Origin of the sequence: Providencia hangzhouensis (genome assembly GCF_029193595.2) — a bacterium.
GTDB lineage: Bacteria > Pseudomonadota > Gammaproteobacteria > Enterobacterales > Enterobacteriaceae > Providencia > Providencia hangzhouensis.
Genome location: NZ_CP135052.1, coordinates 3,460,289 through 3,517,959 on the forward strand (window position 1 = coordinate 3,460,289; position 57,671 = coordinate 3,517,959).

Here is a 57,671-nt window from a genome sequence, read left to right on the forward strand (position 1 = left end):
TCAATTCATTTGAGTTTTAACCTTGCGGCCGTACTCCCCAGGCGGTCGATTTAACGCGTTAGCTCCGAAAGCCACTCCTCTAGGGAACAACCTTCAAATCGACATCGTTTACAGCGTGGACTACCAGGGTATCTAATCCTGTTTGCTCCCCACGCTTTCGCACCTGAGCGTCAGTCTTTGTCCAGGGGGCCGCCTTCGCCACCGGTATTCCTCCACATCTCTACGCATTTCACCGCTACACATGGAATTCTACCCCCCTCTACAAGACTCTAGCTGACCAGTCTTAGATGCCATTCCCAGGTTAAGCCCGGGGATTTCACATCTAACTTAATCAACCGCCTGCGTGCGCTTTACGCCCAGTAATTCCGATTAACGCTTGCACCCTCCGTATTACCGCGGCTGCTGGCACGGAGTTAGCCGGTGCTTCTTCTGTCGGTAACGTCAATCGCTGATGATATTAGCATCAACGCCTTCCTCCCGACTGAAAGTACTTTACAACCCTAGGGCCTTCTTCATACACGCGGCATGGCTGCATCAGGCTTGCGCCCATTGTGCAATATTCCCCACTGCTGCCTCCCGTAGGAGTCTGGGCCGTGTCTCAGTCCCAGTGTGGCTGATCATCCTCTCAGACCAGCTAGGGATCGTCGCCTAGGTGAGCCATTACCTCACCTACTAGCTAATCCCATATGGGTTCATCCGATAGCGCAAGGACCGAAGTTCCCCTGCTTTGCTCCTGAGAGATTATGCGGTATTAGCTACCGTTTCCAGTAGTTATCCCCCTCTATCGGGCAGATCCCCATACATTACTCACCCGTCCGCCGCTCGTCAGCGAGAAGCAAGCTTCCCCTGTTACCGCTCGACTTGCATGTGTTAGGCCTGCCGCCAGCGTTCAATCTGAGCCATGATCAAACTCTTCAATTAAAAGTAGCTTGATGCTCAAAGAATGTTTACTGTCGTATGTCTTCTTGCGAAAACATATTACCTATTAGTTCATATATATGAATTAACGTGTTAGTCACTCTTCAAGACTTAAAATCAAATATTTTTTTGATAGTGTCCTGTGAGTGCCCACACAGATTGTCTGATAAATTGTTAAAGAGCGTTGCAGCTTTTCTTTATGAAAACCAACCTTTCGGTCGTTGCTGCGAGGAGGCGTATATTACGTTTTCCTCCGTGAGAGTCAAGCAATTTTTTGCTTTTTCTTTTTCAGAATCTCTCGCTGCCGTTTCAGTGTTCATCGCGCTTTGCGTTGTCTTGTTCCCGGTCAGTGGTGGCGCATTATAGGGAGTCAGAAAAATCTGGCAAGTGTTTTTTTACATTTTTTTTCTAACTGCCTATTTACCACCCAAAAAGGCTACTTTTTGATTCTTTTTAGCGTTTCTGGCAACTCTGCGATACTGTTAATAACAATATCTGCATTATTGATTGCTTCATCGGTGACTGGCTCGCCACTTTTCACTAATACAGTTGTACCGACTTTAGCGGCTTTACCTGCCAACATATCAGCAAGTTTATCACCCACCATAATAGATGATGCCATATCTATTTTTAAAAAAGCCTGCGCGTCTAGTAGCATTCCTGGCTTTGGTTTACGGCAATTACAGTCTTGGCGATATTCTTCTACTGTAGCCTCAGTATGATGAGGACAAAAATAAATACCGTCTAAGTCGATACCGCGATCTGCTAATGACCAATCCATCCATTCTGTGAGTTGCATAAACTGGTCTTCTGTATAAATTCCCCGACCAATACCTGACTGGTTAGTTACAATAACTAATGCATAACCCATCTTTTTTAATTCGAGCATCGCTTCAATTGACCCTTCGATAAATTCGAAATCATCAATTTTATGTACATAACCATGATCGATATTAATTGTTCCATCTCTATCTAAAAAGACTGCTGGGATCCCGTTACTCACCTGTTTACTCCTAAAATTTAGTATCTTTTTAGTATCTCATGAAAAGAAATAAAAGGAGAATAGAATAAATAGAACAATCTTTATTGACTTAGACGTCTAGACGCCTTAACATCCAACCTTATTAGATACACTATCTAAAAACAATTCAGATAAAGTTAGAAACTATAAATGATAAAGCTCTCAAATATTAATAAAGTTTTCCAGCAAGGAAGCCGTAACATTCAAGCGCTTACTGATATTAGCTTGCATGTGCCTGCTGGTCAGATCTATGGCGTTATTGGTGCTTCAGGTGCGGGTAAAAGTACGCTTATTCGTTGCGTGAATATGCTTGAACGCCCAACTTCAGGCCAAGTTATTGTTGATGGACAAGATTTAACATCAATGACTGAAAAAACGTTGACGAGAGCACGTCGCGGCATTGGCATGATTTTCCAGCATTTTAACCTGTTATCTTCACGTACCGTCTTTGATAACGTTGCTCTCCCCTTGGAACTTGATAATACGCCTAAAGAAAAAATTATAGAGCGTGTAAGTGAATTACTCGATTTAGTTGGGTTAACTGAAAAGAAAGATGCATACCCAGCAAACCTTTCGGGCGGACAAAAGCAACGTGTTGCTATAGCTCGCGCATTAGCTAATTCACCAAAAGTATTGCTATGTGATGAAGCGACAAGTGCGTTAGACCCCGCAACAACCCGTTCAATTTTAGAATTATTAAAAGATATTAACCGTCGATTAGGCTTAACTATCTTATTAATTACCCACGAAATGGATGTTGTAAAACGTATTTGTGATCAAGTAGCTGTAATAAGTGGCGGTCAATTAATTGAGCAAGACAAAGTGAGTGAAGTATTCTCTCACCCGAAAACACCTGTCGCTCAAGCGTTTATTCAATCAACATTAGTTGTTGATATTCCAGATGATTATAAAGAACGATTAAAAACGGAGCCAGGTAAGGACTTATCACCATTACTCAAGCTCGAATTTACAGGGCAGTCTGTTGATGCACCTTTAATTTCAATGGCTGTACGCAAATTTGATATTGATATTAATATTTTAAGTTCACAAATTGACTACGCCGGCGGCGTGAAATTTGGTGTGATGCTCGCAGAGCTACATGGCATCAATGGTGGGGTTGAATCCACAATTGCATTTTTAAAAGAGCATCATGTGAAAGTAGAGGTTTTGGGTTATGTCTGAGAGAATGATTTACCTGCTGATTAACGGCACAATTGACACTATCACAATGACCTTTGTTTCCGGCTTTTTGGGTTTTGTTTTAGGTTTACCATTAGGTGTATTGCTCTATATTACACGCAAAGACCAAGTAATGGAGAATGTAGGGCTATATCGTGCTCTTGCAGTTGTAGTAAACATTTTCCGCTCAGTGCCATTTATTATTTTACTGGTGTGGATTATTCCATTAACTTCGTTTCTTGTTGGAACGACTATTGGTTTAAAAGCGGCAATCGTTCCTTTAACAATTGGCGCTGCGCCGTTTATTGCTCGCATGGTTGAAAATGCGTTATTAGAAATTCCAAGTGGTTTAATTGAATCAGCCCGTGCGATGGGAGCGACTCCGCTTCAGATTATTCGTAAGATTTTGATCCCTGAAGCATTGCCAAGTTTAATTAATGCAGCCACTATCACGTTAATTATGTTAGTCGGATATTCTGCAATGGGTGGTGCAGTTGGTGCCGGTGGTTTAGGTCAAATCGCACTACAATATGGTTATCAAACTTATAACCCTGTTGTGATGAATACTGTTATTGTTCTCCTCGTCATTTTAGTAAACCTAATTCAGTTTGGTGGCGAGTATTTAATGAAAAAAGTTTCACATCGATAGTTAGTAAAATAGCTGCGCCGTTAAGGTGCTTATAAAGTCCGTTTTAAAGGGGTAAACCAATGTCTATTAAATTAAAATCTATCGCAGTTGTCGGCGCGCTATTAGGCACACTCGTTCTCACTGGTTGTGGTGAAAAAGAGAAAGATGCCAACAGCATCAAAGTTGGTGTGATCATGGGCAAAGAATTAGAAGTTGCTGAAGTCGCACAGAAAGTTGCTAAAGAAAAGTACGGTTTAAATGTTGAGCTCGTTTCATTTAATGACTTCGTTTTACCTAATGAAGCATTAAGTAAAGGCGATATCGATGCGAACGCATTCCAACACAAGCCTTATCTTGATCAACAAATTAAAGATCGTAACTACAAATTAGTTCCTGTTGGAAATACCTTTATTTATCCAATTGCGGCTTACTCTAAAAAAATTAAGTCGGTAGATGAACTCGCTGATGGCTCTCAAATTGCGTTACCAAATGACCCAACTAACTTAGGCCGTTCATTGCTGTTATTACAACAACAAGGTTTAATTAAATTAAAAGATGGTACTGGCTTAATGCCAACTGTTTTAGATGTGGTTGAAAACCCGAAAGACCTGAAATTTGTTGAGTTAGAAGCGCCTCAATTACCTCGTGCTTTAGATGACCAAAAAATTGCATTAGCGATTATCAATACGACTTGGGCAAGTAGTGCTACACCTAAATTAACACCTGCAAAAGATGGTTTATTTGTTGAAGATAAAGATTCTCCGTACGTAAATATTATTGTTGCTCGTGAAGATAATAAAGATAGTGAGAACGTGAAAAAATTTATTCAGGCATATCAATCAGATGAAGTAGCAAACAAAGCTAATGAAGTCTTCGATGGTGGTGCAGTTAAAGGTTGGTAATCTTTTTTATTATTTAAAAAACGATTAAAATACTAGACGGCTTAACGCCGTCTAGTATTTTTTGTAATTTATAGACTATAAAAACAACGCAGCATTATTTTGAATCAGATAAGAAAGGTATAACTTATGAGACTGTTATTGCTCACTTTGGTAACATTTGTGTTAGCCGGGTGTGGAATTAACCAATACACGAGTCCAGGGCAAAATAAAGGTTTCACTAGTATGAAATTGTCTAAACCTGTACCGAAAGTAACAGAGCCAGACACAGCAAACGTTAAATTAATGAATAGCCCAGAAGAATTATTAGGGATGCCTTTCAAAGATTTAGGTGTTGTTTCTGGGGAATCTTGTCGAGAAAGCGTTCAAAGCCCTCCGGCAAATTTGAATACCGCAAAAAACAGTATGTTAACACAAGCTGCCTATATTGCGGCTGATGCCGTACTTTTACACCAGTGCCAAACCATGACCTCTCCAGGTTGTTATCAGGCAACTATCTGTGAAGGCAGTGCATTACAAATTGTTGAATAAATATCTTATGCAACCTTTTCAGTTTAATGTTATTGGGCACATTGAATCACCTTATAAAGAAAAGTTTGCAATCCCTCGCCAACCTGGACTTGTTCAGGGGGGTGCGGGACGCTTACATCTGCATTCTCCATTCAACGACCCCAATGCGGTGCGAGGACTCAGTCAATTTAGCCATGTTTGGGTTCTATTCGTTTTTCATCAAACAATGAAAAATGGCTGGAAACCGCTAGTGCGCCCTCCAAGACTAGGTGGCAATGATAAAATGGGTGTTTTCGCAACCCGTTCAACATTTAGACCAAACCCAATAGGCATGTCTCTTGTTGAATTACATGGAATAACAATAGAAAACAGTCAAGTGATCCTTGAGCTTGGTAGCCTTGATTTAGTAGATGGCACCCCTGTTATCGATATAAAACCATACTTACCCTTTGCTGAGGCAATACCAACCGCAACTGCAGGGTACGCACAGGACATACCTTCAGATGATATGCAGGTTATATTTACCCCAGAAATAGAAACTGAATTAGATGATTATCAAAATCACTACCCAGGTATTAAACAATTTATTTCACAAGTTTTAATGCAAGACCCTCGCCCCGCATATAAGAAACAATCTACTGAAACACGTGACTATGCAGTCCATTTATTAGATTTTAATATTCGCTGGCGGGTAATTGATGGTGTGACTGAAGTATTCGCTATCGAACCATACGAAAAATCACGTTAACCCCTTTTGGCAAGCCTCCGTCACTGGTAGACTAGCTCACTATATACCTTGGCAAATAAGTCGTTTGCCATAACTTGTTGTTCTAATGGAACCTATACAATGCGTACTAGCAAATATCTGCTCTCAACTCTAAAAGAGACCCCTGCGGATGCAGAAGTTATCAGCCATCAGCTGATGCTGCGTGCAGGAATGATCCGTAAACTTGCTTCCGGTCTGTATGACTGGTTACCCACTGGTGTTCGTGTTCTGCGTAAAGTAGAAACCATCGTCCGTGAAGAAATGGAAAATGCAGGCGCTATCGAGGTATCTTTACCCGTCGTTCAGCCTGCAGATTTATGGCAAGAAAGTGGACGTTGGGAACAGTATGGTCCTGAATTGCTGCGTTTTGTTGACCGTGGTGAGCGCCCGTTTGTTCTCGGCCCGACCCATGAAGAAGTGATCACAGATTTAGTCCGTAACGAAATCACCTCTTACAAGCAATTGCCATTGAATTTATTCCAAATTCAAACCAAATTCCGTGATGAAGTTCGCCCACGTTTTGGCGTGATGCGCTCGCGTGAATTTATTATGAAAGATGCATACTCTTTCCACACTAGCCAAGAATCATTGCAAGAAACCTATGATGCGATGTACGAAGCCTACAGCAAAATTTTCACGCGTATTGGCTTTGATTTTCGTGCCGTTCAAGCTGACACCGGCTCTATCGGCGGTAGCGCATCCCACGAATTCCAAGTATTAGCAAAAAATGGTGAAGATGACGTTATTTTCTCTACCGAATCTGATTATGCCGCTAACATTGAATTCGCAGAAGCATTAGCACCAACAACGCCACGTTGCGCTCCAACAGAAGAGATGCGTCTTGTTGATACGCCTAATGCAAAAACAATCGCAGAACTCGTTGAGCAATTCAATTTACCTGTTGAAAAAACTGTTAAGACATTGATTGTTCATGCGAAAAAAGATTCAGGTCACACGCTCGTCGCTTTATTAATTCGAGGCGACCATGAGTTAAATGAAATCAAAGCAGAAAAACACCCATTAGTGGCCAGCCCATTAGAATTCGCCACGGAAGCTGAAATCAGAAATGCAGTGAATGCTGGCCCAGGCTCTTTAGGCCCAGTCAATATGCCACTACCGATTGTTATCGACCGTAGCGTTGCAGTAATGAGCGACTTTGGTGCAGGCGCAAATATTGATGGTAAACACTATTTTGGCATCAACTGGGAACGTGATTTGGCGTTACCAGAAGCTTTTGATTTACGCAACGTTGTTGAAGGAGACCCAAGCCCAGATGGTAAAGGTGTACTGCAAATTAAACGTGGTATCGAAGTTGGCCATATTTTCCAATTAGGTACTAAGTACTCAGAAGCAATGAAAGCTTCAGTCCAAAATGAAGATGGACATAACCAAATCGTCACCATGGGCTGTTATGGCATTGGTGTAACGCGTATTGTTGCCGCTGCTATTGAACAAAGCCATGATGACCGCGGAATTATTTGGCCGGATGCAATTGCTCCGTTCCAAGTGGCTATTTTACCAATGAATATGCACAAATCTTATCGTGTTAAAGAAGTTGCAGAAAAACTTTACGCTGACTTAAAAGCAAATGGTATTGATGTGATTTTCGATGACCGTAAAGAGCGCCCAGGCGTGATGTTTGCCGATATGGAGCTGATTGGTGTTCCATACACTATCGTTATTGGTGACCGTAACTTAGACAACAACCAAATTGAATATAAATCACGCCGTAGTGATGATAAAGAATTGGTTGGCTTAGAAAATGTTATTAGCTTCCTAAAAGGAAAGCTCGGTAAATAAAATAAGTTAAAAGCTAGAAAATAAAGCCCAAATTTCGGTTATTTGAATTTGGGCTTCTTTTTTTAGATGTCTCGGTACGAACCAATCTTAAAACCATCCGCCAAAATCTGTGATTTTAAATTTTCAGATGTTAATACTTCCAATTCATTTAAACGTGGATAAGCATAGTTACTTTTTAATAGCGCATTATCAATAAAAGCAGGATGGCTCATAACTTCAATAGAATTATTACCTTGTGCTTTAGCTTCATTAATAATCTTCAAAAATAACGCTTCTGAGATTTGATCACCATAAAACTCACTACTAAAACAGTCAGTGCTTGGCACTTGATATGATAATGGCGGCCAATTTTTCTCTAATTGGCGATCAACACGTAATGCAATACCCTTTTCTTGGGCGAAAGCAACTACAATTGGAAAAATACCCTCAATCATATGAACATGATGATGGCTATCGATATGGCTCGGTTTTTGACCAAAAATTTCGATAAATTTTTGATATTGCAAATTTAGTTCTTGTTCAATCTCAATCAATGGTAAATCATTAATATCAATATTCCAAAGCCATTTACCCAACAGCCCATCACGGCTGAGAGTAGGCATTGATGAGAAAGGCTTCCCAGCCGTTAAAACAAAATGCATCCCCACTGCCAGATTCGGATTCTCTTGGCTTAATTTAGCCGCATGGGATATTGCAGGCATATTCATCATCGCGCTTGTTGAATGAACAACTCCATTACGATGAGATTCAATGATGCCGTAATTAACGGCCTCGCAGAGTCCAAAATCATCGGCATTTACAATAAGTAATACAGCCATATGCTCTCCCTTGACACTATAAGCTATTTGGCTAATTAACCTTCTTGCTCAAGCTGTTGTATTGCTTTAGCGAAGTTCGGTAGGTGTTTTTTATGGGCGATAAGTAATTCCTTAGAAATTAAACGCGCATCGTTATCAGAATGAATTAATGGGTTTAGATTCATCGCCAATAAAACATCATTAAACTGACCATTTACTGCAGCTTGGCTAGTGGTAATTTCAAAAGTTTTTAAGGTATAAATTAAACCAAGTACTTTATCATCAAAATGCTTTACTCGTGGGTGCGGTTTTGCGCCATCACGACCTAATAAGCATGTCATTTCGACTGTCCAGTCTTCAGGAATATTATCAATATGCCCATGATGTGGAATATTAACATAGTGCTCCGTTTGTTTGTCATTGTATATTGCATTGATGACTTCACAAGCGGCATCTGAATAATAAGCTCCACCTCTTAATTCAAGCTCTTTAGGTTTTACATCTAATGTTGGATTTTTATATAGTTCAAAGAGTTGATGCTCAACTTTTTGCACGACTTGAGCCCTAGCCCCCCCTTTATAATACTCGCCAAGCTCAATCGCTAGCATTTCCTTAGGTTTAAAATAGTACAATAAATAAGAGCATGGGATCAGATTTAATCCACGAATTAATCCTTCATCAAAAGCAAGGTCTGTAATATTTTTAACTGAATTTGCGCTTAATGTTCCAGAGACAATCCCTTCTAATAACTCATTAAACCGTGATGAACCATTTACAATAACGTCTTTGATAAAAACCATATGATTTAAACCAAATAAGTCGATAGATAATTCATCGCTATCAGATAGTTTCAAAACATCGGTAATAAACATTTTCATACCGATAGGTATATTACAAACACCAATAAAACGTTTGAAGTTAGTGTGGCGATAAACAGCTTCAGTTACCATACCTGCGGGGTTGGTGAAATTAATTACCCAAGCATTCGGGCAAATTTCTTCGACATCTTTAATAATATCAAAAATCACAGGTATTGTTCGCAGCCCTTTGAATAAGCCACCAGCACCATTAGTTTCTTGCCCCAAATAACCATGTTTTAAGGGGATTGATTCATCTAACGCACGTGCTTTTAATTGCCCAACTCTTAATTGAGTCGTCACGAAATCAGCGTCTTTTAATGCTTCTCGCCTATCAAGCGTTTTAAATATCTTGAGTGATATATTGGCATGTTTAACCATGCGCTCGCATAAATTATAGATAATATCTAATTTTTCTTTACCTTCATCAACATCCACTAACCATAATTCAGTAATAGGTAACTCATGGTAACGTTTAATAAAACCTTCTAGTAATTCAGGAGTGTAGCTACTCCCACCACCAATGGTGACAACTTTTAATTTCTGATTCTGAGTCATATTAACCTCATTGTACCTTTATAATAGACATAGAAAAGCACACCATCTTTATAGAAAAAGATGGATATGCTTGAGACGCTTAGAAATGGGAAGATTATTTAGGTAATAATTTAACCTACCATTTTTTGTTCAACACTAAATAGATTTTTTCTGTAATCACTTGGTGTTAATGAAGTTAGCTCTTTAAATTTTTTAACAAATAAACTTGGACTGCTATAACCGGATTCAAAAGCAATATCCGTAATTGAATAATTAGTTATTTCGAGTTGCTTTTTAGCAAAATTAATTCTGATATCATTAATAATCTGCATTGGCGTTTTGCCATAATAGCGTTTTGTTGCCCGAGTTAAGTACTCTTGTGATTTTCCCGTTATCGAAATCATATTTTGTAGAGCACTTTCACTAAACATAGCGATATCATGCATTTCTTCCAATGTATTTTTTAACCATTGAGGGGCATCATCTCGCATACTTTTTTCACGATAATGGCGTAATCGATTTACGACATTAAATGTAACTAACTCAATAAATTCATTAAATTCACTATCACGAAAATTTAATGATGCAATCACGGACTCTATATAAGCCATAAATTCATTTTTTAATTGATAGCCTTGCGATGCAACAAAATAACTTGGTAATAGTGGTAAATAATGTTTATCAAAAAATGATTTACTAATTCCAACATTGAGTATCCGTGTAGGCCCAAAATCATAAGAGCTTTCATGATGCGACCCTATTGGGAGAAAAATAAAATCTCCCCGCTCTAATAAAACTTTTTTCCCATTAATTATTTGATAACAACGCCCCGTTAGAACAATCATATATTCATAATAATCATGTTGATGCAGTCCACTTGCACTCTCAACTTTATTATAAATAAAGACATGAAAGGTTTTATTATTAAAAAGTTCACTTTCTTGAACGAGTTTAATTTCAGCATTAGTGTCGGTTCTATTCATCAGTGCCTGCATCATGGCTCCCTCTCTAATGGTTTAATTTTTCATGTAACTCAATTAACTCTGTAATTAATTCACGGGCTAACATGGCATTCATTAAATGATCTTGTGCATGAACCAGAACTAAGCTAACTTTGATTCGTCCTTCACCCATATCACTTTCAATCAATTGAGTTTGCACTTTATGCGCCTCATTCAGCGAAGAGTGCGATTGTGCCATTAAACTTTTTGCCGTCACAAAATCACCTTCTTTCGCCTTTTTTAATGCGGTATAAGCCAAGCTTCTTGCTTGCCCTGCATTAATAATCAGCCCCATGACAACTTCTTCAAGTTCATCCATAGTCGCATTTTCTTGGATATCATTAAGTTCAAACATACTTTTATCTCTATTTTGATGGGAGGAGCAAACTCCCCCTATTTTAAAACTTAAGTGCGTTAGCAATATCTTCTTCACTCTCTTCTTCATCGATTGTGTTTTGTGCTTTATTAGAAATCACAACGAACGGAAGATAAACGAGTACAGCCACACCAAGGTTAAATAATGCAAGTAGTAAGGCAGCGATACTACCATTAGTATTGAAGAATGCAGCCAGACCCGTCGGCATTGTCCATGGTGCGATATTCGTCACTGGTGGGATAATCCCTAAATAATAAGCCGCGACCATTATTCCTGCCAATAAAGGCTGAATAAGAATAAATGGAATAAACATAACCGGGTTCATAATGATCGGTAGACCAAAAATAATCGGCTCATTAATTTGGAAAATACCTGCCGGTAATGCTAATTTTGCAACCTGACGATGGTCGGCACGACGTGATGCGATAAAAATAGCGATAATTAATCCTAATGTAGCGCCCGTTCCACCTAAGAATACATAGGAGTCAAGCATCGGTTTTGCCCACATATGGAAGGATTTGCCCGCAGCAATCGCAGCATCAACTGAACCATACTCTGCATATAAAGACACGTTTTCTAATGCCCACGGTGTCATTATACCGCTGTCTAATGCGGTTAATGCGAGAGAACCATGGATACCAAAGAACCATAATAGAGAGGTAAATACAACATATGCCCAGCCAACAACATTCCCCATAGAAGCAAGTGGTGTGGATACTGTGTCCATAATGATTTGATGGAAATTACTACTAATACCGCTTAGCGCCCACGACACAATTCCCATAATTGATAAGATGATAAAACCAGGAATAAGTGCAGAGAATGAACGAGATACGGATGGTGGTACGCTATCTGGTAATCTAATCACCCAATTACGGCGAACAATAAAAGTGAACATTTCAGCAACGACTAACCCTAGAATGATCCCTGAAATGATATTAGCCCCACCGAGCCAATTAGCACCAACGGCATAAGCACCATTGACGTCATATGGTGTGACTGTCATAAAAGAAGCAACAGCTAACAAACCAGCAGCAAGTGGATCAACCTTACGTTCTTCCGCCAGTGCCATCGCAATAAAAAAAGGTGCCATTAAGGACATAATTCCCAATGTCCCGTTATAAACGTTTCCACCAATGGCTTTAAAACCATTTAGTGTTTCTATCGTTGAAGGCTCTAGTCTAACCCCCAAAGAATAGAAAAATGACCCTGTATCAAAACTCAGAAAAACATTATTAATTAACACAAACATTGCCCCAACTAAGGTCAGAGGCATAATTCGAATAAAACCATTCTTTATTGCATTAACATGAGGTTGCTTTCCCAATCTAACAGCGAATGGAAGGAGTACCTTTTCAAGCGAAGTGATAAAAAGACTCATAAAAATACCCTCAATTTTTTGAGTATGCTCCATTCTTAACTAATTACGTTATGTTAATAACGTTAATGTTGATGGAGTTATTATGTTGTAGAGGTTGTAAATAGCTTTTTGGTATTAGCTTGCAGTTTGTTTTTTTATAATTGCAACGGCAGCTTTTAGTACACCGAGCCCATCCACTTTTCCGTACAAAAGTGAATCAATAACTTCAACTGGCTTGTTAGGTAATAATTTTTGGATATCCGATAACATCCAAGCAATTTGCGGGCCGAGTAATATCACATCCGCATCTACACCTTTTTCTGAAGCTAAGCTTTCAGGGAAGGCCTCTATATTGACAGGTACATCGTATTTTTCTGCTTGCTGTCTCATTTTGTTAACTAGCAGTGAGGTAGACATTCCTGCAGAACAAAATAGATAAATATTTTTCTTATTCATTCCTTATCCTTTGATTCGTTCTATTTTTTATTACCGCTATAACTTATAAGTTTTCTTATAGACTTATCATCTAACCCAACCCTACACACTAAAGCAATTAATTATCTCTAGTTGAATTGAGTATACTGCCTTCCCAGCATTTTCGATAATTCAAACTAACCAACAATTGTCTCCCATTGACCAACAGCCATGACAACCCTCACATTTATATAAATATTTTGCGTCAATAAAAAAGTTATATTGATATCAAATAATGATAAGAAAAAAATTAAAGATGGGTAATACGGCGTTTTAATTGGTAATTTATAGCCCAAAAAGAAAAAGACCCACTTCAGTTGAAGTGGGTCTTCTTAAGAAAGAAAAAAGTACGAATTAGTTGCAAGAAGCAGATTTGTCGAACTTAATTGCACCTGTTGGGACTAATGCGGAATCAAACTGGCCATCTTCCATTGAAGGACGAATGGTATAATAACCTTCAATTTCAGCATAGACAGGTGTACCACCATCTACCCCAGTTTCTCCATACGCTTTTTCTAATTCAACACCAGAAACAGCGTATTGGCGACCACTATCGCACTCTTTGAAAACAGCTGCATCAGCCATATAGCGGTACTGCCCCACTTTTTTACTTGGCTTAACTTGGTCTAACGTATAATTCATCTGTGTTTCAATCGGGTTACCGTCTAAATCCAGCAAGGTCACTGATTGACCATCTGCTGATTGGGCAAAATAAGTACTTTCACCTTTAGGATTAGTTGCTCGTAGTTTATTATTTTCTATATCCCATTTACCAGTATCATGGAAAGCTGTATCACCATCTTTCGTTCCTAAGTAAACGAGCTGTTCAACATAACTACCATCTTGGTTAACTAACAATGTCGCCTCAATACCAGAGCAATCCGCGCAAGGTAAAACCCCTGTATAGACTTTATCGACTGGTGCTGCATCAATATTTTTTGTCGCACTCTGGCAGCCAGCTAACGTAATACTTCCAACCGCCATTAAGACTAACATTAGTGATTTTTTCATTATAATTCCCTTAAAACCATGTGTTTTAACTTGTTAACCAATATAAACATCATAGCATTTCATCTAATAAAAATATGTCAAACATAAGAAAATTCGGACATTACTGATAAAATACGTTGTGTATTGATTTAGTGAATAAGAATTGTCTTTTTCCCTGCGCTGTGATTATAGTTATTAAAGTTACTGTGCTATTATCGTACTAAGCACATTTTTGCTTAGTACAACATGTTCAAGGCGGCAATAACCGCCACTAACACAGTGGTGAGGGAATATGTCTACAGATACTGAATATCAACCTATCAATTGTGATGATTACGAATATCTAGAAATCGCATGCCAACGTCAGCTAAAGTTGCAAATAATACTTAATGACGGCGTGAATATTGAGGGGAAGGCCAGTGATTTACTCCTACGAAAAAAAGTTGAGTACCTGATTGTTGAGACACATGATGGAACCAAGGAGTTAAGATTGGATTGCATAATTTCCTTCAGTCATCCTGAAATCGGCACAATTGTTGTCGACCACTCTCACTAATACTCACGATTTTGAGTCCTTCTATAGCCCCTTATGGTAATCACAGTCATAAGGGGCTTCTCATTAATTTAATACCTTAAATTCACCCTCTTTTTGCCAATCGATGGCAATACCCAGAGACGCTTCATCAACCACCCCCTCAGGGGTAATAAAGCACCCTACTGCGGTAATTAGCTGGTCGTTATAATAAATTAATGGCACTCTTTCTCTCATCCATGGAGCTACGCCTAATTCTTGCCAGATCTTCTTACTGCTTCTGGAACGATGGCGTCCTACTATTTTCAATGTGCCTTGCAGCCCAAAACGGATTGTCACATTTTCATGCGAAAGTGGTGGCCGTATTTGCCCCTCTCCTTCCATAACTTGTAATACTCCTAAGGATTCAGGTAACTCAAAAACCTCAGGAAAAGCCCATTCAAACTGTTTATTTAATAGACTATTAATGCGCTTAACAACCCACAATGCGCCTTGATAACGACGAATTTCAAATTGCCCTAAGCGGCAAATAGGGTCTGCATCATGCCGAGCTAACGCGACTTCTTGCCAAATACGTTCCAATTGGTTAAATGGCGGCATTGGCAATTGGTGCAAACCAACCCAACGACGAATTAAAGCATTACGTTTGGAAGATGAACACCCTTGCAAATCATCTATAAATAGGCCCCCTCGGTAATCCATCATACCTTCAAGGGTATCTTTTAATAACTCATCGAGTAATGATTCTTGCTCAGCACATAGCGCTGCACTGCGCGCGACAGCATGAGAAAAATGTGGCCAGCGCTCAGCCAAAGTTGGCATAATATGAAGACGTAAAAAATTTCTATCGTAACGGTCATCTTGGTTACTATCGTCCTCAACCCACGACAATTGTTGCTCTTGCATATAAGCTTCTAGCGCTATACGGGGTGTTGAAAGTAATGGGCGTAATAGCCATGTTGAACCGCAACACGCTGAAAAACTCAATAATTCAGGCATTGAAGACAACCCTGCTGGCCCACTACCACGCTTTAACGCTAACATGAAAGTTTCTGCTTGGTCATCAAGATGTTGAGCCGTAACTAATACCTCGCCTTCTTGTAATTCTTCTCGGTAAGCCTGATAACGAGCTTCTCGTGCTGCTGCTTCAATACCTTTTTGGCTTGAATCAACCACGACATGTCGGCAAATAAAAGGAATGTCCCATTGTGAACATAATTGAGCACAATGCTGCTCCCATTCGTTTGCTTTTCTATTCAAGCCATGATGAATATGAATAGCACGAATTTCTAGTGAAGGAAGCCGTTGTTGCCGAATAAGATAAAGTGCATGTAATAAAACCGTAGAGTCAATACCACCACTGAATCCCACTAGAATTTTTTGAATACCACTTATTTTATTAAGAACTTGTTCAACAATTACTTGCGAATGCTGCGCCATTTATTCGCCCTTCTTACGACTTCTGGCTTTGGCTTTTTGCGCCAACACACAGAACACCAGAAATAATTACCAGTAATACCCCAATTGCATACGCAATTTCAAAAACATCATTTAAGATTAACACTAACCAGAGTACCGATAATACGGGAGATAAAAATACCACAGAAGCTATTTTCGCTGAATGACCTGTATTCATCGCCTTAAACCACAAAATATAAGACACCCCATTGATTAAAATGCCATTAACCAATGTTGGCCAAAAAGCTGCTTTTGAAGGTAACTGCATTTCACTAAATAGTATCAGTAAGGCAAAAGAAGTTAGCGTTGAAAAAATAAATAACCACACAGTACTAATATAGGGGTCTATCGAATATTGGCGAGAAAAAACTGACATTAGTGCAAAGCAAAATGCACCACTAAAAACCAGTAATAACGCTGTTGGGTTTTCAACATGTAGCTGTGTAATTTGCCCTTTAGTAAAAGTAATAATCACCGCAATAAAACCAACTATGATGCCAATTATTTGTCTTCCAGCTAATTTATCTTTTAGCAATACTACTGATAACAAGATAATAACTAATGGCCAGCTATATTGAATGACCAATACGGCGATACCATTTTCAATGGAATATCCGTAATACAGTAACAAGTAGAATAAACAATCAAGAAAACCAAGAACAAAGACTTTGATTAGTACATCTCTTGGCAAGATAAACAGTTTTGTCAGCCGATACCCAGAAGCAAGTGCAACAATAATTACAGATATCGCTGAAATTAAGTTTGACCAAAAAAGGAATTGGAAGCTATCCATACCTTCTTGCCCAAAACGAGAGACAATAGGAATAAAGCTCCATATCAATACGCAAGTAAAAGCATATAGCAAATAATTATATTGTCGCACCCTAGTTCCTATCTATTATTATTTTCAGCAGATGAATAATTTAAATCAAAACACTCTGTTATCATTAAAAATGACTAGCTTAAAAATAAAAAAACGGGAGCTGGCAAAAAGCAAACTCCCGTTTTTATTAACGATTAGCGGTTAATAATTAGCAATAACCATAGTCCATCAGACGCTGATAGCGGCGGTTTTTCAACGCTTCGGCATCTAATGCATCTAATTCGTTTAAGTCCTCATTCAGGCGTGCTTTTAGCTGTTCCGCAATTTCATCATAATTACGATGTGCACCGCCTAATGGCTCAGGAATAACATTATCAATTAATTTCAGTTCTTTAAGACGTGGAGCCGTAATCCCCATCGCCTCTGCTGCTAGTGGTGCTTTATCTGCACTTTTCCATAGAATAGAAGCACAGCCTTCTGGTGAAATAACAGAATAAGTACTGTATTGCAGCATATTGACTTTATCACCAACACCGATGGCAAGAGCACCGCCAGAGCCACCTTCACCAATAACAGTACAAATGACTGGGACAGATAAACGTGACATTTCACGTAAATTACGTGCGATAGCCTCTGACTGACCACGCTCTTCAGCACCAACGCCCGGATAAGCCCCAGGAGTATCAATAAAGGTAATAATAGGCAAGTTAAAACGCTCAGCCAGTTCCATCAGACGCAATGCCTTACGGTAACCTTCTGGGGCTGGCATACCAAAATTACGACGGATTTTTTCTTTTGTCTCACGCCCTTTCTGATGCCCAATAATCATAACTGGGCGACCATCTAAACGCGCCATTCCACCCACAATGGCTTTATCATCTGCATAAGCACGATCACCTGCTAATTCTTGGAAATCAGTAAAAATGCGAGAAATATAATCCAATGTATATGGACGACGTGGATGACGAGCGAGTTTAGCGATTTGCCAAGCTCCTAGATCAGAGAAAATTTTACGTGTCAGTTCAACACTTTTTTCACGTAAACGAGCAACCTCTTCATCTAGGTTGACTTCTAAGTTGTTATCTTGACGGCTAACCGCTGTTAGAGAATCAATTTTCGCCTCTAATTCCGCGATTGGCTGTTCAAAATCAAGAAAATCCAGACTCATAATATTCCTATTTTAGTCAAATTCTAATTCTACCTGCTCACTACCCAGCAGAGTTCGAAGATCGTTCAGAAGGGGATCCACTGGCGTCACACGCCAAACAACACCAAATTTAAGCTTGGCTCTGGCATCATCCTTCTGGTAATACAGATGAACCGGGATCGTTCCTGAACGATGAGGTTCAAGAGTACTGCGAAGCCGGTTCAGCAATTGATCGTTAATTTGTTTATCTGACAGTGAAATTGCAAGTCCTCGTGCATATTTCTCCCTTGCTTCACTAATATCCATTAACTCACGCACTGTCATTTTATTACCACCATTGAAATCATCAAAGCTGACCTGACCGGTGGCTATCAGGATATTGTCTTTTTCCAACATATGTTGGTATTTATCGAGTGCATCTGAAAATAACATAATATCCAGACGACCGGAACGATCATCAAGCGTACAAATACCTATTCTATTTCCACGCTTGGTTGTAATGACTTTAGCTGAAAGTACTAAACCTACCACAGTTGTCACTTGACCACGAGGGGTGGGGTTCACATCTTTTAATCTAAGCCCATTAGTATAGCGCTCTATTTCGCTCAAGTATCGCGTTATTGGATGCCCTGTTAAATATAAACCAAGCGTTTCGCGTTCACCATCCAATACCACCTGCTCTGGCCATTTAGGCACACTGGCGTATGAACTTTCAACTTGTTCAGGTGCTTCCGCTAATACACCAAACATATCTGCTTGGCCTATTGCCTCTGCTTTAGCGTGTTGGTCAGCCGCTTTTAATGCATCTTCAAGGGAAGACATCAATGCCGCACGGTGAGGGCCTAATCGGTCAAATGCCCCTGCCATGATAAGCTTTTCCATCACACGACGATTAATTTTTTTAATATCGACTCGCGCACAAAGGTCAAAAATCTCTTTAAATATCCCGCCTTGTTGACGCGCTTCAACAATCGCCTCAATCGGGCCTTCACCGACCCCTTTAATTGCACCAATACCGTAAACTATCTCACCTTCATCATTCACATGGAAGTGATAAAGCCCACTATTGATATCTGGTGGCAATACTTTTAAGCCCATTCGCCAACATTCATCAACTAAACCGACCACTTTTTCCGTGTTGTCCATATCAGCGGTCATTACAGCAGCCATAAATTCAGCGGGATAGTGAGCTTTTAACCATAATGTTTGATAAGAAACCAAAGCATAAGCTGCTGAGTGCGATTTATTAAACCCATAACCGGCAAATTTCTCTACCAAGTCAAAGATTTTCATTGATAACTCGCCGTCTACCCCGTTTTTGATTGCTCCTTCTTCAAAAACAGAACGCTGCTTCGCCATTTCTTCAGGTTTCTTTTTCCCCATCGCACGACGCAGCATATCTGCACCGCCAAGCGTGTAACCGGCTAAAACCTGAGCAATTTGCATAACCTGTTCTTGGTATAAAATAATACCATATGTGGGCTCTAGAACAGGTTTTAATGATTCATGTTGCCATTGTACATCTGGATACGAAATTTCTTCACGACCATGCTTACGGTCAATAAAGTTATCTACCATGCCTGATTGTAATGGCCCGGGGCGGAATAATGCTACCAGAGCGATCATATCCTCAAAGCAGTCGGGACGTAATCGCTTAATTAAGTCCTTCATTCCACGGGATTCCAACTGGAATACTGCCGTGGTTTCTGAGCGCTGCAGCATATCAAAGCTTTTTTGATCGTGCAGCGGAATCGCCGCAATATCAACCGGCTCTAAGTTTTTCTTAGCACGGCGCGCGTTGATCATTTCCAACGCCCAGTTAATGATCGTCAACGTCCGTAAGCCGAGGAAGTCAAACTTCACTAGCCCTGCATATTCGACATCGTTTTTATCGAATTGCGTGACGGGGTTATTACCTTCCGCATCACAATACAGTGGCGCAAAGTCAGTAATTTTAGTTGGAGCGATAACCACCCCACCCGCATGTTTACCGGCATTTCGAGTGACCCCTTCGAGTTTACGCGCCATATCGATAAGCGCTTTAACCTCTTCATCAGCTTCATAAATTTCAGGGAGCTGTGGCTCTGCTTCGAATGCTTTTTCTAGTGTCATACCGGGATCTGGCGGCACTAATTTAGAAATTCTATCAACAAAACCATATGGGTGCCCAAGTACACGCCCCACGTCGCGGATAACCGCTTTTGCCGCCATCGTACCAAAGGTAATGATTTGTGAAACGGCATCACGCCCATACATTTGGGCTACGTGATCAATGACTTGGTCGCGTTTTTCCATGCAGAAATCGACGTCAAAGTCAGGCATCGAAACACGCTCAGGGTTCAAGAAACGCTCAAATAGTAAATCGAACTCCAACGGGTCAAGGTCAGTAATTTTGAGTGCGTAGGCAACAAGGGAACCTGCCCCCGAACCTCGTCCAGGCCCAACGGGTACGCCGTTATCCTTCGACCATTGGATAAACTCCATAACTATCAAGAAGTAGCCAGGGAAACCCATTTGGTTGATTACGTTGAGTTCGATATCTAAACGTTCATCATACTCAGGACGTCTTTCTGCCCTGATTTTTTCATCAGGAAACAGAAATTCTAAACGCTCTTCGAGCCCTTCTTTAGAGCGCATAACTAAAAAGTCTTCTGTTTTCATATCCCCTGTTGGGAATTGAGGTAAGAAGTATTCACCTAAACGGATCGTCACATTACAACGCTTAGCAATCTCTACACTGTTTTCTAGCGCTTCAGGGATGTCAGCAAACAGCTCACACATCTCTTCTTCGGAACGTAAATATTGCTGAGGGCTATAATTTTTAGGCCTTTTTGGATCTGCTAATGTAAAACCATCATGGATAGCAACACGTATTTCATGAGCGTCAAAATCACTACTTTCAATGAAACAAACATCATTCGTTGCAACGACAGGTAGGCCTTTTTTAGTCGCTAACTCGACAGCCGCATGTAGATAACTTTCTTCATCAGGCCGGCCTGTTCTGACTAACTCTAAATAGTAGCTATCTGGGAAATGAGTTTCATAGAATGCAAGGCACTCATCCACTAAGGATTGGTTTCCCCTTAATAGAAATTGCCCGACATCCCCTTTACGGCCACCGGACAGCAGAATCAAGCCGTCTTTGTGCTTGGCCAGCCATTCTCGTTTTATCGTTGGCCCAACCGCACCATAGCCCTTTTGGTATGCTTCAGAAATTAGTAAGGTAAGGTTTTGATAGCCTTCATTATTACGTGCTAAAACAGTTAGGTGAGATATTTCATCACCTAATAATTCACTTTCCACATAAAAATCAGCGCCAATAATGGGTTTGATTCCTGCACCATGCGCTGCACCATAAAACCGGACTAACCCGCAAAGGTTAGTAAAATCGGTGATCGCGAATGCAGGCATACCCATTGAAGCCACTTTTTTAACCAGTGGCCCTGTTTTGGCTAGCCCATCAATCATGGAATAGTCACTGTGAACACGTAAATGAATAAAACGAGGTGATGCCATCGACCTAATACCTACTTATTGCTGTCTAAAGCTCTTCTCACAGGAGCAAAGCTTTTACGATGGAATTCGGTTGCACCATACTGCGCCAATTTTTCTAAATGATACGCGGTTGGGTAGCCTTTATGCTTCGCAAAACCATATTCAGGAAAAGCTTTGTCCAACTCAACCATTTCCCTATCCCTAATCACTTTAGCTAAAATGGATGCTGCGCTAATTTCTTGTACTAGGCTGTCGCCCTTAATTACTGCTTGTGAAGGCATTGGCAATTCAGGACAACGGTTACCATCAATTAAAACATACTCAGGAATAATGGATAAACCGGCAACAGCGCGCTGCATAGCTAACATAGTTGCATGTAATATATTTATATTATCAATTTCTTCTGGTTCTGCGCGACCAATACACCAACACAATGCTTTTTCTTGAATTTCATCAAATAATTTCTCACGTTTTTTTTCGGTGAGTTTTTTTGAGTCTGCCAACCCTATAATAGGGTTATTGGGATCAAGAATCACCGCTGCTGTCACTACAGCTCCGACTAATGGGCCTCGACCCACTTCGTCAACACCCGCGATTAAATTTGCTTTTGGATAGATAAATTCCATTAATTTTTGACCATATCTAATACAGCTTCAGCAGCTTGTTTATCTGCGTCACAACGAATAAGCTGATGTAATTGTAAAAAAGTTTCTTTCAGGTTTTCAACCCGCTCGCCACCCTCTAGGAGTGGAAGCAACTGCTGTGCGAGTTTATCAGGCTGGCAATCCTCTTGTAGTAACTCTTTGACAATCTCTTTTCCTGCTAACAAATTAGGCAAAGAAACATACGGCGTTTTCACTAACCGTTTTGCCAACCAGAAGGTGAAAGGTTTCATACGATACCCCACCACCATTGGGCATTTTGTTAGCATACATTCAAGTGCTGCCGTTCCTGATGCTAATAAAGTCGCATCTGCTGCAATCATTGCATCACGAGCTTGGCCATCTAAAGTATGAATTTGCAGTTCAGGCGTAGTATTTTGCTTTATCTCATCAAACTGCTGGCGGCGTTTTTCATTCACCAACGGCACCACAATATGTAAATCCGGGATATTACGCTGTAATATTTTCGCTGTATTGAGAAAATCTGCGCTTAGCATTTCGACTTCTGAATGACGACTTCCTGGCAGTAAGGCTAAACATTTAACATGCTCAGGAATATTCAGCCGATGTCGAGCGGCTTGTTTATCAGGGTGTAATGGAATGGCATCCGCCATTGTGTGCCCGATAAAACGGCAAGGAACATTAAAACGATCATAAAAGGCTTTTTCAAAAGGTAAGAAAGCTAATACTAAATTCGTTGAACGACCGATTTTAAATACCCGTTTTTGACGCCATGCCCAAACTGATGGGCTAACATAATGAATGGTTTTAATCCCTTTCGATTTTAAGCGCCCCTCAAGGGTAATATTAAAATCAGGGGCATCAATTCCAACAAAAACATCTGGCTGTAATTCGGTAAAACGCTGGGTTAGATCCTTACGGATGGATAATAACCGAGGTAGGCGGCCGAGGACTTCAACGATACCCATGACGGCAAGCTCTTCCATTTCATACCAAGCTTCACAACCTTCGGCTTGCATTAAAGGACCAGCAACACCAACAAAGCGAGCATCTGGTATTTGCTCTTTAAGTGCACGGATAAGCCCTGCACCGAGAATATCACCAGATGTTTCTCCGGCAACAAGGCCAATAGTAAGTGGGCGGCTATTATTCACCGAAATTCGCTCCTTATTAAAGGCCTCGATTCATTAATACTAGATTAACGAATAATACCACGTTTAGACTGCGCTGAATCCTCTAAGAAATCACTAAACACTTTAACGTGCTCATTCGCTTTTGCCGCTTCTGCGATTTCTTCACGAGCTTCTTCTAACGATTTACCTGAACGATATAACACCTTGTATGCATTACGAATAGCATGTAGTGATTCTTTTTCAAAACCACGGCGTTTTAGACCTTCAAGATTTAAACCAAATGGTGTCGCGTGGTTACCTTGTGCAATGACATAAGGCGGCACATCTTGTGCAACACCAGAGCAGCCACCGACCATAACATGAGCACCAATTTTACAAAACTGGTGAACTGCGGTCATCCCACCAATAATGGCATAATCACCAAGTGTTACATGACCACCTAGAGTACCGTTATTTGCAATAATACAACGGTTTCCAATGATACAATCATGAGCAATATGCACATTCACCATCAGTAAGTTATCATTGCCCACTTTTGTCAGGCCAACATCTTGAACAGTACCACGGTGAATGGTTACGCTTTCACGAATACGGTTTCTGTCCCCGATTTCAACTCGCGTTGGTTCGCCTTGGTATTTTAGATCTTGATTAATCTCACCAATGGAAGCGAACTGGAAAATCACATTGTCACGACCAATTTTTGTATGGCCATTAACGACAACATGAGATTTCAGTTCAGTGCCTTCACCAATTTCAACATTCGCGCCAATATAACAAAAAGGGCCAATATGAACATTGGCACCGATGATAGCTCCATCTTCTACGATAGAGGATGGATGAATATAGGCTGTTTTATCAATCATATCAGACCTCACGACGACGGGCGCACATCATTTCTGCTTCGCAGGCCACTTCTCCATCAACTTTAGCAACACCTTTAAAACGTGCAACTCCGCGACGTTCTTTGATAAATTCTACTTCTAAGACCATTTGGTCTCCTGGTAGAACGGGACGTTTAAAACGCGCATTGTCTATCGCTGCAAAATAGTACAACTCACCCGGCTCTAATTTTCCAACGCTTTTAAACGCAAGAATTCCTGTCGCTTGCGCCATGGCTTCTAAAATCAATACACCAGGGAAAATAGGTTTACTAGGGAAGTGTCCTTGGAAAAATGGCTCGTTAAATGACACATTTTTCACTGCACGTAATGATTTGCCTTTTTCAAAATCCAATACACGGTCAACCAGAAGGAATGGGTAACGGTGCGGAAGCAGTTCTAAGATTTCTTCTATATTCAGAGTATGATTATCACTCATCGAAATACTCTTCCTGTCTATTAATACGGTTTAATTAATGAATCGGCCTGCTTTAACCTTAAATTAGGTTAACTGGCAGGCCGGAAAACGTAACTCAGATAACTATTTTAGCCTGAATTACAAAATGATTACTGTTTTTTTTGATTTTGGCTATCTAATTCACGCTCAACATGTTTCAGTCGCTTATTTATCTCATTGATATTTAAGACTAAAGCAGCTGTTTTACGCCAAGTTTTATTAGGCTGTAAAGGAATCCCTGAAGAATATACTCCTGGTTCAGTGATAGGTCTCATGACCATCCCCATTCCTGTTACTGTGACCTTATCGCAAATTTCCATATGGCCATTGATGACACTGGCACCACCAATCATACAGTAACGGCCGATTTTTAAACTACCAGCCATGATAACACCACCAGCAACTGCGGTATTATCACCAATTATGACATTGTGTGCAATTTGGCACTGGTTATCGATAATAACCCCATTGCCAATTACTGTGTTATCTAAAGCACCTCGGTCAATGGTTGTACTCGCACCGATCTCAACACGATCGCCGATGATCACTGTGCCTAATTGAGGAATTTTGATCCAATTACCACGATCATTCGCATAGCCGAAACCATCAGAGCCAATGACTGTGCCAGATTGAACTAAACAGTGTTCGCCAATCTCAACATTGTGGTATACGCTGACATTCGCCCACAAACGGGTTCCTGTACCAATACGCGTATTTTTGCCCACAAAACAACCTGCGCCAATCACCACATTATCGCCAAGCTCAACACCACTTTCGATAACGGCATTTGCGCCAATTGCGACATTCTTACCAAGTTTTGCATCATCAGCAATTACCGCTGATGCATGGATATCTTCAGCTGGGCTTGGCGTTGTATCCATAATTTGAGCCATGCGTGCATAAGCAAGGTATGGGTTATCCACTACCAGAGCAGCCACTTTGCATGCTTCAAGATCTTTTGCTGTGAGAACCACCGCTGCAGCTTGGCAATCTGCCAATTTGTCACTATAACGGCTGTCAGATAGAAAAGTAATCTGTTGATTATTCGCTGAATGCATTGGAGCAATACCGGTGATGGTAATATCACCATCACCGTGTAATTGCGCATTCAACTGCTGAGCAAGGTCAGCCAATCGAATTGAAGACATCTATTATTTAACCTGTTTTTGAACCTGACTTGTAATGTCAACGCTATCTTTTGCATAAGCAACTGCATTTGCATCGATAACGACATCATAGCCTTCTTTAGCTGCAACAGCCTTAATAGAGTTCTGAATACGAGTTAAAATTTTAGTACGCTCTTCGCCTTGGCGACGACGGTTGTCTTCTTCAAATTTTTGAGCTTTTTCAGCGAATTGATCACGTTTAGTCATGAGTTCAGATTCAAGCTTTTCGCGCTCACTTTGTTTCATTGTTGCACCATCACGACGCAATTTTTCAACACGAGTTTGCAAATCTTTTTCTAGATTTTGTAACTCAGTCGCACGACTTTTGAATTCACTTTCAAGCTGTTTAGCAACGGCTTCACGCGCTGGCATATTTTGGAAAATTTCACCAACATTGACGATAGCGATTTTCTCAGCATAAGCCCCCGCAGACATTGCTAAAGCAATACTCACACCCGCTGCACACAACAATTTTTTCACACTAAACTCCTTAACCCATACGTATGGCTGGAAATTTCGGTTGCTCCCACAAAAACATGGGAGCCTTCATAGATAGAAACTGGAATAGATTACCACGTTCTACCAATATTAAATTGGAACTGTTCTGATTTATCCCCTTCGTAGTCCTTAATCGGCTGCGCATAAGAGAAGACCAGTGGTCCAAGTGGAGACATCCATTGTAAAGCCACACCCGCAGAAGCTCGGATATTGCTTGCCTTACCATAGTCAGGCATACCTTCGCGCCAAGCCGCAGGAATACTGTTCCAATTAGTGTCCCATACCGTACCTGCATCAACAAAGAGAGAGGTACGAACGGAGTTCGAATACTTTTCGTCAATAAATGGAGTCGGAGTGATTAACTCAAATGATGCCGCGTACATCGCATTACCACCGACCGCATCACTTGATGGGCTTCCAGGCTCTGGGCCATCTTTTCCATTAATTTTCTTCAAATAAACCGCTTTTGGACCGATATTATTCGAACGGAAACCACGAATAGTGCTTGAACCACCCGCATAGAAGTTTTCATAGAATGGCATTTGTTTACTGCCAATACCATCACCATAACCTGCTTGTGCACGCCCCAGAACTACCCAAGTTTCGTCTTCGTCCAGTGGATAATACTGCGCTGTATCAAAGCGTAGTTTATAGTATTCGTTATCAGAACCAGGAATTGTCACTTTACCCGATACGTTCGTTTTATTACCCGATGTCGGGAAGAAACCACGGTTTAACGAGTTATAAGTCCAACCTAAGTTAAGTGTGAAGTCATCCGCATCAAAGCTTTCTTTATTACGTCCGTTCTCTGTAACTGGTGGATTTTTACCCATAGAATCAAGGTAATCCCACATGGCAGCTTGAGCACGCATATCCGAAAGTCGGTTATGAACATAACCCGCACCGACGCGGAAAGAGTTATTTTCATTAAATGGGAAGCTTAAGAAACTGTCTAGGCCATACGTTTTGTTGTTATAGCCTGATAGATCCGCATCTTTCGCACTAAAGTCGTTATAGAAAATACGGCCGCCTAAGCTCACACCATTAACGGTGAAGTACGGGTCAGTAAATGAGAATTCAACGTTAGTTGAGTAGTCATTTTTACTTGCGTTAATACCAACTGCGTTACCTGTACCTAACCAGTTATCTTGTGTAACCCCAACTTGGAAGCTCACACCACTTTCAGTACCAAAACCGATACCAAAGTTCATTGAACCAGTATTACGCTCTTTAACCTTGTAGATAACATCTACTTGGTCAGGGCTACCAGGTACACGTTGAGTCTCTACATCAACAGTTTCGAAATAACCTGTACGATTCAGACGTTCTTTACCTAGTTCAACTAAATCATTTCCGAGCCATGCACCTTCCATTTGGCGCATTTCACGGCGTAAAACAGTATCTTTACTGGTGTCATTGCCTTGGAAACGAATCTCACGCACATAGAAACGGTTACCTGCATCAATATTTAAGTGCAATTTAACTGTTTTATCTGCATCGTTGATTTCAGGTTGTGTCATTACTCGAGGATATGCATAACCATAGCGGCCAAACATATCTTTGATTTTGTTTTCCATACTTGTCACTTGAGCACCGTTATATAATTCTCCCGGTGTAATAGTGATAAGCTCTTGGATTTCAGTTAAATGATCAGCCGTATTACCATTAACTTCGACACCCGATATTTTATATTGGTCGCCTTCAGTAATGTTAATAGTAATATAAATACCTTTTTTGTCTGGGGTCAGACTGACTTGCGTGGAGTCTATATTAAAACGCGCATAACCACGATCAAGATAAAAACTGCGCAGAGTTTCTAAGTCACCCGCCAGTTTTTGCTTCTGATATTTCTGGTCAGCAGCGAGGTTCCACCAAGGAACATCATCACGCAATTGCAGCTTATTAACTAATTCTGCTGTAGTGTAATTTTTATTACCTACAATATTAATTTGCTGAATTTGAGCTGAAACACCTTCAGAGAAAACAAATTTTAAATCCACACGGTTACGTGGCAAAGGCGTTACAACAGCTTTTACTGTTGCATTATATTTACCAACGCTATAGTAAAAGTCTTCTAAACCTTTTTCGATATTTGCAATTGTCGTGCGGTCGAGTGCCTCACCAACGCGGATATTTGAAGCTTCCAAGTTCTGCTTGAGCATATCATCTTTAACAGACTTATTGCCTGTAAAGGTGATACTTGCAATCGTTGGCCGCTCTTTAACTTGAACGATCAGCGTGTTTCCATCACGCAGGACCCTAACATCTTCGAAGTTACCGGTTGAAAATAGGGAACGAATCGAACGGCTGATATCATCGTTATCAACTGAATCGCCAACCCTAACTGGCATGTTCAATAATGCTGCACCAACGGCGACGCGTTGTAGACCTTCGAAACGAATGTCTTTAACTACGAATCCGTCTGAACCGTATGCAGTGGCGCTGCCGAAAAGCAGCGACGCTATGAGCAACTTTTTCATCGCCATCGTTGTTATGCGTATTCCTTACTGGTCCCCAGCTTACAAAAATTAGAAGCGAGAGAAATCATTAAAAAGTGCAAGTCCCATTAACAGAATCAATGCCATTGCACCTATCCGAAAACTAAAGTCTTGTACTCGCTCAGACACCGGACTTCCTTTAATTTTTTCAATTAATAAGAAGAGCAAGTGCCCCCCATCTAAAACAGGCAATGGAAACAGATTGATGATACCTAAATTGACGCTAATAAGCGCAATAAACATCAAATAATATACCAAGCCTGACTCGGCGGATACCCCCGCACCTTTAGCGATAGATATCGGACCGCTTAAGTTATTGAGTTTGACATCCCCAACAACCAGTTTACCCATCATATTGACCGTCAACTTCATTAACTGCCACGTCTTATCACTGGCTTGGTAAAACGCAGAAAATGGCCCATATTGTTGCACCATCTTATATTCATCTGCTAACGGTAACACTGAAAGTTCTACGCCTGCAAACCCAATTTTCTCCCCACGCGGCCCATCTTGGCTATCAGGGGTCAACGTGAGTGAAATCAATTGCTGCGACCGTTGCACTTCAAGTTTTAACGGGACGCCCGGGTTATTACGAATAATTCGTGTAACGGGATCCCACAGGCCCAGAACTTCCCCGTTAACACTCACTATTCTATCGCCTTTCTGCAAACCTGCCCGTTCACCAGCTAACCCTTGCGTTACTTTTTGGATAACAGGGTCAATTCTTGCAGAGACAGGCATTATACCTACCGACAAAATTGGATCTTGTTTCTCTGGATCAAACTGCCAAGTGGTTAAATCAACCGTTTTAGTAATCGGTTCATTATAACCACTGGGTAATACTTGTGCTGTCAGTTCACGGTCACCGATTTTACCGACCAATGCTAAACGAACTGAATTCCAATCAGGAGTTTCGATGCCATCAATAGATTTTAGTTCCATTTTTGGTTCAAAATTTGCAATTGCCGCAATAGAGCCTGGCTTTACGTCTTCAATGACAGGTTTCACAGAAGGAACACCAATCATAAAGACTATCCAATAGACAACAATTGCTAATAAAAAGTTCGCGATTGGCCCTGCACCAATAATGGCAGCTCGTTGACCGGCAGTTTTATTGTTAAACGCTTGATGGCGACGTTCAGGAGAAACGCTACCAACTCGCTCATCAAGCATTTTGACATAACCCCCTAACGGGATTATCGCCAAAACAAATTCGGTACCATTCTTATCGACTTTGCGCCATAAGGTTTTGCCGAACCCTATAGAAAAGCGCTCAACATAAACACCACAGCGGCGAGCAACCCAGTAATGGCCGAACTCGTGTACTGTAATTAGCACACCTATTGCGATAATAAAGGCAACTAAACTCCAAATAAATCCCATGTATCTTCCTAAAGACCAAAACCGTTAAAAATTAACAAATTTAGCCCAGCAAAAACTGGGATTGCTGCTGTTAGGCTATCAATACGATCCAAGATACCGCCATGCCCTGGAATTAAATGACTACTATCTTTAATACCTGATTGACGCTTAAACATACTCTCGGTTAAATCACCAAACACAGATACTACAACAACAATAATTGAAGTCACTAGCAAATAATCAGGCATCACGGGGATTGGCGCAAAGGCGCTAAATAACCATGAAATAATCCCAGCAGTTATAAGGCCACCCACCAAGCCTTCCCATGTTTTACCAGGAGATACCTTCGGTGCCATTTTGTTGCGCCCGATAGTACGACCAAATGCATAGGCGCCTGAATCAGCCCCCCAAACTAGCAACATGACATACAATAACCACCAAGCTCCAAAGAATGTATCGCTTTGATAACCAACGGTTCTTAAAACCATCATTCCACAATAAAATGGGATAATCGTTAACACGCCAAATAATAAGCGAATAACAACTGATTTGCCCCAAGAAGCGGAGGCGGGATAGGTAACAACTAAAATAATCGCTATCCCCCACCAAATAAGGCCAGCCCATAAACCATACAAAATCATAGGCTCAGAGGAGAACTGATTTATATCGGAAATAGAAAATTGCATTGCAAGTAATATTGCAGCAAAAACAACCGCTAAGCCTATGCGCTTAGCTTGAGAGTGCCAGCCGACAAATTGTGCCCATTCCCAAGCACCTAAAGCACAAACCGCAATCACGACAAGCCCAAAATTCGCTGGGGAAAGTAAAAACAGCGCCGCAATAACAATCGGTATTAAAATTATCGCAGTAAGCAAACGATATTTCAGCACATCTTTCCCCTATTCTTTGCCCAGTTCATCATCTGATTCAGCTCCACCATAACGGCGCTCACGCTTACTAAAAGCATCAACTGCACTCTGAAACACCATTTCATCAAAATCTGGCCACAAAACGTTGGTGAAATAAAATTCCGCATATGCGACTTGCCATAATAGGAAGTTGCTTATGCGATGCTCTCCCCCAGTTCTTATGACTAAATCGACATTTTCTTGGTCATGCATACAAATATGGTTATCGATACTTTCTTCATTGATATCATCAATAGAAAGCTCACCACTTTGTACCTTTGCAAATACTTGTTTTACACTGTTACTAATATCCCAGCGGCCACCATAGTTCGCTGCAATATTCAGTTTTAGCCCAGTGTTGTTTTGCGTTAATGCTTCTGCCTTATCAATTCTTTTTCTGAGGCGTTCACTAAAACGGCTAATATCACCAATGACTTTTAGTTTTACATTGTTTTTATGTAGGTTCTTAACTTCATTATCAAGAGCAAAAACAAATAGTTCCATGAGAGAACTGACTTCTTTCTCTGGCCTTCTCCAGTTTTCACTGCTAAAAGCATACAATGTGAGCGAACTAATTTTATTTTTTACCGCAAAGCGCACAGAATTACGGACAGATTCAACGCCTGCCTTATGACCTGTAATTCTGAGCTTCCCTCTTTGTTTAGCCCATCGACCATTACCATCCATAATGATAGCAACATGCTTAGGCATCATTGAATCAGAGAGATTTTCACCACTAGAGTTCATTAAATATTAATCCTTGTGAGTACCACTTTGAGTATACAGACCAATAATAACTACTATTATTGAATTTGCTGATAAGACACATCCTTAAATCTCTAAGAGGTACTATGTTATTTTTCTTTTTTTAAACACATCACATATTAAAGAGTTATTATGGCTATCAGCAACTAAATAAAACACATACCAGCGTTAAATTGTCTGAGCGATTATTTTTTCTGCATTTTTACGCGCTCGTTCGTCGATTTCTAAGACCTCTTCAATCGAAACAGGTTCAGAAAAAACTTGGCTATCTAATACATTGCGATTAATTTTTGCTATATCCGTAAAGCGTATTTTGCCTTCGAGAAAAGCAGCAACTGTCATTTCATTCGCACCATTAAGTGCCGTCGTAGCGGCTTGCCCTTGGTGGCAGGCATCGATTGCGAGCTTCAAGCAAGGATAGCGTTGATAGTCAGGCTGAACAAATGTTAATGATGAAAGTGTTGCAAAATCAAGAGGTTTCGCACCAGACATGATACGCTGAGGATAAGCCATACTGTATGAAATTGGAGTGCGCATATCAGGTGTGCCCAGTTGTGCTATCACGCTGCCATCTTTATACCGAACCATGGAATGAATAACAGATTGAGGATGGATAATCACTTCCATTTGCTCGGCGCTCGCATTAAAAAAATAGCAAGCCTCGATATATTCTAGCCCCTTATTCATCATTGTCGCTGAATCGACTGATATTTTTCGCCCCATCGACCAATTTGGGTGGTTACATGCTTCATCAGGGGTCACATTATCAAGATGCGATAACGGTGTATCCCTAAATGGCCCACCTGATCCGGTTAAAACAATACTTGAGATACCGGAAGCTGATAAATCGGCAAAACCTAAATTCAGTTGAATAATTTCAGGTAAACTCTGGAAGATAGCATTGTGCTCGCTATCAATAGGAAATACTGTTGCATTGTGCTTACGAATCTCATTAAAGAATAAACGGCCACTAGTAATTAAAGACTCTTTATTCGCTAATAATATTCTTTTACCTTTGCGTATTGCCGCTAAAGTAGGAAGTAAACCGGCAACCCCAGTAATGGCTGACATAACTTGGTCAGCATCATCCAGACCAGCAAGGTCAATTGCAGCTTGTTTTCCTGACAAAACTTCAGTTTTACAATTATTCTCAGTTAAAATAGTTTTTAGCGCTTTTGCTGACGATTCATCCGCCATTGAGGCATATTTCGGATTAAACTCAAGGCACTGTTTCGCCATTTCAGTGACATTCTTTCCTGCCACTAGAGCAACGATTTGAAATTTTTCGGGATTTTGGCGAACAACAGAAAGTGTATTTGTACCAATTGAGCCTGTAGAACCTAGGATTGTCAGACATTTCATAGTGATTGAGTACTCTGTATTAATTCAATACTGAGATTATATCAGCTTAGAGGTTAGAAAGGATTTTTTAATAAGCTTGAAAAATAATAAAGCCACGCTAACGCACACTTTTACAGTTTGCATTGGTGGCTTTATTATTATGATGGATTAAAATTCCATCAACTCTGCTTCTTTTTGCGCTAATGCTTCATCAACTTTTTTGATGTAGCTATCAGTCAGCTTTTGGATATCATCTTGTGAACGACGCTCGTCATCTTCACTGATTTCTTTATCTTTCAGTAATGCTTTCACTTTGTCGTTAGCATCACGGCGAACGTTACGGACTGCGATACGGCCTTGCTCTGCATCACCACGAACCACTTTAATTAAGTCTTTACGACGCTCTTCCGTTAATGGAGGAAGTGGAACACGGATAACAGTACCCGCTGATGATGGGTTTAAGCCTAAATCAGATGCCATGATTGCTTTTTCAATCGCAGGTGACATGCTACGGTCAAAAACAGAAATAGCTAATGTGCGTGAATCTTCAACAGTGACGTTAGCTAATTGGCGCAAAGGTGTCGCTGAACCATAGTACTCAACAGTGATACCGTCTAATAGGCTTGGAGATGCACGGCCTGTGCGAACTTTACTAATTTGGCTTTTGAATGCTTCAAGGCTCTTTTCCATACGGTCTTGAGCATCTTTTTGGATTTCGTTAATCACGTTTTCAACCCTTAAGAACTGGTTATTAAAGGCCGCATGCGACCTCGCTTCAATTGTCTGAATTTATATTAGATAATACATTTAAACTCAGGTCATGTCTCTGAGTATTAATTGTGAGAAATCAGAGTTCCTTCATTTTCGCCCATAACAACGCGACGTAAAGCGCCCGGTTTATTCATATTGAATACGCGAATCGGTAAGTTATGGTCACGTGCTAATGTGAATGCCGCTAAATCCATCACTTTAAGTTCACGTTCCAAAACCTCTTGGTAACTCAGATTTTCATAAAGGACTGCGTCTGGGTCTTTAGCAGGGTCTGCTGAATACACACCATCAACTTTTGTCGCTTTTAACACGACATCCGCTTCAATTTCAATACCACGTAGGCATGCAGCGGAGTCTGTTGTAAAGAATGGGTTGCCTGTTCCTGCAGAAAAAATAACGACACGGCCGTGACGTAACAAGCTAATGGCCTCTGCCCAGCTATAGTTATCACAGACACCGTTAAGTGGGATCGCAGACATCAGTCTTGCATTCACATAGGCGCGATGTAATGCATCACGCATTGCGAGTCCGTTCATCACAGTTGCTAGCATCCCCATGTGGTCTCCTACAACACGGTTCATTCCAGCTTGTGCCAAACCAGCACCACGAAACAGGTTACCACCGCCAATAACCACACCGACCTGTATACCCAGTTCTATGAGTTCTTTAATTTCCTGAGCCATACGATCTAAAACGCTAGCATCGATACCAAAACCTTCTGCCCCTTGTAAGGCTTCGCCACTTAATTTAAGCAGAATACGCTGATAAACGGGTTTTGCATTGGTTGCCATGGTGTTCTGTCCTAACAGATATTTATTGGGGTAACACACGTAGAATTACAGTGTTCTACGTACCTAAATTTTGAATTAGTTTAAATATAATTTTTTTATACACAAGAATTCTAGCGCAATGCCTATGACGCTAACACCGCAGGGAATATACGTATATAAAACAGAGCCGCCAATTGGCGGCCCTTAGTTGATTACTTGCTCATTGCAGCAACTTCTGCTGCAAAGTCAGTTTCAACTTTCTCGATACCTTCACCTACTTCGAAACGAAGGAAACCAGAAACAGTAGCACCTTTCTCTTTCAGTAAGTCACCAACAGATTTGCTTGGGTCCATTACGAAAGGCTGGCCAGTCAGAGAGATTTCGCCAGTGAATTTGTTCATGCGACCGATAACCATTTTTTCAGCGATTTCGCGTGGTTTGCCAGATTGCATTGCGATGTCTAACTGGATTTGGTGCTCATGAGCAACAACATCAGCAGGAACATCATCTGGAGTCACATATTCAGGTTTGCTTGCAGCGATATGCATAGCGATGTGTTTCAGTAATTCTTCGTCAGCGCCTTCAGCCGCAACTAAAACACCAATACGAGCACCGTGCAGGTAGCTACCTACTTGTGCGCCTTCCAGGATAGCAACACGACGAATATTGATGTTTTCACCAATTTTCGCAACTAATGTTGTACGAGCTTCTTCGAATTTTGCTTTCAGCGCATCGATGTCAGCATTTTTGTCAGCAACAACAGAAGCCAAAACTTCTTTACCGAATGCTAAGAAGCCTGCGTCTTTAGCAACGAAGTCAGTTTCACAGTTCAGCTCAACCAGAGCACCTGTTTTACCACCGTTGAAAACTTCAGTCAGGATAACACCTTCAGCTGCAACGCGACCTGCTTTTTTAGCCGCTTTTGCTTGACCTGATTTACGCATGTTATCAATCGCTAATTCGATGTCGCCATTAGCTTCAACGAGTGCTTTTTTACATTCCATCATACCTGCGCCAGTACGTTCGCGCAGTTCTTTTACCAATGCAGCGGTAATTCCAGACATGTGATTTATTCCTCGATATTCCCCGTGGGAGTCTTCCCCACGTGGATAGTTCTGATTCATATATAAAAGGGGCCTAAATCAGGCCCCTTCTAACATATAGCAGTACCTGTATAGCAATACCTAAATAAGGGTTTGGGCCTTATTACTCAGCTTCTACTAAGCTTTCTTCTGCTTGAACAGCCAGATCTTGTGAACGACCTTCACGAACGGTGCTTGCTACAGCGCCCAGATACAGTTTGATTGCACGGATTGCATCATCGTTACCAGGGATAACGAAGTCGATACCGTCTGGATCAGAGTTAGTATCAACGATAGCAAATACTGGGATACCCAGGTTGTTTGCTTCTTTAATAGCAATGTGTTCGTGGTCTGCATCGATAACGAACAGAGCGTCAGGTAAACCGCCCATATCTTTGATACCGCCTAAGCTGTTTTCTAACTTACCAAGTTCACGAGTACGCATCAGCGCTTCTTTCTTAGTCAGTTTGTCGAAAGTACCGTCTTGTGATTGAACTTCTAAATCTTTCAGACGTTTGATTGACTGACGAACGGTTTTCCAGTTAGTCAACATTCCGCCTAACCAGCGGTGGTTAACGAAATACTGATCACAGCTGTTAGCAGCTTCTTGAACGGCTTCGCTTGCAGCACGTTTAGTACCGACAAACAGAATTTTGCCTTTACGAGAAGCAATTTTAGTCAACTCAGCCAGAGCTTCGTTGAACATTGGAACAGTTTTTTCCAGGTTGATGATATGAACTTTGTTACGCGCACCGAAAATGAAAGGTTTCATTTTTGGGTTCCAGTAACGAGTCTGGTGACCAAAGTGTACGCCTGCTTGTAACATATCGCGCATGGAAACAGTTGCCATTTAATACCTCTGTATTTAAGTAATTGGGGTTATGCCTCCACAAATCCCATGCTACCGACTCCAAAGCTGCGTTAAAACGCATAAGAGCACCCCGGTGCACGTGTCGATTTGTGTGTGTTATTACACAATTGAGTTTTAAGTTTCGCACATCCAATATTTTATCAACGACTTTATCTTGATGCCATAAAATGACATTTCGATGATGGTGATAAGAAATAAATGGATTGCCGGCGCGCTTTATACCATAAAACCAACCTAGAAGCCAACTTTTGTTGCTTTTTTCGCTCACAAAAATGCCTAAAAGTGGTTTTGATTTAAAGCCATTGACCTGAGCAATATTTAACCATTGCTCAGGTCAATTATAGACGCTATTCGGTAAGATAAAAAAGCCTTATTTTTGCAATACCTTCTAGATGGTCTTCGTTACTATTTTTTTGCATTTTGTGCTGTTGAAAGCTCAAAATGAACAAGCTCCACTCCTTTCCTTATCTACTATAAAGTGACTTCGACTTTCGAGTCCGCTCGATAGCTAGTTGGCAGAAAATGCGGTGGCTGTTACCATATATCTCATCGATGTAAAATGGGCTACCTATTTTCCCCCTCTTTTTTAACATGCCATCAAATTCAATGTTGGCATGAATGGACTAAATTCATGGCTATTATTATCAAAACTGAAGAAGATATTCAGAAAATGCGTGTTGCTGGCCGCTTAGCAGCAGAAGTGTTAGAAATGATTGCTCCGCACGTTGTGCCGGGAGTTAGTACGGGTGAATTAGATCGCCTATGTCATCAACATATTGTTGACGTACAGCAAGCTATCCCTGCGTGCCTGAATTATCACGGTTTTCCTAAATCTGTTTGTATTTCTGTCAATGATGTCATCTGCCACGGCATTCCTAGTGATGATAAAATCTTAAAAGATGGCGATATTGTTAATATTGACGTCACCGTTATTAAAGATGGTTTCCATGGCGATACCTCCAAAATGTTTATTGTTGGTAAACCAACCATTCAAGGTGAGCGCCTTTGCCAAGTCACACTAGACAGCTTATATTTAGCAATCCGAATGGTTAAACCGGGTATTCGCTTACGTACTTTAGGTAAAGCCATTCAAGAGTTTGTCGAAAAACAAGATTTCTCAGTTGTGCGTGAATATTGCGGCCACGGCATTGGCCAAGGTTTCCATGAAGAACCACAAGTTCTGCACTATGATGCTGACGACAGTGGCGTGGTTCTACAAAAAGGGATGACTTTTACCATTGAGCCTATGGTCAATACAGGCGATCACCGTATTCGCACCATGAAAGATGGCTGGACAGTTAAAACCAAAGACCGAGGTTGGTCTGCACAATATGAACACACGTTAGTTGTGACGGATAACGGCTGTGAAATCCTCACTCTACGTAAAGAAGAAGAGCCGTTTATCTCTGCAGTATTAGTTAACGAATAATCTTCTCCATTGAGCCTTCCTAACCGAAGGCTCTTCCTCTGTTCATTTTTATCAAAAAACCGTAAGCTGGTAGCTACCCCCCTATTGCTATCAATATGGAAAGATAAAGATGACTGTAAATTCAGCTTCCTACCTCCCCCCTAATCAATTTAGTACTCATGACCTTGAACTTAATTTATTAAGACAACATGTCGATGATTTCGATCAGTGGCTGGAAGAGGCTTTCAACCAAGGTAAAGATGTTGTCGACCTTATTCACTTGCGAAGTGATTACCTTGATGCGTTACTCACTCGATTATGGCAATCCTTTCAATTTGATAAGCAGCCTGATATGTCACTAATCGCCGTTGGGGGTTACGGGCGCCATGAACTACATCCACTTTCTGACATTGATATTTTAGTTTTAAGTAAAAACCAGCTTCCAGAACACATCGCTAGTGAAATTGGGCAATTTATCACTCTATTATGGGATTTGCGGTTTGATATCGGCCACAGCGTCCGTTCCCTCGCTGAATGCATTGAAGCCGGAAATGCAGATCTAACCACCGCGACTAATCTCATTGAATCACGGTTAATTTGTGGTGATGTCGCCCTGTTTTTACAATTACAAAAAACTATTTTTAGCGATGATTTTTGGCCTTCCGCGGTCTTTTTTGCTGCAAAAATTGAAGAACAACAAGAACGCCATCAACGCTACCATAGCACTAGCTATAATTTAGAACCCGATATTAAAAGTAGCCCTGGGGGATTACGGGATATCCATACCTTACTATGGGTCGGGCGGCGTCATTTTGGTGCAACCACCGTCGATGAAATGGTAGGTTTTGGTTTTCTCACTGAAGAAGAGCGCCAAGAACTCAAAGAGTGCCTAATATTTTTATGGAAAATTCGCTTTGCGCTCCATTTAGTGGTGAAACGTCATGATAATCGACTGCTATTTGACCGCCAGTTTAGTGTGGCTCGGTTACTGGGTTATGAAGGCGAAAAAAACCAACCCGTTGAACGAATGATGAAAGATTTCTATCGCGTCACTCGCCGTGTTCGGGAACTCAATCAAATGCTATTGCAGTTATTTGATGAAGCTATTTTAACGCTTAACCCCAACGAAAAGCCCCGTCCTATTGATTCTCTATTCCAATTACGCGGATCATTGATTGACGTTATTGATGAAGAGTTATTTATCAAGCAGCCAGCCGCTATTTTAAAAATGTTTTACCAAATGGCTCGCTACCCAAATATTACAGGGATCTATTCCACTACTTTACGGCAACTACGTTATGCGCGGCGCAACCTTTCAGTGCCATTATGTGAAATCCCTGAAGCCCGAAAACTGTTTATCAAAATTCTACGCCACCCTCGCGCCATCAAAGGTGCATTTGTCCCAATGCACCTTCATAGTGTACTGAGCGCTTATACCCCACTCTGGAGCAATATCGTTGGTCAAATGCAGTTCGACCTATTTCATGCATATACCGTTGATGAACACACTATTCGCGTACTGCAAAAAATTAATAGCTTTACGTTAGAAGAAAATCGTCGTGATCATCCACTGTGTGTCAGTGTTTATCCCAAATTATTGCAGCCTGAACTTTTACGATTAGCTGCCATTTTTCACGATATAGCTAAAGGCCGATCAGGAGATCATTCCGACCTTGGCTCTGATTTTGTTTATGATTTTGCCTTACTGCATGATTTTTCTGTCAAAGAAGCTGAATTAGCTTCATGGTTGGTTAAAAACCACTTATTGATGTCGGTGACAGCTCAACGGCGTGATATTCAAGACCCCGATGTTATTAAACAATTTGCAGGGGAAGTTAAAACTGTTTCACGGCTTAACTACTTGATGTGTTTAACGGTTGCAGACATTTGCGCGACAAATAGCACACTGTGGAATAGCTGGAAACAAAGTTTAATTCGTGAACTTTTTTTATCTACAGCGCATCAATTAAATCAAGGCATGCAGAGCACCCCTGACTTACGCGAACGCATTCGTCATCATCGTTATCAAGCTTTATCATTACTACGCCAATCATCAATTGATGAAGAAAAACTGCAGGGGTTATGGTCCCGCTGCCATGCCGATTATTTTTTACGTCATACGCCATCCCAATTAGCATGGCATGCTAAGCACTTACTAGCCCATGATTTGAGCCAGCCTTTGGTATTAATCAGCACACAACCTAAACATGGCGGAACAGAAATTTTTATTTGGTGCCATGATAAACCCCATTTATTTGCCGCTGTCGCCAGCGAATTGGATCGGCGAAATTTAAGCATTCACAGTGCTCAAATTTTTACTAACAAAGACAATATGGCCATGGATACCTTCGTCGTTCTTGAGCCTAACGGTAGTCCTCTGTCCAAAGACAGATACGACCACATCCGAAAAATGTTGTTATTAGCCGTTCAGCAACCAGAAATATCACTGCCTAAGCCACGTACTCTACCGTCAAAATTACGTCACTTTACCGTGCCAACAAAAGTCAATTTTCTACATTCCACCAACGACCGTCGCACCTATATGGAACTGTTCGCCTTAGATCAACCAGGTTTATTGGCTCGTATCGGTCATATTTTTGCTCAAATGGAAATTTCTCTATATGGCGCACGCATCACGACAATTGGCGAAAAAGTGGAAGATTTCTTTGTTTTAGCTGATAAGGAACACAAAGCGTTGACTAAAAATATGCAACAAGAGTTATCAGAAAGGTTGACAGAGGCCCTAAAATCGAAGGATAAAATATAGCGTCCATCACATTTTTATGGTGAACGTTCACTTTTTATAACATTCAAGAGGAAAATACAATCAATGCAGCATTTACAAGCGATCATTGAACAAGCGTTCGAAGAGCGAGCCAGTATCACACCAAATACGGTATCAAACTCAGTAAAACAAGCCGTGTTAGATACCATTGCATTACTCGATAGCGGAGAACTACGTGTAGCTGAGAAAATTGCCGGTGTTTGGGTTACCCATCAATGGCTGAAAAAAGCTGTTTTGTTATCATTTCGCATTCAAGATAACCAAGTGATTGACGGTGCAGAAAGCCGTTATTTCGATAAAGTTCCAATGAAATTTGCGGATTATGACCAAGCTCGCTTCGAAAAAGAAGGCTTCCGAGTTGTTCCTCCTGCCGCTGTTCGTAAAGGCGCTTATATCGCTAAAAATAGCGTATTAATGCCGTCATATGTCAATATTGGTGCTTACGTCGATGAAGGCACAATGGTAGATACATGGGCAACCGTTGGTTCATGTGCACAGATTGGTAAAAACGTGCATTTATCTGGTGGTGTAGGGATCGGTGGCGTATTAGAGCCATTGCAAGCTAGCCCAACAATTATTGAAGACAACTGCTTTATTGGTGCTCGTTCTGAAGTGGTCGAAGGGGTGATTGTTGAAGAGGGTTCCGTTATTTCAATGGGGGTTTATCTGGGGCAAAGCACCAAAATCTATGACCGTGAAACAGGTGAAATTCATTACGGCCGAGTCCCTGCTGGCTCCGTAGTTGTTTCAGGTAATTTGCCATCTAAAGATGGTCGCTACAGCCTGTATTGCGCCGTCATTGTAAAAAAAGTTGATGAGAAAACTCGCGGTAAAGTGGGTATTAATGAATTATTAAGAACGATTGATGAGTAATTAAACGCCTAAAATCTCACGCCAAACCTGTTACTGGTTTTTATAATAAACTTTTATAGTGAACCACTGTAATTAGGTTAAAAAACTAAAGCTATCCCGAATCGCATACCCCCGTATGCAACTCGGGTGGCCATATCAGTGTTACCTTTTAATATTAGCGCATTAATTGCAAAGAGAAGTTTGTCAATTTCTACAAATCGCGCATAATATGTCCGTGGCTTTTGCCGTTTACCTCTAATAAAACTGTATTATTTTATTTTTCATTATAATGATGCTGTTTGTGTAATAACATCATTATATCTATCACCCAAACGAATGGGATAGATAGCTTATTAACGAGAAATAGACCGATATTGTTACGGCCTGCTCACACTATCACTTTGTTCACCGACTCTGTCTCTACAGTAAAGCGAGCTAACATGTACGATAATTTGAAAAGTTTAGGCATCAGTAACCCTCAAGATATTGACCGCTACACCTTACGCCAAGAAGCGAATAATGACATTTTAAAAATTTATTTTCGCAAAGATAAAGGGGAGTTTTTCGCTAAAAGCGTAAAATTTAAATACCCACGCCAGCGTAAAACTATTGCGGATGGTAATAATAATTTCAAAGAAATTAATGAAATTAACACTAACCTACGTTACGCCATTGAAGAACTAGATCAAATTTGCCAAACAGATCAAACTGACATTGATTTAAAACACAAAATTCTCGATGACTTACGCCATCTTGAACATGTGGTTTCAAATAAGATCGCAGAAATTGAAGCAGATCTAGAAAAATTGACCCGTAAATAATTTACAGGTGAAATGATTAATTTACTGCGCCGTAGCACTGCCAATATTTATCATTAATATAGGTAATACTACGGTGCAGACATTTAAAGCAGCTCCGCCCATGCTTCAACCCAAGGCTTAGCAAACTCCTCAGGAACATCCACCTCAATTGCATCAATAAATAAAATATCGCCAATACGGGTCGCTGATTGTTCAGCTAACAGTTCATCGAAACGAATACCTGCGCCACAAAAACTTTCATAACTGCTATCACCTAAAGCAATTATTCCGTAACGTAAATCAGGTTGATAACCGACAACATCTTTGATTTCACTATATAACGGAGCGATGGTGTCAGGTATATCCCCTTGCCCTGTAGACGAAGTCACAATAAGTGCAATTTCATTACCTGAATTATAAAGTTGCCAATCGCTCAAGGTGGGCTCATCAAAAACAACCACTTCATGCCCTTGCTGCTCTAAAATTTCTTGTGCCGTTTCCGCAACAGCTAAAGAGTTACCATAGACAGTTCCAACAAAAATGCCTATTTTTGACATAACATTCCCTCTATTTCATAGTTAACTTGATGAGTTAATAACGTTTATCCCTAATTTTGCAACTGTATCTGACCATCCAAATTGCTCAATTAATGATAACCATTGTGTATCCCACGTAGCCACTAACGATATATTTTCTTTTGTTATTGGGTGATTTAAATTTAATAAGCTGGCATGTAACATCAGGCGAGACACTGAAAAATGCGTATTCACCCCTCGGTTTTGGCGTAAGTCTCCATGCTTGCTATCACCAATAATAGGGTGACGAAGATGAGACATATGCCTTCTCAATTGATGTTTACGGCCAGTTTCAGGTTTTAACTCAACTAAACTAAATCTTGATGTTTCATATCGCCCAATCGCAATAGCGCATTCAACTGTCGCTATCGGTTTACAGTGGGTAACGCATTCCTGTAAAACAGGTTCACGTGATGCATGTTTATCCGCAATTTTATCTAACTCTTCTAATAGCGGGTAATCGATGGTTTGCTCTTCGGTTAAATAACCGCGAACGACAGCGTGATACACTTTTTCTAACTGATGGTTTTCAAATTGAGCCGATAACAGCCTTGCGACGTCGCTCGATAACGCAAATAGTAATATACCTGATGTCGGCCTATCGAGGCGATGAATGGGGTAAACATACTGGCCAATTTGGTCACGTAGTGTCTGCATCACAAATACGGTTTCTTTACTGTCCAGCCAACTGCGATGCACTAACATACCAGCAGGCTTATTAACCGCTACCATATATTCATCGTGATAAATAATTTCCAGCATCAATAAATTACCCGCAGGTCTTGGTGGAGAAAAAACCATCTAACTCACGCAAATAATTGATAAGTAGAGTATATTGTTCTTCTTCATCATGCTTATACGCTTCTTCAAAATAAGGAGCGACCGCAAAATTAGTTGGCAGCGTAGCCCCTTGTTCAATTAACATTTGTAGACGAGGTATTAAAATCCACTGCAGCCACTCTATAGCCTCCATCGTATCAATACAAAAAGGCTCTACGCTGTTAAAAGCCTCGGGGGAAGGTGGCTGTTCATTCCAAAGAGATTTTAATTTCATTTCCTCTTCTAAGTGACGAAGTTTCTCAATAATACGTTGTTCAATATTCATACTTAAACTCATTTAGTGATGGCTGCAGCAAATATACGGTATTTTCTATCATAATTCTGTCGGATACATGGGGTTAAGCCTTAGCAAATACAAGTTTATTTATTTTGCATATTGATAATAATTATTATCGTAGCTATTAATCGAACAACTCATTTAATAAGATTCGTTTATGTTTTGTTGCAGATAGCACATGTAAGATTAAATGTTTTATCAATTTAGTACTTACAGAATAATTAACAACAAAATGGTTTATCTATGGGACGACTAAAACAGTGGCGTAAGGAAAATAAAGTCTGGAAAGCTTTAAACTCTAACTATATTGAATTAAAAAGAAAAATACGTATTTCAAAGCTACCTTCGTCACAATATCAGCATTATCAAGTTATGTGCCAAAACTACCGTAGTGCGCAATTTTCTTCAGTTATTGAAGGCGTTCCTCATTTTATCGAACGCCCTATAAATAAGTATCTACATAAAAGCTGGAGCGGAAAACAAAAATTATCAACCGCCAGCTACACGCTCAATTTAATTGAAAGTACATTCAAGCCCGAAGCTATTGAAGCTATGTTTTCTGCTAAGCGAGAAGGGCTTCTAGTGGCAAACATTGAATTAAAATCAGGGGAGCTTGCTCAATTAACATTGATTTACTCTCAATACCCTCGAGAAGGCGACCTCACTTTACACTTGAGAAATGAGACCGGTGACGATATTTATTTAATGAGTTTTTCCTTCGGCCCAGAAGGACAATTGTACGTGTGCTCTTTGCAAGGCCCTTCCACTGAACAAAGTGTCGATCAAGTTAGGTTGATAACTAAGCAAATGCACGGTATGAGGCCCAAAAATTTATTAATGTCAGCGGTTTATGCAATAGCAGCCTTCTTTGATGTAAAATCAATATTAGGAATTTCAAACCAGTGTCATATTAAGAGCCAGCATTTGAAATCAAGCTATGATACGTTTTGGCAAGAATGCGGTGCCACGAAAACACCTGATGGTTGGTTCCAATTACCTATTCAAGAACCCGTACGAGATATAGAGTCAGTGAAAAGCCAGCGTCGTGCTGAATTTCGCCGCCGAGAAGCGCTCCGAGATTCCATGACCCAAGATATTATTGCTTCGCTAACTAAAAATTCAATTAGATTAGAACATTGATTTAAATAAATTAAAGTATCTTTAATTTTTTCACATCACTCCGCTACAATAGGTATTAACTAAAAAAGCCAGTCAACCGAAGCTGACTGGCTCATACTTTAAAATTTACGCATCCTGCTAATGACTTCCCGTCATTCAACATCCTGTTGATTAAAACAAATTTATAGATTTATCACCTAATCGCGTTCCATCGCCTTGTTTTAAACAATTTTTACACCTCACATGAAGGTATAAAAAGCTAAACGAGTTTACCCTGTCCAGCGCGATAAGAATGCATTAAATCTATTAATGAAACAACCTAGCAAAATAAACAATAACACGGTAAAAATACGCAAAAAGTACAAACCATATAGTAACGCCATGAAATTAAAAGTTAAATAATTATCATTACAATATAAAGAACATTTTTTAAGAAATTACTTAGCTTAATTGTAGGCATTTACTTACACAAACCCGCTTAAAAACACTTACCCCTGAGGCTCAACAACAACCACTAGCTCATCGAGAAAACTTGTTAAATTCGAAGAAAGTACACGCCTTTCCTGACTACCAAATTTTTCTAATATAATTTCCCCCGTGAGATTACACATTGATATCATTTCAATCTCTGATTCCAACGTTGCAATGAATAGCGTGGGTGATAGTTTTAAACGCTTTTGAGTCACTAAATGACCAATTAAATTTTCTTGCAAACGGATGAAATCATCTTCATTCCACACCTGTACTAAACTCAACGTAATATCACGAAATGTGGCTTTCATATCGCCAGCAAGCTGTGCAGTATAAAAAACATGGATATCACCTTGTAAATTAATCTCCAATGCTGTCGCAACTTTATCTAAGCTCGCATCCTTTATTGGAAATGGTTGAGGTTCCCAGTAAACCCAGTTTTCACCTGTGCGGACAATACATGGCGATGGAATACCATATAAGTCTGTTGAGGCGGGAGGTAACCCCGTTTGTTGGTGCCATTGTGAAACATATTTCTGAGTAAAATTATGTAGTGCGGCAGAATGTGAAGTATTCATAATTATGTGTTTTTTGTCGTCAATTTAAAGAGAAAGGCGTCAATGTTGTCGATAAATGGTATTATGACAGAAGTTCACAGACGAAGAAAATATCCCAATTTTACCTATTAGCCTCATTTTCAGTTTATGAAGTATAAGGACCTATATGTCACACTACCAGAATAATCCCGCACTTAATAATTTAACTCTTGGAAAGAAAACGGATTATCATGATCAGTATGATGCCACATTATTACAAGCTGTCCCTCGTAGCTTAAATCGTGACCCTTTAGCCATTCACGCTAAAGCACTTCCATTTCACGGTGCTGACATTTGGACAATGTATGAGCTTTCATGGCTAAATCAGCGCGGTGTTCCCCAAGTAGCAATAGGCTCGATTAGTGTTGATGCAAATAGCGAAAACTTAATTGAATCTAAGAGCTTTAAGCTTTACCTAAATAGTTTTAACCAAACACGTTTTGAAACTTGGGAAAATGTGCGAAGCGCTTTGCAAAATGATTTAAGCCGCTGTGCTAATGGCCAAGTAAGCGTTACACTTCATAAATTAGAGCACTTTGCTCATCAACCTATCCAGCCATTACTTGGCGAATGTATTGATGAACAAGAGATTGATATTGATAATTATGAGTTTAATCGAGATTATTTGGCGAATAGCACCCAACAACAAGTTGTTGACGAAACGTTAGTGAGCCATTTATTAAAATCAAACTGTTTAATTACCAACCAACCTGACTGGGGCTCTGTGCAGATCCACTATTGTGGACCCAAAATTGATCGTGAAGCCTTATTACGCTACTTGGTCTCATTTCGCCATCATAATGAGTTTCACGAACAATGCGTTGAACGCATTTTCACTGATATTATGCAATTGTGTAAACCTGAAAAATTAAGTGTTTATGCACGCTATACTCGCCGTGGAGGGCTTGATATAAACCCATGGCGTAGTAATGAAGAATTTACGCCAGAACTAGGTCGTTTATCACGACAATAAGTATATATAGTTGAAAAGTAAGTGTAATTAATACATTTGCAGTACAATTCACATATCAAGAACCCATGGGGTAAAGGAGTACTACTTGATTACTCATATCAGTCCATTAGGATCTATGGATCTACTCTCTCAACTTGAAGTTGATATGCTAAAACGCACGGCCAGTAGCGATTTGTACCAATTATTTCGAAATTGTTCTTTAGCCGTTTTGCATTCAGGCAGCTTAACTGATAGCAGTAAAGAGCTATTAGAAAAAAGTAAAGATTTTGATATCAATGTATTACGCCGTGAGCGTGGCGTTAAGCTTGAACTTATCGACCCACCAGAAAAAGCTTTTGTTGATGGTAAAATTATTCGCACCTTACAAGCAAACCTATTTGCCGTATTGCGTGACATTCTATTCGTCCATGCGCAAATTACGCATGCCAAAGAACAATTTAATTTAGACCTCGAAAATGGCACACATATTACCAATATGATTTTCTCTATCTTGCGTAATGCCCGTGCCCTGCATATCGATGAAGACCCGAGTATGATTGTTTGCTGGGGCGGCCACTCAATTAATGAAATTGAGTACCAATATGGCCGTAAGGTAGGTAATGAGCTTGGGTTGCGTGAGCTAAATATCTGTACAGGCTGTGGCCCGGGTGCCATGGAAGCACCGATGAAAGGTGCAGCAGTTGGCCATGCACAACAACAATACAAAAATAGCCGTTTTATCGGCTTAACTGAGCCTTCAATTATCGCAGCTGAGCCACCAAACCCATTAGTGAACGAACTCATTATTATGCCTGATATCGAAAAACGTTTAGAGGCATTCGTTCGATTAGGTCATGGGATTATTATTTTCCCAGGAGGTGTCGGTACCGCCGAAGAGTTACTGTATTTATTGGGTATTTTAATGGACCCAGCCAACAGTGAACAAGTTCTACCACTGATTTTAACGGGCCCAAAAGAAAGTGCGGAATACTTTGAAGTATTAGACGACTTTATTCGACACACTTTAGGTGATGAAGCCAGTAAGCATTACCAAATTATTATTGATGATGCTCAAGAAGTCGCTCGTGTAATGAAACGCAGCATGCCACAAGTTAAAGAAAATCGCCGTAGCACAGGTGATGCCTATAGCTTCAACTGGTCAATTAAAATTGCTCACAATTTACAACATCCATTCGAACCAACGCATGAAAATATGGCATCACTGAACCTCCACCCAGGGCAAGCACCTGAGAAACTGGCTTCAGATTTACGCCGCGCTTTCTCCGGTATTGTGGCTGGTAACGTGAAGGAATTTGGTATGAAAGCCATCGAAAAATATGGGCCATTCAAAATTCACGGCGATAGTGAGCTAATGAAGCGTATGGATGTGTTATTACAAGGCTTCGTTGAGCAACATCGTATGAAATTACCGGGTGGTACGGCATACGAACCTTGCTATGAAATCGTGAAATAAGTAAATGATGGCGTATTTATGATCCACTTATTAATTATTGATGCATTAAACTTAATACGCCGTATCCACGCGGTGCAAGGAAGCCCGTGTGGAGAAACTTGTTTATCTGCAATATCGCAGTTGATCGCCCATACTGATGCCACGCACATTGTTGCAGTGTTTGATGAAGAAGGACGTCACCAAAGCTGGCGCCATGAAAAACTCCCCGATTATAAAGCGGGGCGACAACCTATGCCTGAAGATCTGCATGCTGAACTCCCCACCCTAATAGCCTTATTTAAAGAAAAAGGGGTTCACTGCTGGCAGTCTGAAGGGGATGAAGCCGATGATTTAGCCGCTACCTTAGCAACACGCATTGCGGGATCGGGGCACACAGTTACCATCGTATCCACAGACAAAGGTTACTGCCAACTACTTTCCCCTAACTTAAGAATTCGCGATTATTTTCAAAAGCGCTGGCTAGATATCCCTTTTATCGAAAAGGAATTTGGCGTTTCTCCTAATCAACTTCCTGATTATTGGGGGCTTGCAGGGATCAGTAGTAGTAAAGTTCCCGGTGTTGCAGGGATTGGTCCTAAAAGTGCCACGACACTATTGCAACAATATCACTCTATTGAAAATATATTTGCCAATTTAGATAACCTTGAAGAGAAATGGCAGAAAAAGCTCATCAATCAGCAGGAAATTGCATTGATTTGCCGAGATATTGCGACTTTAAGAACCGATATCGCGATACGAGGGAATCTGAATCAGTTGCGTTATGCACCCAACTAATAGAAAACAGAAAAGCCACTTAATGATGAAGTGGCTTTTTTATTGACTGATTCTATAAATTAATAATACTCACGTGCCATTGGATTTGCCGACCATATCCTCATCACATGTACAGTTACTTCTTCGCGGTCATGATAAAGCTGTTTCGCTTGAATCAACACATTAACGCCTTGCTCTTTAAGCTGTGCTTTCATCTTTTCTAAGATATGTGAAACTTCTTCATAGCGCTTTTTCATCGGCAATTTTAAGTTAAAAATGGCCTCTCGGCACCAACCTTGAGCAAGCCAATCAGTCATTAGCGCAGCAACTTTAGCTGGTTTTTCAACCATATCGCAGACTAACCAAGTAATATTATGGGAAGTAGGCTTAAATTTAAAACCATCTTCACGGTGATGCTTAACTTGCCCTGTATCCATAAGGCTTTCCGCCATTGGACCGTTATCTACAGCATCCACCATCATACTGCGTTTCACTAATTGATAAGTCCATCCCCCTGGGCATGCTCCAAGATCGACAGCTTTCATCCCACTAGCTAGACGTTCTTCCCATTCTTCATAAGGAATGAAGACGTGGAAAGCTTCCTCAAGTTTTAAGGTTGAACGGCTCGGTGCATCTGATGGGAATTTTAACCTTGGGATCCCCATATAGAAATTTGAACTATTATTGGTATACGAATACCCGGTATAGCAGCAACCAGGGGCAATAAAGAACACATGAATAACGGGTCGCTTAAAGTTTTCGATTGGCAATAAGATTTTTTCTTTACGTAATGCATTACGTAAAGGTACCGTAAACTTGCGGCAAAACTTCAAGAGTTCTTTCGATTCATTGGTATCAGCAACTTCAACACGGAGATCTCCTGCCCGCACAACTTGCTGACTCAATGCATTTACAATCGGGGTAATACGGTCTTCAGGCGGTAAATCCTTAAGTAAATCCCCTATTACAATCATTTGACGAGCAAAAATTAATTCTCGAAAAGGCAACGTTCGTGCGAGTTTGTCCGCATCTTCTGCTTGGTAGCACTCAAAAATAACATAACCACTGTTTTCTTTTACGCGGGCAAAACCATAAATTTCTTTTTGCCCTGCTTTATCTGTAATTTCTGCTGCACATTCTTTTTCAAAGCCTGGACGGCAATATAGTGCAATTTTATTACTCATTGCGTGACGCCGATTTCCTTAGACGCATAGCGCCAATAACCACTAACAGCCAACCAATTAGGAAACATACACCACCTATTGGCGTAAAATAAGAGAAGTATTTTACCTGCAATAGTGCCATACAATAAAGGCTACCGCTAAAAAGAAGTATCCCAACAGAGAAAAACACACCTGACCAATAGAACCACAGAATTATTTTACGTAATAAAATTGCCCCTAGCACCATTAGTGCAACAGTATGCAACATTTGATAACGTAGCCCTATTTCAATCCAGTCCATTTGATGGACACTCATAATTGACGATAACGCATGTGAACCAATAGCTCCAAAAGCAACAGTAAAGAAGCCACTAATTCCTGCAAAAATTAACATCAAACGACTATTCACAGTAACACCTTTTATTTAAATACTTGATTACTGAATAAGCGCCACATCTTGGTCACCCGTAATAAAACCTAATTTTTCTTGTTCACTTGCCGCCTGCCCAAGAATCCATTGGCGAAATGCAGCTATTTTGCCTAAATCTGCCTGATTTTCTTGGCAAACTAAGTAGAATGCATTTTTACTAACTAACACCTCACTAAAGGGACAAACTAAGCGCCCTGCGTCAATTTCATTTTTAGCCATAACATTATTCGTCAGTGCAACTCCCTGACCATGAACAGCAGCTTGAATAACCATCGCACTATGACTAAAAATGGGACCTTGCTGTACATTAACGACATTTTGTAACTCTAGTTGCTTAACATATGCTTGCCAGTCTCTTCGTGAAGAATCGTGAAGTAACGTATGTTTTGCTAAATCTTCAGGAATTTTTAGTTGGCTATCTCCAGTTAATAAAGATGGTGAACATACCGGCATTAAATATTCAGCATAAAGCCTATCTGTTCTTAGCCCTGGCCAATTACCTTTACCGTAGAAAATAGCGACATCAACGTCATCTGCCAATTTATCTTCTTCTCTATCTACAGCTTGGATCCGCACATCAATTCCTGGATAGGCCTGGTTAAAGCCTGAAAGCCTTGGCACCAGCCACTGAATCGCAAAACTTGGGGATAAACTAACCGTTAATGCTCCTTTTGCACTTCTGGCTTGTAACTTACGCGTTGCCTCGTTTAAAGAAGAGAAAATCTCTTTAATATCAAGGTAATAACTTTGACCTTCTTCTGTCAATAACAATGATCGGTTGCGCCGACGGAATAATTTCAGCCCAAGGAAATCTTCCAAACTTTTCATTTGGTGGCTAACGGCCGCTTGAGTTACAAATAATTCTTCTGCTGCCTTAGTAAAACTTAAATGACGAGCAGCAGCATCAAAGACTCTCAGTGCATTTAGGGGCGGTAATCTTTTAGACATAATCACTTCTACTTGGCATCTTGTTATGCATTAGTTTTTTTCATCCGAAGCATTATAATTTGTCCCTTGAGGATACGCTAGTAAATACCTATAGTATGCACACTTCCTAAGCCGGAACGAAAAGTTACAGAGTTTAGTTACTTTGAAACTTTTGGCTTTGTGGTTGTGATGTTGTGTTTGCAAGTTGTCTGGTTGAACCAGACCTTTGTAGCTTTAGCTACTGTTTTTTCACTTCCTGTACATTTACCCTGTCTGTCCATAGTGATTTTATATAGTGCACCGCCAACGCGCGGTGCTTTTTTTTACTCTTTTTTTAATGCTATTTCGGTATTTACTTAAGCAATTTAACTTAATAAATACAAATAACTATAGATAATTGTAAGTGTACCGAAAAAACTTTCAGTAAGATATTTAAGATAAATCTTGAAAATTATTTACTAAGTACTTAAAAAAATAAATTTATAAACAAAAGGCATTGCATTGCAACGCAAAACACTGAATCATCTTGAAACCACATCTAGAAGAATTGCTAACAATTAATACCAAACGTAACAAAATATTTCAATGGCTAGATTAAAAAATGATAAGTTTAAATTAATCAGAAAGTAACTATAAATGTACTAATAAATGTACAATCAACTAATACCGCACTCAGTAAAATCAAAACACATTGAAATTTTGACTAAAAAGAAAATACTCATGGATCATTTTAGCGCCACCACATTTCGCCTCACCTTCCCAGCGATAGACTCATCAACACTATTTTTTGATAGTGCGGCAACAGCATTAAAGCCTATCGCCATGATCAATGCATCTAATGACTATTATCGCTTGTCTGGCAGTTCGGTATATCGAGGGCAGTCATCTGAATCATTGAAATTAACACGTGATTATGAGCAGGGGCGAATCCGTGCTGCAAAATATATTCATGCTTCCAGTGAAAAAAATATTATTTGGACACGCGGAACAACTGAGTCAATTAATTTAATTACACAAGGTTATTTTCGCTCAACATTAAAACCTGACGATGAAATTATTGTCAGTGAAATAGAACATCATTCAAATTTATTACCTTGGATTATGCTTTCACAGCAAACTGGCGCAAAAATTATAAAATGGCCGGTTGAAAAGAACCTGACATTGAGTCTTGATGTACTCCAATCTAAATTATCTGAAAAAACGAAAGTCATCGCTATCACTCAAATGTCCAATGTAACTGGCTATCAACCCGATATACAAACGGTGACTCAGCTCGCTCACCAAGTAGGAGCTTTAGTCGTTGTTGATGGCGCACAAGGTGTCGTTCATAGCCCGATTAATGTCAGTGAGCTGAATATTGATTTCTATGCATTTTCAGCACATAAGTTATATGGGCCAACTGGGCTTGGAGTTTGCTACGCCAAAACAGAACTTTTAGAGCAAATGACCCCTTGGCATGGTGGAGGGAAAATGTTGACCCACGTCACATTTGACGATTTCACTCTTGCACCTATTCCACAACGATTCGAAGCAGGAACACCGAATATTGCAGGGGTAATTGCCTTTTCTGCTACCCTAGAGTGGCTGGAAGGAATAAATTTAACACTAGCAGAAACATATACTTGCTCACTAATCGAATATGCTACTAAAAAACTGTCGGCACTTCCCGGCTTTATTCGCTATAGTGTGCCTGATTCTCCTTTGCTATCATTTAACTTCAAAGATATTCACCATAGTGATCTGGGTGCCCTCTTGACCGAACAAAATATTGCATTACGCTATGGTCAACATTGCACCCAACCATTAATGGATGCATTAAATATCAGTGGCTGCTTGCGTATCTCAATGATGCCGTACAACAACCGGGAAGACGTCGATAAATTTATCGATGCAGTCACCGTTTCACTTTCTATACTCAATGAATAAATCAATAAAGGAAGCCTAATGACTTCGACTAACCATGAACTTGCTCCGCACCCATTCGGTACAGAGATTAAAATTCAAGAAATAGTTGAACAGTTTTCCACACATAAAGCATGGGAAGATAAATACCGTTTATTAATTCAATTTGCGAGAAAATTGCCGGCGCTGTCTGATGATGAAAAGCTGCAAACTCAAGAGGTTAAAGGCTGTGAAAACCGAGTTTGGATTGGAGCACTTCTCAATGATGATGAAACATTTCATTTTTATGGGGATAGTGAAGGCCGAGTGGTGAAAGGGTTATTTACCATTTTGTTAGCGGCAATAGAGCAAAAAACAGCGAAAGAAATCATGGAAATTGATTTTAATAGCTTATTAGCTCAAACCGGCTTACCTAGCCAGCTCAGCGAATCCCGCCAAAATGGTATTCAATCGCTCATTACGGCAATTCAAAATATTGCCAATGAAATGACACCTGCGTAATTCATTGAATGAGGCTATCTATCGCAATAGCCTCATTCACTTTACTGCTGTTCCATTTCCCGTTGTGATTTTGCTATCATCTTTTTAAGTGCATGTGAGACAGCAATAAACCCAAAACTGGCTGTAACCATAGTCACCGCACCAAAGCCTGAAGCGCAGTCCATACGCTTAGAGCCATCCGCAGTGCTTTTTGCCGCACACACAGTGCCATCACTTTGCGGATAAACAAGCTGTTCAGTAGAAAAAACACAGTCAATCCCGAGCTTTCCTTTGCCATTTTTAACAACGTTAAAATCGGATTTTAAGCGTTCCCGCAACTTAGCGGCTAAAGGGTCTTGAACCGTTTTAGCTAGGTCTGTCACTTGAATCTGTGTTGGGTCGATTTGTCCACCAGCCCCACCTGTGGTGATAATGGGTATTTTAAAGCGTCTACAATACGCTAACAACGCAGCTTTAGGCCTTACACTATCAATGGCATCAATGACATAATCAAACCCCGTGCTAAGGTAGTGAGCGACATTATCAACAGTAATAAAATCATCAATAACATTCACTACACATTCGGGGTTAATTTCTAAAATACGATTTTTCATCACATCAACTTTTGGTTGCCCAACTGTCGACTTGATGGCATGTAATTGGCGATTGGTATTAGTCACACAAATATCATCCATATCAATTAATGTGATATGCCCAATACCTGAACGAGCAAGCGCCTCCGCGGCCCACACGCCTACCCCACCAATGCCAATGACACAAATGTGGGAACGTGCAAAAAGATGAAGAGCATGTTGCCCATATAAACGCCCGATCCCAGCAAAACGCTGCATCCAAGCATCAGAAAGCTTAGCTTGCATAATAACGAACAACCTCAGTTAAAACTGTAACTACATTGAACCAAATAGCGGCTGGCTTTTTTTCAGCACCCAAACTCGCCCGTAATGGTTATAAAAACCGGCCATTTTTCCGGCTTCATGGCCTATACCGTGGTAAATATCAAAATGATGCCCTTTAATCGCACCACCAACATCCAAGGCTACCATCATACGCATTTCGTACTGCCCCGTAAATTTCCCATTATTATCTAACACAGGGATCTCCGCGAGTAAGGCTGTTCCCGGTGGAATGAGAGTTTTATCTGATGCAACAGATGCTTTAGCAATTAAAGGAACCGCACTTGCGCCTCTAACAGGGACAAATGATTGCGGTTTAAAAAATACAAATGACGGATTTTCTTCTAATAGCTGGCGAACTTCTTGCTCGCTATGCTGATTCGTCCAATCATGGATAGCTTGTAATGACATTTGGCTCAGAGGAACTTCACCGCGGTCTACCAGCACTTTTCCGATACTTTTATAGGCGTGACCATTTTTACCTGCATAACCAAAGAAATTCAGTGGGCTGCCATCCCCAAAATCAACATAACCACTTCCCTGAACTTCCATCATAAAATTTTCAACCGGCGAATTACTATAAGCTAAAATTAAATGATCACTCAGGGCACCATTATAAATCGCCGCTCGGCTAGGTAAGCGTGTTTTTCCTTTTGGCGGCATACCGTACAACGGATAAAGAAATTCACCTTGAGCCATACGGCGCGCCTCGATCACAGGTGTGTAATACCCTGTAAATTGTACGTTTCCATAATTATCAGCGCCTTCCATTTGGAAAGCGGTTAAATTGAAATTTGCCAATTGAGCCGGGTTCCCCCCCGCCATCAACCAGTTTTCTATAGCATGATAGGTATCGTTGTTATTTTTAAACAATCGCGGTGATGCATTTTTAATTTCATTAACTTGTTGATTAAAATCTGGCGCATTTATTGGTCGCCCCTGTACATTCACTTGATTTACTTTCTGTAAATCTTGCACTAAGCGACCATCTTTATATTGTTGGCCTTTATCCGTTGGATGGGTTTGGCATCCAGCTAATAAGGAAAGAAATACGCTGGTTACTAACCATTTTTTTACTATTTGTTTATTGACGATTTTTGTTAGCCCTATATTCATGCTCTACCACCCAAATAAATCCAACAATCCAATATGAAGCGCACAATAGCAAACCCAATTAGGGAATGAAACGTGTAAATATATTTAGTTAGGTTATTTTCCTCTCTCTACTCACTAAAGAGCAAAAAACAGCCAGACAGAACAGATTTTGTTCTGTAAATGCTAAATTTTGAAAAAAAAACACGAAAAAACTTGCATCAGATCTCATCCCGAGTATAGTGCCCGCATCGGACGCGGGGTGGAGCAGCTTGGTAGCTCGTCGGGCTCATAACCCGAAGGTCGTTGGTTCAAATCCAGCCCCCGCAACCAATTACTGATTAAATCAGTAAAGTAACAAAAAATCTGCAGTATAAAGTCGTAAAAATTCAGTCGCGGGATGGAGCAGCTTGGTAGCTCGTCGGGCTCATAACCCGAAGGTCGTTGGTTCAAATCCAGCTCCCGCAACCAATTTTTTACCTCTTCAGTCGCGGGGTGGAGCAGCATGGTAGCTCGTCGGGCTCATAACCCGAAGGTCGTTGGTTCAAATCCAGCCCCCGCAACCAATTCTTTCAAATGCCCTTTCTAATTCAATTACCTTTTTAGTACCACTATAATAAATTCTATTTTACCCATCGATAAAAACAAAAAAAGGCGACTCACACACGTTTATCACCTTTCTTTATTTTAATCTGATTTAAATTAATTAGTTGCGAATTGCTAATGCACCGCCATTACGGAAATAAGCTTTTACCCCTTCAAAAATGGATTCTGCCATTTGTTGTTGGAATTTAGCTGTTTTCAATTTCCGCTCTTCTTCTAAATTACTAATAAAAGCCGTTTCAACGAGAATTGATGGGATCTCTGGAGCCTTCAACACCGCGAACCCGGCTTGGTCAACTCTATTTTTATGCAACTTGTTAACTTTTCCCATCCGTTTTAGTACTTCATCACCAAATTTCAAACTGTCGTTAATCGTCGCTGTTTGCACGAGATCAAACATCGTATGGTCGAGATACACATCTCCACTTTTACTCACACCGCCCACTAAGTCCGCTTCGTTTTGTGTTTGTGCTAGGTAGCGAGCCGTATTACTGGTCGCACCTTTCGTTGATAGCGCAAAAACAGAAGAACCGCGGGCTGAACGGTTAGTAAATGCATCTGCATGAA

Annotated in this window: 54 protein-coding genes, 3 tRNA genes and 1 rRNA gene (2 of these 58 running past the window's edge); 20 read left to right on the top strand and 38 right to left on the bottom strand. The window is 40.5% G+C overall.

Annotated features, from left to right (window positions below; all coding sequences use genetic code 11):
• Both PZ638_RS15745 and gmhB read right to left on the bottom strand, forming a co-directional pair.
• Nucleotides 1-921: ribosomal RNA gene (locus PZ638_RS15745) — 16S ribosomal RNA — on the bottom strand; it reaches 619 nt to the left of the window's first position.
• A 433-nt stretch (nucleotides 922-1,354) separates the two neighbouring features.
• On the bottom strand, nucleotides 1,355-1,921 hold the full coding sequence (gene gmhB / locus PZ638_RS15750; protein WP_094961152.1) for a D-glycero-beta-D-manno-heptose 1,7-bisphosphate 7-phosphatase: 567 nt from the start codon (nucleotides 1,919-1,921) through the stop codon (nucleotides 1,355-1,357).
• A gap of 168 nt (nucleotides 1,922-2,089) precedes the next feature.
• Between gmhB and metN the strand changes: the two genes are divergently transcribed.
• The 6 genes from metN (at nucleotide 2,090) to proS (ending at nucleotide 7,721) form a co-directional block, all read left to right on the top strand.
• Nucleotides 2,090-3,121, top strand: a complete 1,032-nt coding sequence (gene metN / locus PZ638_RS15755) for a methionine ABC transporter ATP-binding protein MetN (protein WP_094961151.1) — start codon at nucleotides 2,090-2,092, stop codon at nucleotides 3,119-3,121.
• Nucleotides 3,114-3,767, top strand: coding sequence for a methionine ABC transporter permease MetI (gene metI / locus PZ638_RS15760; protein ID WP_004257375.1), 654 nt, complete (start codon nucleotides 3,114-3,116; stop codon nucleotides 3,765-3,767). Before metN ends, metI begins: the two co-directional genes overlap by 8 nt.
• A gap of 59 nt (nucleotides 3,768-3,826) precedes the next feature.
• On the top strand, nucleotides 3,827-4,648 hold the full coding sequence (locus PZ638_RS15765; RefSeq protein WP_004257378.1) for a MetQ/NlpA family lipoprotein: 822 nt from the start codon (nucleotides 3,827-3,829) through the stop codon (nucleotides 4,646-4,648).
• A 126-nt stretch (nucleotides 4,649-4,774) separates the two neighbouring features.
• Complete coding sequence (gene rcsF / locus PZ638_RS15770) at nucleotides 4,775-5,176, top strand: Rcs stress response system protein RcsF (RefSeq protein ID WP_004257380.1); 402 nt, start codon at nucleotides 4,775-4,777, stop codon at nucleotides 5,174-5,176.
• 7 nt (nucleotides 5,177-5,183) lie between these two features.
• Complete coding sequence (gene tsaA, locus PZ638_RS15775) at nucleotides 5,184-5,903, top strand: tRNA (N6-threonylcarbamoyladenosine(37)-N6)-methyltransferase TrmO (RefSeq protein ID WP_206277424.1); 720 nt, start codon at nucleotides 5,184-5,186, stop codon at nucleotides 5,901-5,903.
• 99 nt (nucleotides 5,904-6,002) lie between these two features.
• Nucleotides 6,003-7,721, top strand: coding sequence for a proline--tRNA ligase (gene proS, locus PZ638_RS15780; RefSeq protein WP_004257383.1), 1,719 nt, complete (start codon nucleotides 6,003-6,005; stop codon nucleotides 7,719-7,721).
• Between the two features lie 62 nt (nucleotides 7,722-7,783).
• On the opposite strand, the gene chbG is transcribed toward proS, so the two are convergent.
• The 7 genes from chbG to PZ638_RS15815 form a co-directional block, all read right to left on the bottom strand.
• Nucleotides 7,784-8,539 carry a chitin disaccharide deacetylase gene (chbG, locus tag PZ638_RS15785; protein ID WP_094961149.1) on the bottom strand — a complete coding sequence of 252 codons (756 nt, stop codon included), beginning with the start codon at nucleotides 8,537-8,539 and terminating at the stop codon, nucleotides 7,784-7,786.
• Nucleotides 8,540-8,574: 35 nt separating this feature from the next.
• Complete coding sequence (locus tag PZ638_RS15790) at nucleotides 8,575-9,933, bottom strand: 6-phospho-beta-glucosidase (RefSeq protein ID WP_272674647.1); 1,359 nt, start codon at nucleotides 9,931-9,933, stop codon at nucleotides 8,575-8,577.
• Nucleotides 9,934-10,043: 110 nt separating this feature from the next.
• Nucleotides 10,044-10,910, bottom strand: a complete 867-nt coding sequence (chbR, locus tag PZ638_RS15795) for a transcriptional regulator ChbR (RefSeq protein WP_094961147.1) — start codon at nucleotides 10,908-10,910, stop codon at nucleotides 10,044-10,046.
• A gap of 10 nt (nucleotides 10,911-10,920) precedes the next feature.
• Complete coding sequence (chbA, locus tag PZ638_RS15800; protein WP_094961146.1) at nucleotides 10,921-11,268, bottom strand: PTS N,N'-diacetylchitobiose transporter subunit IIA; 348 nt, start codon at nucleotides 11,266-11,268, stop codon at nucleotides 10,921-10,923.
• A 43-nt stretch (nucleotides 11,269-11,311) separates the two neighbouring features.
• Nucleotides 11,312-12,670, bottom strand: a complete 1,359-nt coding sequence (gene chbC / locus PZ638_RS15805; RefSeq protein WP_036957985.1) for a PTS N,N'-diacetylchitobiose transporter subunit IIC — start codon at nucleotides 12,668-12,670, stop codon at nucleotides 11,312-11,314.
• Between the two features lie 114 nt (nucleotides 12,671-12,784).
• Nucleotides 12,785-13,105 carry a PTS sugar transporter subunit IIB gene (locus tag PZ638_RS15810; protein WP_094961145.1) on the bottom strand — a complete coding sequence of 107 codons (321 nt, stop codon included), beginning with the start codon at nucleotides 13,103-13,105 and terminating at the stop codon, nucleotides 12,785-12,787.
• Between the two features lie 372 nt (nucleotides 13,106-13,477).
• Nucleotides 13,478-14,134, bottom strand: a complete 657-nt coding sequence (locus tag PZ638_RS15815) for a copper resistance protein NlpE N-terminal domain-containing protein (RefSeq protein ID WP_094961144.1) — start codon at nucleotides 14,132-14,134, stop codon at nucleotides 13,478-13,480.
• Nucleotides 14,135-14,405: 271 nt separating this feature from the next.
• Here PZ638_RS15815 and rof point away from each other — a divergent pair, with 271 nt between their 5' ends.
• Nucleotides 14,406-14,669, top strand: coding sequence for a Rho-binding antiterminator (gene rof, locus PZ638_RS15820; RefSeq protein ID WP_004257417.1), 264 nt, complete (start codon nucleotides 14,406-14,408; stop codon nucleotides 14,667-14,669).
• Nucleotides 14,670-14,732: 63 nt separating this feature from the next.
• On the opposite strand, the gene tilS is transcribed toward rof, so the two are convergent.
• The 19 genes from tilS to rpsB all read right to left on the bottom strand — a co-directional run bounded on the left by tilS (nucleotide 14,733) and on the right by rpsB (nucleotide 36,670).
• Nucleotides 14,733-16,085 carry a tRNA lysidine(34) synthetase TilS gene (gene tilS / locus PZ638_RS15825; RefSeq protein WP_112307290.1) on the bottom strand — a complete coding sequence of 451 codons (1,353 nt, stop codon included), beginning with the start codon at nucleotides 16,083-16,085 and terminating at the stop codon, nucleotides 14,733-14,735.
• Between the two features lie 13 nt (nucleotides 16,086-16,098).
• Nucleotides 16,099-16,986, bottom strand: a complete 888-nt coding sequence (locus PZ638_RS15830; RefSeq protein ID WP_094961142.1) for a DMT family transporter — start codon at nucleotides 16,984-16,986, stop codon at nucleotides 16,099-16,101.
• A 148-nt stretch (nucleotides 16,987-17,134) separates the two neighbouring features.
• A complete protein-coding gene (accA, locus tag PZ638_RS15835; RefSeq protein WP_004257429.1) occupies nucleotides 17,135-18,094 on the bottom strand; it encodes an acetyl-CoA carboxylase carboxyl transferase subunit alpha in 960 nt (319 codons plus the stop codon).
• 12 nt (nucleotides 18,095-18,106) lie between these two features.
• Nucleotides 18,107-21,589 carry a DNA polymerase III subunit alpha gene (gene dnaE / locus PZ638_RS15840; protein WP_036957990.1) on the bottom strand — a complete coding sequence of 1,161 codons (3,483 nt, stop codon included), beginning with the start codon at nucleotides 21,587-21,589 and terminating at the stop codon, nucleotides 18,107-18,109.
• Nucleotides 21,590-21,600: 11 nt separating this feature from the next.
• Complete coding sequence (rnhB, locus tag PZ638_RS15845; RefSeq protein WP_004257437.1) at nucleotides 21,601-22,194, bottom strand: ribonuclease HII; 594 nt, start codon at nucleotides 22,192-22,194, stop codon at nucleotides 21,601-21,603.
• Complete coding sequence (gene lpxB, locus PZ638_RS15850; RefSeq protein WP_112307292.1) at nucleotides 22,194-23,345, bottom strand: lipid-A-disaccharide synthase; 1,152 nt, start codon at nucleotides 23,343-23,345, stop codon at nucleotides 22,194-22,196. The genes rnhB and lpxB overlap by 1 nt, the downstream gene beginning before the upstream one ends.
• 44 nt (nucleotides 23,346-23,389) lie before the next feature.
• The gene (lpxA, locus tag PZ638_RS15855; protein ID WP_004257444.1) at nucleotides 23,390-24,187 is read right to left on the bottom strand and encodes an acyl-ACP--UDP-N-acetylglucosamine O-acyltransferase; all 798 of its coding nucleotides are present in this window, start codon (nucleotides 24,185-24,187) and stop codon (nucleotides 23,390-23,392) included.
• 1 nt (nucleotide 24,188) lies between these two features.
• Entirely contained in the window at nucleotides 24,189-24,641 is a 453-nt protein-coding gene (gene fabZ, locus PZ638_RS15860) for a 3-hydroxyacyl-ACP dehydratase FabZ (RefSeq protein ID WP_004257450.1), read from the bottom strand.
• Between the two features lie 128 nt (nucleotides 24,642-24,769).
• Nucleotides 24,770-25,807, bottom strand: coding sequence for a UDP-3-O-(3-hydroxymyristoyl)glucosamine N-acyltransferase (lpxD, locus tag PZ638_RS15865; protein WP_004257454.1), 1,038 nt, complete (start codon nucleotides 25,805-25,807; stop codon nucleotides 24,770-24,772).
• 3 nt (nucleotides 25,808-25,810) lie between these two features.
• A complete protein-coding gene (skp, locus tag PZ638_RS15870) occupies nucleotides 25,811-26,305 on the bottom strand; it encodes a molecular chaperone Skp (RefSeq protein WP_036957991.1) in 495 nt (164 codons plus the stop codon).
• 89 nt (nucleotides 26,306-26,394) lie between these two features.
• Nucleotides 26,395-28,809 carry an outer membrane protein assembly factor BamA gene (gene bamA / locus PZ638_RS15875; protein ID WP_004257462.1) on the bottom strand — a complete coding sequence of 805 codons (2,415 nt, stop codon included), beginning with the start codon at nucleotides 28,807-28,809 and terminating at the stop codon, nucleotides 26,395-26,397.
• A gap of 42 nt (nucleotides 28,810-28,851) precedes the next feature.
• The gene (gene rseP / locus PZ638_RS15880) at nucleotides 28,852-30,204 is read right to left on the bottom strand and encodes a sigma E protease regulator RseP (protein WP_275612186.1); all 1,353 of its coding nucleotides are present in this window, start codon (nucleotides 30,202-30,204) and stop codon (nucleotides 28,852-28,854) included.
• Nucleotides 30,205-30,212: 8 nt separating this feature from the next.
• Nucleotides 30,213-31,073 (bottom strand): phosphatidate cytidylyltransferase, encoded by an 861-nt coding sequence (cdsA, locus tag PZ638_RS15885; RefSeq protein ID WP_094961137.1) that lies wholly within the window; start codon nucleotides 31,071-31,073, stop codon nucleotides 30,213-30,215.
• Between the two features lie 9 nt (nucleotides 31,074-31,082).
• Nucleotides 31,083-31,838, bottom strand: coding sequence for a polyprenyl diphosphate synthase (gene uppS, locus PZ638_RS15890; RefSeq protein WP_004257489.1), 756 nt, complete (start codon nucleotides 31,836-31,838; stop codon nucleotides 31,083-31,085).
• Nucleotides 31,839-32,024: 186 nt separating this feature from the next.
• Nucleotides 32,025-33,218, bottom strand: a complete 1,194-nt coding sequence (gene ispC / locus PZ638_RS15895; RefSeq protein ID WP_004257491.1) for a 1-deoxy-D-xylulose-5-phosphate reductoisomerase — start codon at nucleotides 33,216-33,218, stop codon at nucleotides 32,025-32,027.
• A 147-nt stretch (nucleotides 33,219-33,365) separates the two neighbouring features.
• Complete coding sequence (frr, locus tag PZ638_RS15900; protein WP_004257496.1) at nucleotides 33,366-33,923, bottom strand: ribosome recycling factor; 558 nt, start codon at nucleotides 33,921-33,923, stop codon at nucleotides 33,366-33,368.
• Nucleotides 33,924-34,030: 107 nt separating this feature from the next.
• Nucleotides 34,031-34,759 (bottom strand): UMP kinase, encoded by a 729-nt coding sequence (gene pyrH, locus PZ638_RS15905; protein ID WP_004257499.1) that lies wholly within the window; start codon nucleotides 34,757-34,759, stop codon nucleotides 34,031-34,033.
• Between the two features lie 191 nt (nucleotides 34,760-34,950).
• Nucleotides 34,951-35,802 carry a translation elongation factor Ts gene (gene tsf / locus PZ638_RS15910; protein ID WP_004908761.1) on the bottom strand — a complete coding sequence of 284 codons (852 nt, stop codon included), beginning with the start codon at nucleotides 35,800-35,802 and terminating at the stop codon, nucleotides 34,951-34,953.
• A gap of 142 nt (nucleotides 35,803-35,944) precedes the next feature.
• Nucleotides 35,945-36,670: a 30S ribosomal protein S2 gene (rpsB, locus tag PZ638_RS15915; protein WP_004257504.1), complete on the bottom strand. Its 726-nt coding sequence runs from the start codon at nucleotides 36,668-36,670 to the stop codon at nucleotides 35,945-35,947.
• A gap of 652 nt (nucleotides 36,671-37,322) precedes the next feature.
• Here rpsB and map point away from each other — a divergent pair.
• The 4 genes from map to PZ638_RS15935 all read left to right on the top strand — a co-directional run bounded on the left by map (nucleotide 37,323) and on the right by PZ638_RS15935 (nucleotide 42,557).
• Nucleotides 37,323-38,120, top strand: coding sequence for a type I methionyl aminopeptidase (gene map / locus PZ638_RS15920; RefSeq protein WP_036957992.1), 798 nt, complete (start codon nucleotides 37,323-37,325; stop codon nucleotides 38,118-38,120).
• A gap of 109 nt (nucleotides 38,121-38,229) precedes the next feature.
• Nucleotides 38,230-40,866 carry a bifunctional uridylyltransferase/uridylyl-removing protein GlnD gene (gene glnD, locus PZ638_RS15925; RefSeq protein ID WP_094961135.1) on the top strand — a complete coding sequence of 879 codons (2,637 nt, stop codon included), beginning with the start codon at nucleotides 38,230-38,232 and terminating at the stop codon, nucleotides 40,864-40,866.
• Between the two features lie 63 nt (nucleotides 40,867-40,929).
• A complete protein-coding gene (dapD, locus tag PZ638_RS15930) occupies nucleotides 40,930-41,757 on the top strand; it encodes a 2,3,4,5-tetrahydropyridine-2,6-dicarboxylate N-succinyltransferase (protein ID WP_094961134.1) in 828 nt (275 codons plus the stop codon).
• A gap of 419 nt (nucleotides 41,758-42,176) precedes the next feature.
• The gene (locus PZ638_RS15935; RefSeq protein WP_004908747.1) at nucleotides 42,177-42,557 is read left to right on the top strand and encodes a DUF3461 family protein; all 381 of its coding nucleotides are present in this window, start codon (nucleotides 42,177-42,179) and stop codon (nucleotides 42,555-42,557) included.
• A gap of 83 nt (nucleotides 42,558-42,640) precedes the next feature.
• Here the strand turns inward: PZ638_RS15935 and PZ638_RS15940 are convergent, their stop codons facing one another.
• Genes PZ638_RS15940 through PZ638_RS15950 form a run of 3 tightly spaced genes read right to left on the bottom strand, consistent with a single transcriptional unit; the run spans nucleotide 42,641 to nucleotide 44,216 of the window.
• A complete protein-coding gene (locus PZ638_RS15940; RefSeq protein WP_004257522.1) occupies nucleotides 42,641-43,093 on the bottom strand; it encodes a flavodoxin in 453 nt (150 codons plus the stop codon).
• Nucleotides 43,094-43,114: 21 nt separating this feature from the next.
• Nucleotides 43,115-43,873 (bottom strand): tRNA pseudouridine(65) synthase TruC, encoded by a 759-nt coding sequence (gene truC, locus PZ638_RS15945; RefSeq protein WP_004257524.1) that lies wholly within the window; start codon nucleotides 43,871-43,873, stop codon nucleotides 43,115-43,117.
• Between the two features lie 7 nt (nucleotides 43,874-43,880).
• Nucleotides 43,881-44,216 (bottom strand): YqcC family protein, encoded by a 336-nt coding sequence (locus tag PZ638_RS15950; protein ID WP_004257526.1) that lies wholly within the window; start codon nucleotides 44,214-44,216, stop codon nucleotides 43,881-43,883.
• A gap of 255 nt (nucleotides 44,217-44,471) precedes the next feature.
• On the opposite strand from PZ638_RS15950, the gene PZ638_RS15955 reads away from it, so the two are divergent.
• Entirely contained in the window at nucleotides 44,472-45,368 is an 897-nt protein-coding gene (locus PZ638_RS15955) for a DUF535 family protein (protein ID WP_094961133.1), read from the top strand.
• A gap of 467 nt (nucleotides 45,369-45,835) precedes the next feature.
• Here PZ638_RS15955 and syd read toward each other — a convergent pair whose 3' ends face one another.
• Entirely contained in the window at nucleotides 45,836-46,396 is a 561-nt protein-coding gene (gene syd, locus PZ638_RS15960; RefSeq protein ID WP_094961132.1) for a SecY-interacting protein, read from the bottom strand.
• 145 nt (nucleotides 46,397-46,541) lie between these two features.
• Between syd and queF the strand changes: the two genes are divergently transcribed.
• The 3 genes from queF (at nucleotide 46,542) to xni (ending at nucleotide 49,614) form a co-directional block, all read left to right on the top strand.
• Nucleotides 46,542-47,387 (top strand): NADPH-dependent 7-cyano-7-deazaguanine reductase QueF, encoded by an 846-nt coding sequence (gene queF / locus PZ638_RS15965; protein ID WP_094961131.1) that lies wholly within the window; start codon nucleotides 46,542-46,544, stop codon nucleotides 47,385-47,387.
• 85 nt (nucleotides 47,388-47,472) lie between these two features.
• Nucleotides 47,473-48,840, top strand: coding sequence for a nucleotide 5'-monophosphate nucleosidase PpnN (ppnN, locus tag PZ638_RS15970; protein WP_094961130.1), 1,368 nt, complete (start codon nucleotides 47,473-47,475; stop codon nucleotides 48,838-48,840).
• Between the two features lie 18 nt (nucleotides 48,841-48,858).
• Nucleotides 48,859-49,614, top strand: a complete 756-nt coding sequence (gene xni, locus PZ638_RS15975; protein WP_094961129.1) for a flap endonuclease Xni — start codon at nucleotides 48,859-48,861, stop codon at nucleotides 49,612-49,614.
• Between the two features lie 59 nt (nucleotides 49,615-49,673).
• Here xni and rlmM read toward each other — a convergent pair whose 3' ends face one another.
• Genes rlmM through PZ638_RS15990 form a run of 3 tightly spaced genes read right to left on the bottom strand, consistent with a single transcriptional unit; the run spans nucleotide 49,674 to nucleotide 52,134 of the window.
• Nucleotides 49,674-50,777 carry a 23S rRNA (cytidine(2498)-2'-O)-methyltransferase RlmM gene (gene rlmM / locus PZ638_RS15980; RefSeq protein WP_094961128.1) on the bottom strand — a complete coding sequence of 368 codons (1,104 nt, stop codon included), beginning with the start codon at nucleotides 50,775-50,777 and terminating at the stop codon, nucleotides 49,674-49,676.
• Nucleotides 50,770-51,165: a DUF423 domain-containing protein gene (locus PZ638_RS15985; RefSeq protein ID WP_004908716.1), complete on the bottom strand. Its 396-nt coding sequence runs from the start codon at nucleotides 51,163-51,165 to the stop codon at nucleotides 50,770-50,772. The genes rlmM and PZ638_RS15985 overlap by 8 nt, the downstream gene beginning before the upstream one ends.
• Nucleotides 51,166-51,192: 27 nt before the next feature.
• Nucleotides 51,193-52,134 carry a transcriptional regulator GcvA gene (locus PZ638_RS15990; RefSeq protein WP_004257564.1) on the bottom strand — a complete coding sequence of 314 codons (942 nt, stop codon included), beginning with the start codon at nucleotides 52,132-52,134 and terminating at the stop codon, nucleotides 51,193-51,195.
• 699 nt (nucleotides 52,135-52,833) lie between these two features.
• Here PZ638_RS15990 and csdA point away from each other — a divergent pair.
• On the top strand, nucleotides 52,834-54,039 hold the full coding sequence (gene csdA / locus PZ638_RS15995; RefSeq protein WP_036957995.1) for a cysteine desulfurase CsdA: 1,206 nt from the start codon (nucleotides 52,834-52,836) through the stop codon (nucleotides 54,037-54,039).
• Between the two features lie 18 nt (nucleotides 54,040-54,057).
• On the top strand, nucleotides 54,058-54,516 hold the full coding sequence (gene csdE, locus PZ638_RS16000; RefSeq protein ID WP_094961126.1) for a cysteine desulfurase sulfur acceptor subunit CsdE: 459 nt from the start codon (nucleotides 54,058-54,060) through the stop codon (nucleotides 54,514-54,516).
• 41 nt (nucleotides 54,517-54,557) lie between these two features.
• Here csdE and tcdA read toward each other — a convergent pair whose 3' ends face one another.
• On the bottom strand, nucleotides 54,558-55,373 hold the full coding sequence (gene tcdA / locus PZ638_RS16005) for a tRNA cyclic N6-threonylcarbamoyladenosine(37) synthase TcdA (protein ID WP_004257579.1): 816 nt from the start codon (nucleotides 55,371-55,373) through the stop codon (nucleotides 54,558-54,560).
• Between the two features lie 30 nt (nucleotides 55,374-55,403).
• The gene (gene mltA / locus PZ638_RS16010; protein WP_094961124.1) at nucleotides 55,404-56,525 is read right to left on the bottom strand and encodes a murein transglycosylase A; all 1,122 of its coding nucleotides are present in this window, start codon (nucleotides 56,523-56,525) and stop codon (nucleotides 55,404-55,406) included.
• 232 nt (nucleotides 56,526-56,757) lie between these two features.
• Between mltA and PZ638_RS16015 the strand changes: the two genes are divergently transcribed.
• From PZ638_RS16015 to PZ638_RS16025, 3 genes are all read left to right on the top strand, one after another.
• Nucleotides 56,758-56,834: transfer RNA gene (locus PZ638_RS16015), tRNA-Met, on the top strand.
• A 61-nt stretch (nucleotides 56,835-56,895) separates the two neighbouring features.
• A tRNA-Met gene (locus PZ638_RS16020) sits at nucleotides 56,896-56,972 on the top strand.
• 18 nt (nucleotides 56,973-56,990) lie between these two features.
• Nucleotides 56,991-57,067 (top strand) — tRNA-Met (locus PZ638_RS16025).
• Nucleotides 57,068-57,207: 140 nt separating this feature from the next.
• Here the strand turns inward: PZ638_RS16025 and amiC are convergent.
• A protein-coding gene (gene amiC, locus PZ638_RS16030; RefSeq protein WP_004257585.1) for an N-acetylmuramoyl-L-alanine amidase AmiC crosses the window boundary here: on the bottom strand, nucleotides 57,208-57,671 show its 3' portion. Its footprint extends 787 nt past the window's final position; 464 of the gene's 1,251 nt are visible here — the last part of the coding sequence; its start codon lies off the right edge, out of view — the gene reads right to left on this strand; the stop codon is at nucleotides 57,208-57,210.

Excerpts from the sequence above, each read along its gene's own strand:
- metN (WP_094961151.1), top strand. The coding sequence starts at position 2,090 with ATGATAAAGCTCTCAAATATTAATAAAGTTTTCCAGCAAGGAAGCCGT.
- metI (WP_004257375.1), top strand. The coding sequence starts at position 3,114 with ATGTCTGAGAGAATGATTTACCTGCTGATTAACGGCACAATTGACACT.
- PZ638_RS15765 (WP_004257378.1), top strand. The coding sequence starts at position 3,827 with ATGTCTATTAAATTAAAATCTATCGCAGTTGTCGGCGCGCTATTAGGC.
- rcsF (WP_004257380.1), top strand. The coding sequence starts at position 4,775 with ATGAGACTGTTATTGCTCACTTTGGTAACATTTGTGTTAGCCGGGTGT.
- tsaA (WP_206277424.1), top strand. The coding sequence starts at position 5,184 with ATGCAACCTTTTCAGTTTAATGTTATTGGGCACATTGAATCACCTTAT.
- proS (WP_004257383.1), top strand. The coding sequence starts at position 6,003 with ATGCGTACTAGCAAATATCTGCTCTCAACTCTAAAAGAGACCCCTGCG.
- chbG (WP_094961149.1), bottom strand. The coding sequence starts at position 8,539 with ATGGCTGTATTACTTATTGTAAATGCCGATGATTTTGGACTCTGCGAG.
- PZ638_RS15790 (WP_272674647.1), bottom strand. The coding sequence starts at position 9,933 with ATGACTCAGAATCAGAAATTAAAAGTTGTCACCATTGGTGGTGGGAGT.
- chbR (WP_094961147.1), bottom strand. The coding sequence starts at position 10,910 with ATGATGCAGGCACTGATGAATAGAACCGACACTAATGCTGAAATTAAA.
- chbA (WP_094961146.1), bottom strand. The coding sequence starts at position 11,268 with ATGTTTGAACTTAATGATATCCAAGAAAATGCGACTATGGATGAACTT.
- chbC (WP_036957985.1), bottom strand. The coding sequence starts at position 12,670 with ATGAGTCTTTTTATCACTTCGCTTGAAAAGGTACTCCTTCCATTCGCT.
- PZ638_RS15810 (WP_094961145.1), bottom strand. The coding sequence starts at position 13,105 with ATGAATAAGAAAAATATTTATCTATTTTGTTCTGCAGGAATGTCTACC.
- PZ638_RS15815 (WP_094961144.1), bottom strand. The coding sequence starts at position 14,134 with ATGAAAAAATCACTAATGTTAGTCTTAATGGCGGTTGGAAGTATTACG.
- rof (WP_004257417.1), top strand. The coding sequence starts at position 14,406 with ATGTCTACAGATACTGAATATCAACCTATCAATTGTGATGATTACGAA.
- tilS (WP_112307290.1), bottom strand. The coding sequence starts at position 16,085 with ATGGCGCAGCATTCGCAAGTAATTGTTGAACAAGTTCTTAATAAAATA.
- accA (WP_004257429.1), bottom strand. The coding sequence starts at position 18,094 with ATGAGTCTGGATTTTCTTGATTTTGAACAGCCAATCGCGGAATTAGAG.
- dnaE (WP_036957990.1), bottom strand. The coding sequence starts at position 21,589 with ATGGCATCACCTCGTTTTATTCATTTACGTGTTCACAGTGACTATTCC.
- rnhB (WP_004257437.1), bottom strand. The coding sequence starts at position 22,194 with ATGGAATTTATCTATCCAAAAGCAAATTTAATCGCGGGTGTTGACGAA.
- lpxA (WP_004257444.1), bottom strand. The coding sequence starts at position 24,187 with ATGATTGATAAAACAGCCTATATTCATCCATCCTCTATCGTAGAAGAT.
- fabZ (WP_004257450.1), bottom strand. The coding sequence starts at position 24,641 with ATGAGTGATAATCATACTCTGAATATAGAAGAAATCTTAGAACTGCTT.
- lpxD (WP_004257454.1), bottom strand. The coding sequence starts at position 25,807 with ATGTCTTCAATTCGATTGGCTGACCTTGCTCAGCAGTTGAATGCGCAA.
- bamA (WP_004257462.1), bottom strand. The coding sequence starts at position 28,809 with ATGGCGATGAAAAAGTTGCTCATAGCGTCGCTGCTTTTCGGCAGCGCC.
- rseP (WP_275612186.1), bottom strand. The coding sequence starts at position 30,204 with ATGGGATTTATTTGGAGTTTAGTTGCCTTTATTATCGCAATAGGTGTG.
- uppS (WP_004257489.1), bottom strand. The coding sequence starts at position 31,838 with ATGAACTCTAGTGGTGAAAATCTCTCTGATTCAATGATGCCTAAGCAT.
- ispC (WP_004257491.1), bottom strand. The coding sequence starts at position 33,218 with ATGAAATGTCTGACAATCCTAGGTTCTACAGGCTCAATTGGTACAAAT.
- pyrH (WP_004257499.1), bottom strand. The coding sequence starts at position 34,759 with ATGGCAACCAATGCAAAACCCGTTTATCAGCGTATTCTGCTTAAATTA.
- tsf (WP_004908761.1), bottom strand. The coding sequence starts at position 35,802 with ATGTCTGGAATTACCGCTGCATTGGTAAAAGAACTGCGCGAACGTACT.
- rpsB (WP_004257504.1), bottom strand. The coding sequence starts at position 36,670 with ATGGCAACTGTTTCCATGCGCGATATGTTACAAGCAGGCGTACACTTT.
- map (WP_036957992.1), top strand. The coding sequence starts at position 37,323 with ATGGCTATTATTATCAAAACTGAAGAAGATATTCAGAAAATGCGTGTT.
- glnD (WP_094961135.1), top strand. The coding sequence starts at position 38,230 with ATGACTGTAAATTCAGCTTCCTACCTCCCCCCTAATCAATTTAGTACT.
- dapD (WP_094961134.1), top strand. The coding sequence starts at position 40,930 with ATGCAGCATTTACAAGCGATCATTGAACAAGCGTTCGAAGAGCGAGCC.
- PZ638_RS15935 (WP_004908747.1), top strand. The coding sequence starts at position 42,177 with ATGTACGATAATTTGAAAAGTTTAGGCATCAGTAACCCTCAAGATATT.
- PZ638_RS15940 (WP_004257522.1), bottom strand. The coding sequence starts at position 43,093 with ATGTCAAAAATAGGCATTTTTGTTGGAACTGTCTATGGTAACTCTTTA.
- truC (WP_004257524.1), bottom strand. The coding sequence starts at position 43,873 with ATGCTGGAAATTATTTATCACGATGAATATATGGTAGCGGTTAATAAG.
- PZ638_RS15950 (WP_004257526.1), bottom strand. The coding sequence starts at position 44,216 with ATGAATATTGAACAACGTATTATTGAGAAACTTCGTCACTTAGAAGAG.
- PZ638_RS15955 (WP_094961133.1), top strand. The coding sequence starts at position 44,472 with ATGGGACGACTAAAACAGTGGCGTAAGGAAAATAAAGTCTGGAAAGCT.
- syd (WP_094961132.1), bottom strand. The coding sequence starts at position 46,396 with ATGAATACTTCACATTCTGCCGCACTACATAATTTTACTCAGAAATAT.
- queF (WP_094961131.1), top strand. The coding sequence starts at position 46,542 with ATGTCACACTACCAGAATAATCCCGCACTTAATAATTTAACTCTTGGA.
- xni (WP_094961129.1), top strand. The coding sequence starts at position 48,859 with ATGATCCACTTATTAATTATTGATGCATTAAACTTAATACGCCGTATC.
- rlmM (WP_094961128.1), bottom strand. The coding sequence starts at position 50,777 with ATGAGTAATAAAATTGCACTATATTGCCGTCCAGGCTTTGAAAAAGAA.
- PZ638_RS15990 (WP_004257564.1), bottom strand. The coding sequence starts at position 52,134 with ATGTCTAAAAGATTACCGCCCCTAAATGCACTGAGAGTCTTTGATGCT.
- csdA (WP_036957995.1), top strand. The coding sequence starts at position 52,834 with ATGGATCATTTTAGCGCCACCACATTTCGCCTCACCTTCCCAGCGATA.
- csdE (WP_094961126.1), top strand. The coding sequence starts at position 54,058 with ATGACTTCGACTAACCATGAACTTGCTCCGCACCCATTCGGTACAGAG.
- tcdA (WP_004257579.1), bottom strand. The coding sequence starts at position 55,373 with ATGCAAGCTAAGCTTTCTGATGCTTGGATGCAGCGTTTTGCTGGGATC.
- mltA (WP_094961124.1), bottom strand. The coding sequence starts at position 56,525 with ATGAATATAGGGCTAACAAAAATCGTCAATAAACAAATAGTAAAAAAA.